The 57,671-nt window shown below is 58.8% G+C and carries 46 protein-coding genes, 1 other RNA gene and 1 pseudogene (2 of these 48 running past the window's edge); 29 read left to right on the forward strand and 19 right to left on the reverse strand.

The window, feature by feature from the left end; genetic code table 11:
- The 5 genes from ccoP (CKW24_RS03755) to ccoP (CKW24_RS03775) form a co-directional block, all read left to right on the forward strand.
- On the forward strand, window positions 1–623 hold the 3' portion of the coding sequence (gene ccoP, locus CKW24_RS03755) for a cytochrome-c oxidase, cbb3-type subunit III (protein ID WP_095165363.1). The gene continues 331 nt to the left of window position 1, outside the view; the window shows 623 of its 954 coding nt (coding positions 332–954); its start codon lies off the left edge, out of view; it ends in the stop codon at window positions 621–623.
- 481 nt (window positions 624–1,104) lie between these two features.
- Window positions 1,105–2,547, forward strand: a complete 1,443-nt coding sequence (ccoN, locus tag CKW24_RS03760) for a cytochrome-c oxidase, cbb3-type subunit I (protein WP_095165365.1) — start codon at window positions 1,105–1,107, stop codon at window positions 2,545–2,547.
- Window positions 2,547–3,155 (forward strand): cytochrome-c oxidase, cbb3-type subunit II, encoded by a 609-nt coding sequence (gene ccoO / locus CKW24_RS03765; RefSeq protein WP_009042961.1) that lies wholly within the window; start codon window positions 2,547–2,549, stop codon window positions 3,153–3,155. The genes ccoN and ccoO overlap by 1 nt, the downstream gene beginning before the upstream one ends.
- A 5-nt stretch (window positions 3,156–3,160) precedes the next feature.
- The gene (locus CKW24_RS03770) at window positions 3,161–3,346 is read left to right on the forward strand and encodes a CcoQ/FixQ family Cbb3-type cytochrome c oxidase assembly chaperone (protein WP_003175465.1); all 186 of its coding nucleotides are present in this window, start codon (window positions 3,161–3,163) and stop codon (window positions 3,344–3,346) included.
- Entirely contained in the window at window positions 3,343–4,320 is a 978-nt protein-coding gene (gene ccoP, locus CKW24_RS03775) for a cytochrome-c oxidase, cbb3-type subunit III (RefSeq protein ID WP_095165367.1), read from the forward strand. Before CKW24_RS03770 ends, ccoP (CKW24_RS03775) begins: the two co-directional genes overlap by 4 nt.
- 68 nt (window positions 4,321–4,388) lie before the next feature.
- On the opposite strand, the gene CKW24_RS03780 is transcribed toward ccoP (CKW24_RS03775), so the two are convergent.
- On the reverse strand, window positions 4,389–5,402 hold the full coding sequence (locus CKW24_RS03780) for a metallophosphoesterase (RefSeq protein ID WP_095165369.1): 1,014 nt from the start codon (window positions 5,400–5,402) through the stop codon (window positions 4,389–4,391).
- A gap of 378 nt (window positions 5,403–5,780) precedes the next feature.
- On the opposite strand from CKW24_RS03780, the gene ccoG reads away from it, so the two are divergent.
- From ccoG to CKW24_RS03820, 8 genes are all read left to right on the forward strand, one after another.
- The gene (gene ccoG / locus CKW24_RS03785; RefSeq protein WP_095165370.1) at window positions 5,781–7,196 is read left to right on the forward strand and encodes a cytochrome c oxidase accessory protein CcoG; all 1,416 of its coding nucleotides are present in this window, start codon (window positions 5,781–5,783) and stop codon (window positions 7,194–7,196) included.
- 11 nt (window positions 7,197–7,207) lie between these two features.
- Window positions 7,208–7,747: a FixH family protein gene (locus CKW24_RS03790; protein WP_095165372.1), complete on the forward strand. Its 540-nt coding sequence runs from the start codon at window positions 7,208–7,210 to the stop codon at window positions 7,745–7,747.
- Window positions 7,748–7,893: 146 nt separating this feature from the next.
- Window positions 7,894–10,344, forward strand: a complete 2,451-nt coding sequence (locus CKW24_RS03795; RefSeq protein WP_095165374.1) for a heavy metal translocating P-type ATPase — start codon at window positions 7,894–7,896, stop codon at window positions 10,342–10,344.
- A 22-nt stretch (window positions 10,345–10,366) separates the two neighbouring features.
- Window positions 10,367–10,594, forward strand: coding sequence for a cbb3-type cytochrome oxidase assembly protein CcoS (gene ccoS / locus CKW24_RS03800; protein ID WP_095165375.1), 228 nt, complete (start codon window positions 10,367–10,369; stop codon window positions 10,592–10,594).
- Window positions 10,587–11,270 (forward strand): sulfite exporter TauE/SafE family protein, encoded by a 684-nt coding sequence (locus CKW24_RS03805; protein WP_095165377.1) that lies wholly within the window; start codon window positions 10,587–10,589, stop codon window positions 11,268–11,270. The genes ccoS and CKW24_RS03805 overlap by 8 nt, the downstream gene beginning before the upstream one ends.
- 107 nt (window positions 11,271–11,377) lie before the next feature.
- Complete coding sequence (gene hemN, locus CKW24_RS03810) at window positions 11,378–12,760, forward strand: oxygen-independent coproporphyrinogen III oxidase (RefSeq protein WP_095165379.1); 1,383 nt, start codon at window positions 11,378–11,380, stop codon at window positions 12,758–12,760.
- 110 nt (window positions 12,761–12,870) lie between these two features.
- Window positions 12,871–13,605, forward strand: coding sequence for a fumarate/nitrate reduction transcriptional regulator Fnr (gene fnr / locus CKW24_RS03815; protein ID WP_095165381.1), 735 nt, complete (start codon window positions 12,871–12,873; stop codon window positions 13,603–13,605).
- Between the two features lie 78 nt (window positions 13,606–13,683).
- Complete coding sequence (locus CKW24_RS03820; RefSeq protein ID WP_095165383.1) at window positions 13,684–14,232, forward strand: adenine phosphoribosyltransferase; 549 nt, start codon at window positions 13,684–13,686, stop codon at window positions 14,230–14,232.
- Between the two features lie 47 nt (window positions 14,233–14,279).
- On the opposite strand, the gene CKW24_RS03825 is transcribed toward CKW24_RS03820, so the two are convergent.
- The 5 genes from CKW24_RS03825 to dnaX form a co-directional block, all read right to left on the reverse strand.
- Entirely contained in the window at window positions 14,280–15,428 is a 1,149-nt protein-coding gene (locus CKW24_RS03825) for an acyl-CoA dehydrogenase family protein (RefSeq protein WP_095165385.1), read from the reverse strand.
- A 114-nt stretch (window positions 15,429–15,542) separates the two neighbouring features.
- The gene (recR, locus tag CKW24_RS03830; protein ID WP_095165387.1) at window positions 15,543–16,145 is read right to left on the reverse strand and encodes a recombination mediator RecR; all 603 of its coding nucleotides are present in this window, start codon (window positions 16,143–16,145) and stop codon (window positions 15,543–15,545) included.
- A gap of 76 nt (window positions 16,146–16,221) precedes the next feature.
- Window positions 16,222–17,256 (reverse strand): NADP-dependent oxidoreductase, encoded by a 1,035-nt coding sequence (locus CKW24_RS03835; RefSeq protein WP_095165389.1) that lies wholly within the window; start codon window positions 17,254–17,256, stop codon window positions 16,222–16,224.
- A gap of 267 nt (window positions 17,257–17,523) precedes the next feature.
- Window positions 17,524–17,862: a YbaB/EbfC family nucleoid-associated protein gene (locus tag CKW24_RS03840; RefSeq protein ID WP_008028561.1), complete on the reverse strand. Its 339-nt coding sequence runs from the start codon at window positions 17,860–17,862 to the stop codon at window positions 17,524–17,526.
- A gap of 68 nt (window positions 17,863–17,930) precedes the next feature.
- On the reverse strand, window positions 17,931–20,006 hold the full coding sequence (gene dnaX, locus CKW24_RS03845) for a DNA polymerase III subunit gamma/tau (protein WP_095165391.1): 2,076 nt from the start codon (window positions 20,004–20,006) through the stop codon (window positions 17,931–17,933).
- A gap of 145 nt (window positions 20,007–20,151) precedes the next feature.
- Here dnaX and CKW24_RS03850 point away from each other — a divergent pair, with 145 nt between their 5' ends.
- On the forward strand, window positions 20,152–20,901 hold the full coding sequence (locus CKW24_RS03850; protein ID WP_095165392.1) for an ABC transporter substrate-binding protein: 750 nt from the start codon (window positions 20,152–20,154) through the stop codon (window positions 20,899–20,901).
- A 2-nt stretch (window positions 20,902–20,903) separates the two neighbouring features.
- Here CKW24_RS03850 and CKW24_RS03855 read toward each other — a convergent pair whose 3' ends face one another.
- Window positions 20,904–22,604, reverse strand: coding sequence for a bifunctional diguanylate cyclase/phosphodiesterase (locus CKW24_RS03855; RefSeq protein ID WP_095165394.1), 1,701 nt, complete (start codon window positions 22,602–22,604; stop codon window positions 20,904–20,906).
- Window positions 22,605–23,091: 487 nt separating this feature from the next.
- Between CKW24_RS03855 and CKW24_RS03860 the strand changes: the two genes are divergently transcribed.
- From CKW24_RS03860 to CKW24_RS03880, 5 genes are all read left to right on the forward strand, one after another.
- Window positions 23,092–23,406, forward strand: coding sequence for a helix-turn-helix domain-containing protein (locus CKW24_RS03860; RefSeq protein ID WP_095165396.1), 315 nt, complete (start codon window positions 23,092–23,094; stop codon window positions 23,404–23,406).
- Between the two features lie 479 nt (window positions 23,407–23,885).
- Window positions 23,886–25,193 carry a site-specific integrase gene (locus CKW24_RS03865; protein WP_095165398.1) on the forward strand — a complete coding sequence of 436 codons (1,308 nt, stop codon included), beginning with the start codon at window positions 23,886–23,888 and terminating at the stop codon, window positions 25,191–25,193.
- A gap of 578 nt (window positions 25,194–25,771) precedes the next feature.
- Window positions 25,772–26,563 (forward strand): phage antirepressor KilAC domain-containing protein, encoded by a 792-nt coding sequence (locus tag CKW24_RS03870; RefSeq protein ID WP_095165400.1) that lies wholly within the window; start codon window positions 25,772–25,774, stop codon window positions 26,561–26,563.
- Window positions 26,564–26,880: 317 nt separating this feature from the next.
- Window positions 26,881–27,519 (forward strand): Clp protease ClpP, encoded by a 639-nt coding sequence (locus tag CKW24_RS03875; protein ID WP_095165402.1) that lies wholly within the window; start codon window positions 26,881–26,883, stop codon window positions 27,517–27,519.
- A 56-nt stretch (window positions 27,520–27,575) separates the two neighbouring features.
- Window positions 27,576–28,883 (forward strand): primase-helicase family protein, encoded by a 1,308-nt coding sequence (locus CKW24_RS03880; RefSeq protein ID WP_095165404.1) that lies wholly within the window; start codon window positions 27,576–27,578, stop codon window positions 28,881–28,883.
- 385 nt (window positions 28,884–29,268) lie between these two features.
- Here the strand turns inward: CKW24_RS03880 and CKW24_RS03885 are convergent, their stop codons facing one another.
- The gene (locus tag CKW24_RS03885) at window positions 29,269–29,634 is read right to left on the reverse strand and encodes a helix-turn-helix domain-containing protein (RefSeq protein WP_095165406.1); all 366 of its coding nucleotides are present in this window, start codon (window positions 29,632–29,634) and stop codon (window positions 29,269–29,271) included.
- Window positions 29,635–29,830: 196 nt separating this feature from the next.
- Between CKW24_RS03885 and CKW24_RS03890 the strand changes: the two genes are divergently transcribed.
- Together CKW24_RS03890 and CKW24_RS03895 are read left to right on the forward strand one after the other, a co-directional pair.
- Window positions 29,831–30,061: a helix-turn-helix domain-containing protein gene (locus CKW24_RS03890; RefSeq protein WP_095165408.1), complete on the forward strand. Its 231-nt coding sequence runs from the start codon at window positions 29,831–29,833 to the stop codon at window positions 30,059–30,061.
- A 480-nt stretch (window positions 30,062–30,541) separates the two neighbouring features.
- Window positions 30,542–31,144 (forward strand): annotated as a pseudogene (locus CKW24_RS03895) (recombinase family protein); the annotation flags it as partial.
- A gap of 611 nt (window positions 31,145–31,755) precedes the next feature.
- On the opposite strand, the gene CKW24_RS03900 reads toward CKW24_RS03895, so the two are convergent.
- The gene (locus tag CKW24_RS03900) at window positions 31,756–32,277 is read right to left on the reverse strand and encodes a hypothetical protein (RefSeq protein WP_143501105.1); all 522 of its coding nucleotides are present in this window, start codon (window positions 32,275–32,277) and stop codon (window positions 31,756–31,758) included.
- 555 nt (window positions 32,278–32,832) lie between these two features.
- On the opposite strand from CKW24_RS03900, the gene CKW24_RS03905 reads away from it, so the two are divergent.
- The 3 genes from CKW24_RS03905 to CKW24_RS03920 all read left to right on the forward strand — a co-directional run bounded on the left by CKW24_RS03905 (window position 32,833) and on the right by CKW24_RS03920 (window position 36,248).
- On the forward strand, window positions 32,833–33,777 hold the full coding sequence (locus tag CKW24_RS03905) for an STM4504/CBY_0614 family protein (protein ID WP_095165413.1): 945 nt from the start codon (window positions 32,833–32,835) through the stop codon (window positions 33,775–33,777).
- A gap of 798 nt (window positions 33,778–34,575) precedes the next feature.
- A complete protein-coding gene (locus CKW24_RS03910) occupies window positions 34,576–34,884 on the forward strand; it encodes a tyrosine-type recombinase/integrase (protein WP_256585399.1) in 309 nt (102 codons plus the stop codon).
- 485 nt (window positions 34,885–35,369) lie between these two features.
- On the forward strand, window positions 35,370–36,248 hold the full coding sequence (locus CKW24_RS03920; protein ID WP_095165419.1) for a DUF2971 domain-containing protein: 879 nt from the start codon (window positions 35,370–35,372) through the stop codon (window positions 36,246–36,248).
- Window positions 36,249–36,312: 64 nt separating this feature from the next.
- Here CKW24_RS03920 and CKW24_RS03925 read toward each other — a convergent pair whose 3' ends face one another.
- The 7 genes from CKW24_RS03925 to CKW24_RS03955 form a co-directional block, all read right to left on the reverse strand.
- Window positions 36,313–37,395, reverse strand: a complete 1,083-nt coding sequence (locus CKW24_RS03925; protein ID WP_095165421.1) for a type I restriction endonuclease — start codon at window positions 37,393–37,395, stop codon at window positions 36,313–36,315.
- 271 nt (window positions 37,396–37,666) lie between these two features.
- Window positions 37,667–37,763: signal recognition particle sRNA small type (gene ffs, locus CKW24_RS03930), an RNA gene on the reverse strand.
- A gap of 293 nt (window positions 37,764–38,056) precedes the next feature.
- Window positions 38,057–39,223: a putative zinc-binding metallopeptidase gene (locus tag CKW24_RS03935; RefSeq protein ID WP_095165643.1), complete on the reverse strand. Its 1,167-nt coding sequence runs from the start codon at window positions 39,221–39,223 to the stop codon at window positions 38,057–38,059.
- Window positions 39,224–39,370: 147 nt separating this feature from the next.
- Complete coding sequence (ligA, locus tag CKW24_RS03940; protein WP_095165423.1) at window positions 39,371–41,728, reverse strand: NAD-dependent DNA ligase LigA; 2,358 nt, start codon at window positions 41,726–41,728, stop codon at window positions 39,371–39,373.
- Window positions 41,729–41,856: 128 nt separating this feature from the next.
- A complete protein-coding gene (gene zipA / locus CKW24_RS03945; protein ID WP_095165425.1) occupies window positions 41,857–42,711 on the reverse strand; it encodes a cell division protein ZipA in 855 nt (284 codons plus the stop codon).
- A gap of 256 nt (window positions 42,712–42,967) precedes the next feature.
- Window positions 42,968–46,456 (reverse strand): chromosome segregation protein SMC, encoded by a 3,489-nt coding sequence (gene smc / locus CKW24_RS03950; protein ID WP_095165427.1) that lies wholly within the window; start codon window positions 46,454–46,456, stop codon window positions 42,968–42,970.
- A 2-nt stretch (window positions 46,457–46,458) separates the two neighbouring features.
- Entirely contained in the window at window positions 46,459–47,118 is a 660-nt protein-coding gene (locus CKW24_RS03955) for a GntR family transcriptional regulator (protein ID WP_095165429.1), read from the reverse strand.
- Between the two features lie 267 nt (window positions 47,119–47,385).
- Here CKW24_RS03955 and xdhA point away from each other — a divergent pair, with 267 nt between their 5' ends.
- The 4 genes from xdhA (at window position 47,386) to guaD (ending at window position 53,523) form a co-directional block, all read left to right on the forward strand.
- Window positions 47,386–48,840, forward strand: coding sequence for a xanthine dehydrogenase small subunit (gene xdhA / locus CKW24_RS03960; RefSeq protein ID WP_095165431.1), 1,455 nt, complete (start codon window positions 47,386–47,388; stop codon window positions 48,838–48,840).
- Window positions 48,833–51,232 (forward strand): xanthine dehydrogenase molybdopterin binding subunit, encoded by a 2,400-nt coding sequence (gene xdhB / locus CKW24_RS03965; RefSeq protein ID WP_095165432.1) that lies wholly within the window; start codon window positions 48,833–48,835, stop codon window positions 51,230–51,232. Before xdhA ends, xdhB begins: the two co-directional genes overlap by 8 nt.
- A 135-nt stretch (window positions 51,233–51,367) precedes the next feature.
- Window positions 51,368–52,210 (forward strand): xanthine dehydrogenase accessory protein XdhC, encoded by an 843-nt coding sequence (xdhC, locus tag CKW24_RS03970; RefSeq protein WP_095165434.1) that lies wholly within the window; start codon window positions 51,368–51,370, stop codon window positions 52,208–52,210.
- 8 nt (window positions 52,211–52,218) lie between these two features.
- Window positions 52,219–53,523 carry a guanine deaminase gene (guaD, locus tag CKW24_RS03975; RefSeq protein WP_095165436.1) on the forward strand — a complete coding sequence of 435 codons (1,305 nt, stop codon included), beginning with the start codon at window positions 52,219–52,221 and terminating at the stop codon, window positions 53,521–53,523.
- Between the two features lie 194 nt (window positions 53,524–53,717).
- Here guaD and CKW24_RS03980 read toward each other — a convergent pair whose 3' ends face one another.
- Window positions 53,718–54,482: a GntR family transcriptional regulator gene (locus CKW24_RS03980; RefSeq protein ID WP_095165437.1), complete on the reverse strand. Its 765-nt coding sequence runs from the start codon at window positions 54,480–54,482 to the stop codon at window positions 53,718–53,720.
- A gap of 246 nt (window positions 54,483–54,728) precedes the next feature.
- Between CKW24_RS03980 and CKW24_RS03985 the strand changes: the two genes are divergently transcribed.
- Window positions 54,729–55,919, forward strand: a complete 1,191-nt coding sequence (locus CKW24_RS03985; protein WP_095165439.1) for a benzoate/H(+) symporter BenE family transporter — start codon at window positions 54,729–54,731, stop codon at window positions 55,917–55,919.
- A gap of 130 nt (window positions 55,920–56,049) precedes the next feature.
- Here CKW24_RS03985 and CKW24_RS03990 read toward each other — a convergent pair whose 3' ends face one another.
- Entirely contained in the window at window positions 56,050–56,871 is an 822-nt protein-coding gene (locus CKW24_RS03990) for a MinD/ParA family protein (protein ID WP_095165440.1), read from the reverse strand.
- A gap of 457 nt (window positions 56,872–57,328) precedes the next feature.
- Window positions 57,329–57,671: the final stretch of a mannose-1-phosphate guanylyltransferase/mannose-6-phosphate isomerase gene (locus tag CKW24_RS03995; RefSeq protein ID WP_095165442.1), read on the reverse strand. It continues 1,115 nt past the right edge of the window; the window shows 343 of its 1,458 coding nt (coding positions 1,116–1,458); its start codon lies off the right edge, out of view — the gene reads right to left on this strand; its stop codon occupies window positions 57,329–57,331.

The following is a 57,671-nucleotide window of genomic DNA, read 5'->3' on the forward strand; positions in this document are numbered from 1 at the left end:
GGCCGATCTTCGCCAAATTTGCAGCCATGCCCGTGGAAGAAGTAGCCAAGGACCCACAAGCACTGAAGATGGGCGGACGCCTGTTCGCCTCCAACTGCTCGGTGTGCCACGGCTCGGATGCCAAGGGTGCCTTCGGCTTCCCCAACCTGGCGGACAGCGACTGGCGCTGGGGCGGTAGCGCGGAGGCGATCAAGACCACCATCATGGGTGGGCGGATGGCGGCGATGCCGGCCTGGGGTGAAGTCCTGGGCGATGCCGGGGTGAAAAACGTTGCCGCCTATGTACGCCACGAACTCGCCGGCCTGCCGTTGCCAGAGGACAGCGGTGCCGACCTGGTCGCCGGACAGCAAGCGTACAGCACCACCTGCGTAGCCTGTCACGGCGCCAATGGCCAAGGCATGGAACTGATGGGCGCGCCGAACCTGACGCACCCGGCGGCGTTCATCTACGGCACTAGCCTGGCCCAGTTGCAGCAGACCATTCGCCATGGTCGCCAGGGCCACATGCCGGCGCAGAACGAACTGCTCGGCAATGACAAAGTGCAATTGCTGGCAGCGTACGTCTACAGCCTCTCCCACGGTGCCAGCGCTCAGCCGCTGCAGGCAGAGGGCAAAAGCGAATAACTCGCAACCGCATTACTGTCGCACCTTCCTGGTGCGGCAGCTCCCTACCTCTTTGCGACGCATTGTCGCACCCCAAAAAGGTCTGCCTTTGCGTCCGGCAGATTCACGTCTAAGCTTGCTGCCAAGCGGACTGGCAAAGGCCGGTCACAGGTCAACCGTAAAGGATGGGTTCGACGATTCGGTTCGATGACAGGCCGCAAAGGCCGGTAGACACCGGCTGTCGTCCAAGTTGCCGTCTGTCACCTGCACGCCTCGTTTGAACACACCCCGTTACAACTGACCCGACCCCCTCGCCCTTTTCCCCTGCCGGGACATTTTCCCCCTGGGCAAATTTGTCCCTACGCGGCGCATGGAAAGGCCGCAGAATCAGCTTTTGAAAGCATTGACGCAGGTCATGGCGCGTTGCAATGACCCCCCGCTTTCTCCATACTTGCGGCCGATTTTTATCCCTAATAAAACACCCAAACCGTGGAACCTTAGAATGAGCACAGCAATCAGTCCGACTGCTTATAACTATAAGGTAGTCCGCCAGTTCGCCATCATGACGGTGGTCTGGGGGATCCTTGGCATGGGGCTCGGTGTCTTCATCGCCTCGCAACTGGTCTGGCCGGAGTTGAACTTCGGTCTGCCGTGGACGAGCTTTGGACGCCTGCGCCCACTGCACACCAACCTGGTGATCTTCGCCTTCGGTGGTTGTGCATTGTTTGCCACTTCTTATTACGTCGTGCAGCGAACCTGCCAAACGCGACTGATTTCCGACAGCCTCGCGGCCTTCACCTTCTGGGGTTGGCAAGCGGTGATCGTCGGCGCGATTGTTACCTTGCCGCTGGGTTACACCACCACCAAGGAATACGCGGAACTGGAATGGCCTCTGGCTATCCTGCTGGCTATCGTCTGGGTCACCTACGGTCTGGTGTTCTTCGGCACCATCACCAAGCGCAAGACCAAGCACATCTACGTCGGTAACTGGTTCTACGGTGCCTTCATCGTTGTGACGGCGATGCTGCACATCGTCAACCACGCCTCCCTGCCGGTCAGTTTCTTCAAGTCCTACTCGGCCTACGCCGGTGCGACCGACGCCATGATCCAGTGGTGGTACGGCCACAACGCGGTAGGTTTCTTCCTGACCACCGGCTTCCTGGGGATGATGTACTACTTCGTGCCGAAGCAGGCCGAGCGTCCGATCTACTCGTATCGCCTGTCGATCGTGCACTTCTGGGCCCTGATCACCCTGTACATCTGGGCCGGTCCGCACCACCTGCACTACACCGCACTGCCGGACTGGGCTCAGTCCCTGGGCATGGCGATGTCGATCATCCTGCTGGCTCCAAGCTGGGGCGGCATGATCAACGGCATGATGACCCTGTCGGGCGCCTGGCATAAGCTGCGCACCGACCCGATCCTGCGCTTCCTGGTGGTCTCCCTGGCGTTCTACGGCATGTCGACCTTCGAAGGCCCGATGATGGCCATCAAGACCGTCAACTCGCTGTCGCACTACACCGACTGGACCATCGGCCACGTACACGCCGGTGCCTTGGGCTGGGTAGCGATGATCTCGATCGGCGCGATCTACCACATGATCCCGAAACTGTTCGGTCGTGCGCAGATGCACAGCACTGGCCTGATCAACACCCACTTCTGGCTCGCGACCATCGGTACCGTGCTCTACATCGCTTCGATGTGGGTCAACGGCATCACCCAGGGCCTGATGTGGCGTGCAATCAACGACGACGGCACCCTGACCTACTCGTTCGTTGAAGCGCTGCAAGCCAGCCACCCGGGCTTTATCGTTCGCGCCCTGGGCGGTGCATTCTTCGCCTCCGGCATGCTGTTCATGGCCTACAACGTATTCCGTACCGTACGCGCCTCGAACCCGGCAGAAGCCAAAGCCGCCGAACAGATTGCTGTAGTTGGAGCTCACTGATGAAGCATGAAGCAGTCGAGAAGAATATTGGCCTGCTGGCCTTCTTCATGGTCATCGCCGTCAGCATCGGCGGCCTGACCCAGATCGTCCCGCTGTTTTTCCAGGATGTCACCAACAAGCCGGTCGAAGGCATGAAGCCACGTACCGCCCTTGAACTGGAAGGCCGCGACGTCTACATCGCCAACGGTTGTGTCGGCTGCCACTCGCAGATGATCCGTCCGTTTCGCGCTGAAACCGAACGTTATGGCCACTACTCGGTAGCCGGTGAAAGCGTCTGGGACCACCCGTTCCTGTGGGGTTCCAAGCGTACCGGTCCGGACCTGGCCCGCGTCGGCGGTCGTTACTCCGATGACTGGCAGCGTGCGCACTTGTACAACCCGCGCAACGTGGTGCCCGAGTCGAAAATGCCGGCCTACCCGTTCCTCGTGGAAAACAAGCTCGACGGCAAGGACACCGCGAAGAAAATGGAAGTCTTGCGCACGCTCGGCGTCCCTTACACCGACGAAGACATCGCCGGCGCCAAGGATGCTGTGAAGGGCAAAACCGAAATGGACGCGCTGGTGGCCTATCTGCAAGGCCTGGGCACCATCATCAAAAGCAAACGGTGATTTAGATGGATATCGGGATGATTCGTGGCCTGGGCACCGTTGTCGTGATGGTTGCCTTTATCGGTCTGGCCTTGTGGGTGTTCAGCCCCAAGCGCAAGTCCGAGTTTGAAGACGCGACCTTGCTGCCTTTCGCGGATGATCCCGAAGCCATCAAGCACGTCGAGCAAGCTTCTAGGAGTAACAAAGAATGACTACGTTCTGGAGTCTGTACGTCACAGTCCTCAGTCTGGGTACCATCTTCGCCCTGACCTGGCTGCTGCTGTCGACCCGCAAGGGCCAGCGCAGCGAGCAGACAGATGAGACGGTTGGCCACTCCTTCGACGGGATCGAGGAGTACGACAACCCGCTGCCGAAATGGTGGTTCATGCTGTTCGTCGGCACCATCGTCTTCGCCCTGGGTTATCTGGTGCTGTACCCGGGCCTGGGCAACTGGAAAGGCCTGCTGCCGGGTTACAGCTACCTCGATAACGAGAAGCAGACCCCGTTCGCCAACGGCCAGTCCGGCTGGACCGGCGTTCACGAGTGGGAAAAGGAAATGGCCAAGTCGGACGCCAAGTTCGGTCCGATCTTCGCCAAGTTCGCTGCCATGCCGATCGAAGAGGTCGCCAAGGACCCACAAGCCCTGAAGATGGGTGGCCGCCTGTTCGCCTCCAACTGCTCGGTTTGCCACGGCTCCGACGCCAAGGGTGCTTATGGCTTCCCGAACCTGACCGACGCCGACTGGCGCTGGGGCGGTTCGCCAGCAGAAATCAAGGCCACCATCCTCGGCGGTCGTCACGCCGTGATGCCAGCCTGGGCTGAAGTGATCGGTGAACAAGGCGTCAGCGACGTTGCGGCATTTGTCCTGACCAACCTCGATGGCCGTAAACTGCCAGAAGGCAGCAAAGCCGACCCGGTTGCTGGCCAGAAGCTGTTCGCCGCCAACTGCGTGGCATGCCACGGCCCAGCGGGCAAAGGCACGCCAGCAATGGGTGCACCTGACCTGACTCACCCGGGCGCGTTCATCTACGGCTCGAGCTTTGCTCAACTGCAGCAGACCATCCGTTACGGCCGTCAGGGCCAGATGCCTGCGCAAGAGCAAATGCAGGGTAACGACAAGGTTCACTTGCTGGCCGCTTACGTCTACAGCCTGTCTCACGGCGAGAAGGCAGCGGACGCCGAGTAAGGCAAACGCTTGATGCAACAACCAACGGCCCCGTCAGTCACCTGACGGGGCCGTTTGGTTTGTGCCCCCTAATACTGCACTTCAATCACCGACTCGAGTTGACGGCTGGGCCAGTTATTGTCTTTGACGCGATGGACCGCCAGTGATTGCCGGTCTGCGGCAAAGCTTGCGATCAGGTAGCTCTGCTGGGAAGCCGAACCGCTGAGAAACACCGGCACCTGGCCAAATTCCTCGGTGGCATACCAGTATTGCCCTGTGTAGCCGTGATAATGCCCGGCAAATACCGCCGTGACTTTGTAGGTCTCGATCATGTTTCTAAACCGGGCGATCTGCTCCTGACTGCCGGCCCAGTCTCGCGGCTTGTGCAGGTTGAGAATAATAATTCGGCCCTGCTCCCGGGCCTTTTTCAGGTCGCCTTCGAGCCATTCCAGCGCATCGCTGATTTCGAACGCCTTGGGACTGATGAGAGGCACTCCGGAGCTGAAGTTCACCGAATAGGTCGGCTCGTTGTGCAGTTGCACCAGATGCACATCACCCTGGTTGCGCGAATACGCCAGGCTGCCGTAATAGATATCGGTGCCCCCCGAGACCCGCACGCCGAAGTCCATGCTGTCGACCTTGCCCCAGTAACGCTGCTTGAGCGCCTCGATACTGTCGGCAGCGCAGCTGTTGAGAAAACAATCGTCGACGTTGTTTTCATAGTCGTGATTGCCCAACCCGTAGTCATAGACCCCCTCCAGCCGGGACTCCAGAATCGGCATCAGCACCGAGCGTTGCCAGCCGTGGCCAAACGCCGTGAGGTCGCCATTGATCATCACTGGCACCCGCTGGACACCCCCGAAATTGCGGCGGAAACTGGCAATATCGGCGTATTGGGTATCGATCAGCCACTTCGAACGGGCGTCGCGCGCTGAGTCTGATTCGGGCGAGCCGTCATCGGAGCTTTCAGTCCAGGGATACTGCGGGTCGGAGGCAAAGACCAGGTGCACAGGTGATACAGTCTCCTGCGCGCTGAATGCGCCGGGCGCCCCGCAGAAGAGCACCAGCACGGCGGCTAACTTGTAACAATTAATGAGCTTCATAAAATTCCATTTTCATAAAGGGTTTAAGGTGAATGAGCCAGGTCGATCCTGGCTCGCCACCAACTTACTGCCCCTTGCGAAAATGAAACAAACCCCTGGCCGCACTTAATCAAGTGCCGATGTTTCAGCGCCGGTGGTGGCGATGCTGGCCAGGCGTGAGGATGGTGGGGGGAAAATCGTCCATACTGAACAAGTCAATTGACCTGCATCATGATTTGTTACATTTGCTACACCATCCTCCCATTTTTCCCAACGCGACCAAAGGTCGCACCCTTGCGCTAGAGCTTCAGGCGTATCATTGCGCCACTGCAACAGCCTTTTTGACCGCGGTCGGCACGTACTGACCGAGGCATTTTTCCACTGCCGTGGGATGCAATGATGAGCAATCAAATTCCGGTACACGACGTTACACCACCTGCCAAGAACGCGAACAACAGCGTCGACCTTTACGCCTCAAGAGAAAAAATCTACACCCGCGCCTTCACCGGCCTGTTCCGCAATCTGCGGATGATGGGCGGTGCCGGGCTGTTCCTGCTGTATTTCGGTACGGTGTGGCTCAACTGGGGCGGCCACCAGGCCGTGTGGTGGAACCTGCCTGAACGCAAATTCTTCATTTTCGGCGCCACCTTCTGGCCGCAGGACTTCATCCTGCTCTCGGGCCTGCTGATCATTGCCGCCTTCGGGCTGTTCTTCATTACCGTCTACGCCGGACGCGTCTGGTGCGGCTATACCTGCCCGCAGAGCGTCTGGACATGGATTTACATGTGGTGCGAGAAGGTCACCGAAGGCGACCGCAACCAGCGCATCAAGCTCGACAAGGCGCCAATGAGCGCCAACAAGTTCCTGCGCAAGTTCAGCAAACACAGCCTGTGGCTGTTGATCGGTTTCGTCACCGGCATGACCTTCGTCGGCTATTTCTCGCCGATTCGTGAGCTGGTCATCGACTTCTTCACCGGCCAGGCGGATGGCTGGTCGTACTTCTGGGTCGGCTTCTTCACCCTCGCCACCTACGGCAACGCCGGCTGGTTGCGCGAGCAGGTGTGCATCTACATGTGCCCGTATGCACGTTTCCAGAGCGTGATGTTCGACAAGGACACCCTGATCGTTTCCTACGATCCGCGCCGTGGCGAAGCCCGTGGCCCGCGCAAAAAAGGCGTGGACTACAAGGCCCAGGGCCTGGGTGACTGCATCGATTGCACCATGTGCGTACAGGTGTGCCCGACCGGCATCGACATCCGCGACGGCCTGCAGATCGAATGCATCGGCTGTGCCGCGTGCATCGACGCCTGCGACAGCATCATGGACAAGATGGACTACCCCCGCGGCCTGATCAGCTACACCACCGAGCACAACCTGTCCGGCCAGAAAACCCATAAACTGCGACCGCGCCTGATCGGCTATGCGCTGGTGTTGCTGGCAATGATCAGCCTCCTGGTGACCGCTTTCTTCATGCGCCCACTGGTGGGCTTCGACGTCAGCAAGGACCGCGTGCTGTACCGCGAGAACGCCGAAGGGCGGATCGAGAACGTCTACAGCCTCAAAGTCATGAACAAGGACCAGCGCGACCATACCTACCTGCTGGAAGCCGCTGGCCTGCCAGACCTCAAGCTGCAAGGCAAGCGTGAGATCAAGGTCGCCGCCGGGGAAATTTTCAGCATGCCGGTCGAGTTGTCGAGTGCACCGGAGCAACTGCCGTCAAGCACCAACGAGGTGAAATTCATCCTCAAGGATGCCGACGACGACAGCGTCCACATTGAAGCCAAGAGCCGATTCATCGGCCCACAAATTCGTTGAGAGAAGTCATCATGCCTGCAGCAAATGCCACCAGCCCTTGGTACAAGCACCTCTGGCCCTGGATCATCATCGCGATCCTGGCCTGTTCGGTGACGCTGACCCTGTCGATGGTGACCATCGCGGTGAACAACCCGGACAACCTGGTCAACGACAATTACTACGAGGCTGGCAAAGGCATCAACCGCTCCCTGGACCGTGAGCTGCTGGCCCAGACCCTGCTGCTGCGCGCCAGCGTGCACCTGGATGGGGTCACCGGCGAAGTCGACCTGCACCTGACCGGCAACAGCCAGCCCAGGACCCTGGAGCTGAACCTGATCTCGCCGACCCAGCCAGAGAAAGACCGCAAGATCACCCTGACTCGCAGCGAAACCGAACCAGGCCGCTACATCGGCCAGGTGACCGACAAGGTCGAAGGCCGCCGCTTTGTCGAATTGCTCGGCAGCCAGGACGATCACATCTGGCGCATGTTCGAAGAAGAACAGGTCAGCCACGACAAGGACCTGCTGTTGGGTGACGAACCGCTGCAAGGCGCCGAAGACCTGAAGAACTAAAAACTGCGCTTCGCGCATTCGCGGGCAAGCCCGCTCCCACAGTTGATCAGCGGTCGTGAGCTCGCCAACGATCCCTGTGGGAGCGGGTTTGCCCGCGAAGCGGCCCTATCCGACGATAGAGATCCAGCGGTACTAGTGATTACCCCATGACCACCAGCCCAATCCCCTGCTACCACTGCGCCCTGCCCGTCCCGTCTGGCAGCCGGTTTACTGCCGTGATCCTCGGCGAAACCCGCGAGCTCTGCTGCCCAGGATGCCAGGCGGTGGCCGAAGCGATAGTCGCCGGTGGCCTGGAGCATTACTACAGTCACCGTAGCGAAGCCTCGGCCAACCCCGAAGCCTTGCCGGTGCAGCTGGTCGACGAACTGGCGCTGTACGACCGCGCCGATGTGCAGCAACCCTTCGTCCGCCACGACGGCGACCTGGCCGAAACCACGCTACTGATGGAAGGCATCAGTTGCGCCGCCTGTGGCTGGTTGATCGAAAAACACCTGCGTGGCCTGCCTGCCGTGGCCGAGGCGCGGCTGAACCTGTCGAACCATCGCCTGCACGTGCGCTGGGTCGATAGCCAGTTGCCGTTGAGTCAGGTGCTCAGCGAGTTGCGCCACATCGGCTATGCCGCCCACCCCTACCAGGCCGACCGCGCCAGCGAACAACTGGCCAGCGAAAACCGCCTGGCCCTGCGCCAACTGGGTGTAGCCGGCCTGCTGTGGTTCCAGGCGATGATGGCAACCATGGCGACATGGCCGGAATTCAACATCGACCTCAGCCCCGAACTGCACACCATCTTGCGCTGGGTCGCGCTGTTCCTGACCACGCCGATTGTGTTCTACAGCTGCGCGCCGTTCTTCAAAGGGGCGATGCGCGACCTGCGCACCCGCCACCTGACCATGGACGTATCGGTCTCGCTGGCCATTGGCGGCGCCTACCTGGCGGGTATCTGGACCTCGATCACCGGCACCGGCGAGCTGTATTTCGACGCGGTCGGCATGTTCGCCCTGTTCCTGCTGGCCGGGCGTTACCTGGAGCGCCGGGCCCGCGAGCGCACAGCCGCGGCCACCGCGCAGCTGGTGAACCTGCTACCGGCCTCCTGCCTGCGCCTGAGCACCGATGGCCAAAGCGAACGGATCCTGCTCAGCGAGTTACGCCTGGGCGACCAGGTGCTGGTGCACCCCGGCGCGATCCTGCCGGCTGACGGGCGGATTCTCGACGGCCAGTCGAGCGTCGATGAGTCGCTGCTGACCGGCGAATACCTGCCCCAGGCCCGCACACGTGGCGATACGGTCACCGCGGGCACCCTGAATGTCGAAGGCGCGCTGACCGTCGAGGTCCAGGCCCTCGGCCAGGACACGCGCCTGTCGGCCATCGTCCGCTTGCTGGAGCGGGCCCAGGCGGAAAAACCGCGGCTGGCGGAGATCGCCGACAAAGCCGCGCAATGGTTCCTCCTGCTGTCACTGGTGGCCGCCGCGGTGATCGGCCTGCTGTGGTGGCAACTGGATGCGTCCCGGGCGTTCTGGATCGTCCTGGCGATGCTGGTGGCTACCTGCCCGTGCGCCTTGTCACTGGCCACGCCCACCGCCCTGACTGCCGCCACCGGCACCCTGCACAAACTCGGCCTGTTGCTGACCCGTGGGCATGTGCTCGAAGGCCTGAACCAGATCGACACGGTGATTTTCGACAAGACCGGAACCCTCACCGAAGGACGCCTGGCCTTACGCTCGATCCGGCCCCTGGCCAGCCTCGACAGCGACCAGTGCCTGGCCCTCGCCGCCGCCCTGGAAAACCGTTCTGAACACCCGATTGCCCGCGCATTCGGCCGCGCCCCGCTGGCCGCCGAAGAAGTCCTCAGCAGCCCAGGCCTGGGCCTCGAAGGGCGAGTCGGCGAGCAGCGCCTGCGCATTGGCCAACCGGCCTTCGTCTGCGCGCTCAGCGGCTGTGCGGTGCCGGCCATGCCTGAGGAAGCCGGGCAGTGGCTGCTGCTGGGTGACAGCAGCGGCGCACTGGCCTGGCTGGTCCTCGACGACCGCCTGCGCAGTGACGCCCCCGCCCTGCTCGCCGCCTGCAAGGCCCGGGGCTGGCGTACGCTGCTGCTGTCCGGCGACAGTTCGCCAATGGTCGCCAGCGTGGCCGCCGAGCTGGGCATCGATGAAGCCCGGGGCGGTTTGCGCCCGGACGACAAGCTGCAAGTGCTCAAGCAACTGCAACAGCAAGGCCGCAAGGTGTTGATGCTCGGCGATGGGGTCAATGATGTGCCGGTGCTGGCCGCCGCCGACATCAGCGTGGCCATGGGTTCGGCCACTGACCTGGCGAAAACCAGTGCCGACGCGGTGTTGCTGTCCAACCGCCTGGACGCCCTGGTGCAAGCCTTTAGCCTGGCCCGCCGGACCCGTCGAGTAATCATCGAGAACCTGCTGTGGGCCGGGCTGTACAATGGCCTCATGTTGCCCTTCGCGGCCCTCGGCTGGATCACTCCGGTGTGGGCCGCGGTCGGCATGTCCATCAGTTCGTTGACCGTGGTGCTCAATGCCCTGCGCCTGACTCGCCTGCCGAGCGCGCCCGCAAGCACCCCGCCACACACCCCCGCGCTGCCGGCCTGAGCCGCGCGCGCATGGAGTCCCGATGCCAGCTCTCTACGTGATGATCCCGGCGGCACTGCTGATCGTCGCCATCGCTATCTACATTTTCTTCTGGGCGGTCGACAGCGGTCAGTACGACGACCTCGACGGACCGGCCCACAGCATCCTGTTCGACGACCAGGACCCTAACCACCAGGCGGCGATCAACGAAGCCGACGGCCACCCGACGGATCCGGCCAAGCCGACCGACAAGACCCCACCCCATGCTTGAACTGGCACCCCTGCTGGTCTCGGCACTGATCCTCGGGCTGCTCGGTGGCGGCCACTGCCTGGGCATGTGTGGCGGGCTGATGGGCGCGCTGACCCTGGCGATCCCCAAGGAACAACGCAGTCGGCGTTTTCGCCTGCTGCTGGCGTACAACCTCGGGCGGATTCTCAGCTACGCCACCGCCGGCCTGCTGATCGGCCTAGCGGGATGGGCAGTGGCCAACAGCCCGGCGGCGATGTTCATGCGCATCCTCGCCGGCCTGCTGTTGATCGCCATGGGCCTGTATCTGGCGGGCTGGTGGAGCGGCCTGACCCGCATCGAAAGCCTGGGCCGTGGCCTGTGGCGTTATATCCAGCCAGTGGCCAACCGTTTGCTGCCAGTCTCGAGCCTGCCGCGCGCCTTGCTGCTGGGTGCGCTGTGGGGGTGGCTGCCTTGCGGGCTGGTGTACAGCACCCTGCTGTGGTCCGCCAGCCAGGGCAATGCGCTGGACAGTGCGCTGCTGATGCTCGCCTTTGGCCTCGGCACCTGGCCGGTGCTGCTGGCCACCGGGCTGGCCGCCGAACGAGTCACCGCCCTGCTGCGCAAGCGTAGCGTGCGCATGGCGGGTGGCCTGCTGGTGATCCTGTTCGGCATCTGGACCCTGCCGGGGCCACATCAGCATTGGTTGATGGGGCACTGAGCACGGCGCCCGCTGCGCCCGCTGCGCCCCTTGATACAAGTCAACATGCCCACGTTGGCAACCCCCTAGACTCGCTGTCACTGCCAGCCTATCCGGGGAATGCCCGCATGCTCGACGCCATTCGTTGGGACACAGATCTGATCCGCCGTTACGACCTGGCGGGACCTCGCTACACCTCGTACCCGACCGCGGTGCAATTCCACAGCCAGGTCGGCTCCTTCGACCTGCTCCATGCCCTGCGCGAGAGTCGCAAGGCCCAGCGACCGTTGTCGCTGTACGTGCATGTGCCGTTCTGCGCGAACATTTGCTACTACTGCGCCTGCAACAAGGTCATCACCAAGGACCGTGGCCGTGCGTTGCCGTACCTGCAACGCCTGGAGCAGGAAATCCAGCTGGTGGCCTGCCACTTGGACCCGCAGCAGAAAGTCGAGCAATTGCATTTTGGTGGCGGCACCCCGACCTTCCTCAGCCACGACGAGTTGCGCCAGCTGATGGCGCAACTGCGCAAGCATTTCAACCTGCTGGACGATGACTCCGGCGACTACGGTATCGAGATCGACCCACGCGAGGCCGACTGGTCGACCATGGGCCTGCTGCGCGAACTGGGCTTCAACCGGGTCAGCATCGGCCTGCAAGACCTCGATCCGGCAGTGCAGCGGGCGGTCAATCGCCTGCAGAGTCTGGAAGAGACCCGTGCGGTGATCGATGCGGCGCGCACTCTGCAATTTCGCTCGATCAATATCGACCTGATCTACGGCCTGCCCAAGCAGACCGCGGAAAACTTCGCTCGCACCGTCGAGGAAGTCATCAGCCTGCAGCCGGACCGGCTCTCGGTGTTCAACTACGCCCACTTGCCCGAGCGCTTCATGCCGCAGCGGCGGATCAACAGCAGCGACCTGCCCGCTCCGGCGGAAAAACTGCAGATGCTGCAGCGCACCATCGAGCAATTGACCGCCGCCGGTTATCGCTACATCGGCATGGACCACTTCGCCCTGCCGGACGATGAACTGGCCATTGCCCAGGAAGAGACCACCCTGCAGCGCAACTTCCAGGGCTATACCACCCACGGACATTGCGACCTGATTGGCCTGGGGGTTTCGGCCATCAGCCAGATCGGCGACCTGTACTGCCAGAACAGCAGCGATCTCAACGAATACCAGAATGCCCTGGCCAGCTCACAACTGGGCACCAGCCGTGGCTTGGTCTGCACCCAGGACGACCGGATCCGGCGAGCGGTGATCCAGCAGTTGATCTGCAATTTCCATCTGCAGTTCGCAACCATCGAACAGCAGTTCAACCTCGACTTTCGTGGCTACTTCGGCGAGCTCTGGCCACAGTTGCAGGCCATGGCCACTGATGGCCTGATTGAACTCGATAGCGAGAAAATCCTGGTCCTACCGGCCGGGCGCCTGCTGGTGCGATCGGTGTGCATGGTGTTCGACGCATACCTGGAACAGCAGAACCGCCAGCGTTTTTCGCGAGTAATTTGACCCAGGCTACGGACAAATAGACTGCGCCATGTTGCCGCAGTCTGGCCTCCGGGTCCTCCCGTGGGGTACCCTTACGTCTTATGTGTGTTTTTCCCACAAGGATCTAAGAAATGTCCGAGCCAGTTAAACTGCGCGCTCACAGCCAGGCTCACTGCAAGGATTGCAGCCTGGCCCCCCTCTGCCTTCCACTATCGCTGAATCTGGAAGACATGGATGCGCTGGACGACATCGTAAAACGCGGCCGTCCGCTGAAAAAGGGCGAGTTCCTGTTCCGTCAGGGCGACCGATTCGATTCGGTATTTGCCGTGCGCTCCGGCGCCCTGAAGACTTTCAGCCTCAGCGACGGCGGTGAAGAACAGATCACCGGCTTCCACTTGCCGAGCGAACTGGTCGGCCTGTCGGGCATGGACACCGAGTCTCACCCGGTGTCCGCCCAGGCGCTGGAAACCACTTCAGTGTGCGAAATCCCTTTCGAGCGTCTCGATGAACTGGCCCTGCAACTGCCGCAATTGCGCCGTCAGTTGATGCGGGTGATGAGCCGCGAGATTCGCGACGACCAGCAAATGATGCTGCTGCTGTCGAAGAAGACCGCTGACGAGCGAATCGCCACCTTCCTGGTCAACCTCTCGGCGCGTTTCCGCGCACGCGGGTTCTCGGCCAACCAGTTCCGCCTGAGCATGTCGCGCAACGAAATCGGCAACTACCTGGGGCTGGCGGTGGAAACCGTGTCCCGGGTGTTCACCCGTTTCCAGCAAAACCAGTTGATCGCCGCCGAGGGCAAGGAAGTACACATCCTCGACCCGATCCAACTGTGCGCGCTGGCCGGCGGCTCTGTCGAAGGCTGAGGAGGCACGGGCGGCCGAGCGAACCTGCTCGGCCGCCGTTATACTGCTGCATTTGCAGCCTGCCAGGACATCTCGACGATGCTCATCGACTCCTTCGACATCAAATCCCTGATCCGCCCCGTGATCGACTTTCCCAAGCCTGGCGTGATCTTTCGCGATATCACTCCCTTGTTCCAGTCGCCCAAGGCCCTGCGCCTGGTGATGGACAGTTTTGCCCATCGTTATGTAGAGGCCGATTTCACCCACATCGGCGCGATGGATGCCCGTGGTTTCCTGATCGGCTCGGTGCTGGCCTATCAACTGAACAAGCCACTGGTGCTGTTTCGCAAGCAAGGCAAGCTGCCGGCCGACGTACTGGCCGAGGGTTACCAGACCGAGTACGGCGAAGCCTTCCTCGAAGTCCACGCCGACAGCCTGTGCGAAGGCGACTCAGTGCTGATGTTCGATGACCTGATCGCCACCGGCGGCACCCTGATTGCCGCGGCCAATCTGGTCCGGCGCATGGGCGCGAAAATTTTCGAAGCCGCGGCGATCATCGACCTGCCGGAACTGGGCGGCTCGCAGCGCCTGGAAGACATGGGCATCCCGACGTTCTGCCTGACGCAGTTTGCCTTGTCCGAACAGTAGCCGGTGTCGGTGCTGAGATCATCGCGGGCAAGCCGCCATAGCGCAATCTACAGCCCCATCTGCTTGCTGATTATCTCGTTCATCACTTCCCGCGTGCCGCCGCCAATGGACAGGATCCGGTTGTCGCGGTACAGCCGCTCCACCAGGCTGTCGCGCATGTAGCCCAGCCCGCCGAGGATCTGCACCGCGTCGTGGGTGATCCGATCCGCGGTGTCGGTGGCGAAGTTCTTGGCCATGGAGATTTCCTTGATCACACTTTGCCCGGCAGCCATTTTTGCCGCCTGGCGATAGGTGAACTCCCGGGACACCTCCAGCGCCGTGGCCATTTCCGCCAGGCGATGCTTGAGCACCTGGAACTTGCCAATGGGCTTGCCGAACGCTTCGCGCTGGCGGGCCCACTTCAGGCTTTCTTCCAGTGCCAGTTGCGCGGTCATGTTGGCCATGAGGGCCAGGGCCAGGCGCTCACTCTGGAAGTTGCCCATGATGCAGGCAAAGCCCATGTTCTCGGCGCCGATCAGGTTCCCGACGGGCACTGTGCAATCGTCGAAAAACAACTCGGCGGTGTCCGACGCCCACCAACCCATTTTCTTCAATTGACGCCCAACGCTGAACCCTGGGGTGTCGCGCTCGATCAGCAACAGGCTGATGCCGCCGAACCCGGTGTCGCCGGTGCGCACCGCCACCGTATAAAAGTCCGCGCGCACCCCGCTGGTGATGAAGGTCTTGCTGCCATTGACCCGGTAGTGATCGCCGTCGCGCACAGCACGGGTCTGCAGGTTGGCCACGTCGGAGCCGCCGCTAGGCTCGGTGACCGCCAGCGCGCTGATCTTTTCGCCGCTGAGCACCTGCGGCACCACCCGCTCACGCACCTCGGGCCGCGCCCACTTGACGATCGGCGGCAGTCCGATGTCCAGCGATCCCAGCCCCGCCACCAGCCCGCCGGAGCCACAGCGCATCAGCTCTTCGCTGGCGGCGATCTTGGCGAACAGGTCACCCTCGTGGCTACCACCCAGCGCTTCGGGGTAACCGATGCCCAGGATGCCCGCCGCGCCAGCCTTGAGGTAGAGCTCGCGAGGAAAGCCCTCGGCCTCCTCCCACTGGTCGATGTCCGGGATGATCTCGCGTTCGACGAAACGTCTTACGCTATCGCGGACCAATTCATGGCTGGGATCGAAGTATTCCTGGAAGGCAGGCATCGGCGAACTCCACTGAAGGTTCAGCGAAGTTAACCGAGCGCTTGCTTGGTTTTCAACAGATTTATGCCCGTAGGAGCAAGGCTTGCCCGCGAAGGCATCAAACCAGATGCTGGATTACAACGCGATCGGCTTACGCCCGGCAAACGAATGCGCCAGCGTGCCGCCATCCACCAGTTCCAACTCGCCCCCCAACGGTACGCCGTGGGCGATACGCGAGGTGATCAAGCCTTTGTTGGCGAGCAACTGGGCGATGTAGTGAGCGGTGGCTTCGCCTTCCACGGTCGGGTTGGTGGCCAGGATGATTTCGCTGAAGGTACCGGCGTCTTCGATCCGTGCCAGCAATTGCGGAATGCCAATGGCTTCCGGCCCCAGGCCATCGAGTGGCGACAAATGGCCCTTGAGCACGAAGTAGCGACCGCGAAAGCCGGTCTGCTCCACGGCATACACGTCCATCGGCCCCTCCACCACGCACAGCAGGCTGTCGTCGCGGCGGGTGTCGGAGCACTGCGGGCACAGTTCTTCTTCGGTCAGGGTACGGCACAGACGGCAATGACCGACCCCTTCCATTGCCTGGCTCAAGGCCAGCGCCAACCGCGAGCCACCGCTGCGGTCGCGTTCGAGCAGTTGCAACGCCATGCGCTGGGCAGTTTTCTGGCCGACCCCAGGCAAGGTGCGCAGGGCGTCGATCAGTTGGCGAATCAAAGGGCTGAAGCTCATGGGCAAAGGTCCGACAAAACAACGAGACGCGGTTTATACCCGCGCCTCTGGCCAGCGTCAAATGCTCATCGGTCGGTCAGTCCTTGGCCACCTGCACCACCAGCTTGCCGAAGTTGCGCCCCTCCAGCAGGCCAATAAAGGCCTCGGGCGCCTGCTCCAGGCCTTCGACCACGTCCTCGCGAAACTTCACCTTGCCCTCGCGTACCCAGGGCGCCATGGCCTTGGCAAACTCGGAGTGGCGATCGCCATAGTCGTCGAACACGATAAACCCCTGCATCCGCACCCGCTTGGTCAGCAACGTGCGCTGCAGCAGCGGCATGCGGTCCGGGCCCGGTGGCGCCTCGTGCGCGTTGTATTGGGCAATCAAGCCGCACACCGGGACCCGCGCCTTGGGATTGAGCAACGGCAGGACCGCGTCGAATACCTTGCCGCCAACGTTTTCGAAGTAGATGTCGATACCAGCACCGCACGCCTGCGCCAGTTGCTCGGCAAAGTCCGCGCTCTTGTGATCGATGCACGCGTCAAAACCCAGCTCATCGACCACGTAGCGGCATTTATCCGCGCCGCCGGCGACGCCGACCACCTTCAGGCCCTTGATCCGCGCCACCTGGCCCACCACCGAGCCTACGGCCCCGGACGCAGCCGCCACGACCAGGGTCTCCCCCTCCTTGGGCTGGCCGATGTCCATCAGCCCCATGTAGGCGGTCATGCCCGGCATGCCGAGCACGCCCAGGGCCATGGACGGACTGGGCAAGCCGGACGGCACCGGGATCAGGGCCCGACCGTCGCTGATGCTGTGGCTCTGCCAGCCGGTGGCACCGACGACCAGGTCACCTTCGTGGAATTTCGGGTTCAGCGAGCGCTCGACCCGGCTGACAGCGCCACCGGTCATGACCTCGCCGATGGCCACTGGGGCGGCGTAGGACGGTGCGTCGCTCATGCGCCCGCGCATGTAGGGATCAAGCGACAGGTACAGCGTCTTGAGCAGCACCTGGCCTTCGGCCAGATCGGGCAGCGCCACCCGTTCCATGCGGAAGTTTTCCGGCGTTGGCGCACCCGCCGGGCGAGAAGCCAGGACAATGCGTTGGTTGAGGGTCATGGCGTCGGACATGGCAGCGTCTCCTGTGATCGTTGAGGTTCAGTGATATAGGGAGCAGACCTTTGTGGCGGTATGGCGTTCGATGTTTATTCAGTTGCATCGGGGTGACTTCATCGCGAGCAAGCTCGCTCCCACAGGTTTTGCGAGCGCCGCGAATCCTGTGGGAGCGGGCTTGCCCGCGATGGCGGCATGTCAGCCACACATATCTGTCAGCCAGAAACAAAAATGCCAAGCGCTATGCCTGGCATTTTTGTAACTCATCTGCCGCCTGAAGGCGAATCAGAATGGCAGTTTCATGCCCGGTGGCAGTTGCATGCCGGCGGTCATGCCGGACATCTTGTCCTGGCTGTTGGCCTCGATCTTGCGCACGGCGTCGTTCACCGCAGCCGCGAACACCGCCTCGAGCATCTCTTTGTCATCTTCGCTCAGGCCTTCTACCAGGCTTGGGTCGATGGTCACGCGCTTGACGTCGTGACGACCGGTCATGACCACGGTGACCATATCGCCACCGGCTTTACCGGTGACTTCGGCGTTGGCCAGCTCTTCCTGCATCTTGGCCATCTTTTCCTGCATCTGCTGCGCCTGCTTCATCAGGCCGGCCATGCCACCTTTCATCATGGGAATCACCTCAAAAGTACGTGGATCAAAACGGCGCCCGGACCAGTGGGCCGAGCACCTTCAGTTTGTTAGCCCTGGCTGACCAGAGCCTCGACAGGTTCAATAGTATCGTTACGGATCACTGCGCCGAACTGTTGCATCATCTGCTGGATGAACGGATCGCCGTGGATCGAATCCTCGGCCTCGCGCTGACGGTTGGCACGTCGCCGGGACGACGCCTGGGCCGGGGTTTCCTGCTCCGGCTTGATCAGCTCGATGCTGATTGTCAGGGTGCGCTGCAGCAACTGGTTCAGGGCATCGTTGAGCCGCCGTTGCTGGGTGGCGTTGAACAGCGCGCTGTGGGCCGGGTCCAGGTGCAACAGCCACTGGTCGCCCTCCACGGCGATCAGCGTGCAGTTGGCGGCGATGCTGCCGGTCATGCCGGAAATCGGCAGTTTCGGGAACAGTTCCAGCCACTGTAGCGCCAGGCCGGTGGCTGGCATCGCCGCAGGCTCGGGTTCCGGTGCCGGCGCAGGCTCGGCGGTGTGCTCGCTGGCGAGCTCATCGAGGTAGCTGTACGCCGAGTCCATGTCCGGCTCAATGTAATCCTCGTCCAGCGGCGGCTCGTCATCCAGGTCCATACCTGGGGTGGCGGCATCCACCTGGGCCACTGAAGGCTCGGGAATCGGCGCGGCGGCCCATTCCGGCGCATCCAGCACCACGCTATCGGGCACCGGAACGGGCATCGGTGTCAGGTCTGGCTGTTCGGCGACGGTCTCGAGCACCGGCTCGACCGCCGGTTGCAGCGCAGCCGCCGGCTCTACCGGGTCGTTCCAGGGCAGATCGACGACCTCCTCGACAGCGGCCGCCGGCTCAGGCGCCACATGCACCACAGGCTCCGGCTCGACCACCGGCGCAACAGGTGCAACAGGCGCAGGGGTTGGTGCAGGCGCGGCAACCGGCGGCGCAGCGGCCACGACCGGCGCAACAGGTACCGCGCCAGCCACTGAGTGAGCGGAATCAACTGTGGCCTGGCTGATCCCCACTGGCTTTAGCGGCTGCCTCGGCGCATCGGCGGTGTCTGCCGGGCGGAAAGCCAGCATCCGCAGCAGGACCATTTCAAAGCCGCCCCGCGGATCGGGGGCCAGCGGCAAATCGCGTCGACCGATCAGCCCCATCTGGTAATAGAACTGCACATCCTCGGCCGGCAGGGCCTGGGCCAGCGCCAACACCCGGTCGCGGTCGCCCTGTCCGTTGTCGACACCGTCCGGCAATGCCTGGGCAATCGCCACGCGGTGCAGCACATTGAGGATTTCCGAGAGCACGCCATTCCAGTCCGGGCCTTGCTCGGCCAGGTGCCGGACACCTTCGAGCAACGCCTTGGCGTCGCCTTCGATCAGCGCGTGCAGGACATCGTAGACCTGCCCATGGTCGAGCGTGCCGAGCATAGCCCGCACGTCCACCGCCATGACCTTGCCTTCACCGAAAGCAATGGCCTGGTCGGTCAGGCTCATGGCATCGCGCATCGAACCGTCGGCGGCGCGCCCGAGCAACCACAGGGCGTCGTCTTCGAACGGCACGTTCTCCACACCCAGGACGTGGGTCAAATGCTCGACCACGCGCTCCGGCGTCATGTTTTTCAGGGAGAACTGCAGGCATCGAGACAAAATCGTTGCTGGAAGTTTCTGCGGGTCAGTGGTCGCCAGGATGAACTTGACGTAGGGCGGCGGCTCTTCGAGGGTTTTCAACAGCGCATTGAAGGAATGACTGGAGAGCATGTGCACTTCGTCGATCAGGTAGACCTTGAAGCGCCCACGGCTCGGCGCGTACTGCACGTTGTCCAGCAGTTCGCGGGTGTCCTCGACCTTGGTTCGGCTCGCGGCGTCGATCTCGATCAGGTCGACAAAGCGCCCTTCGTCGATCTCGCGGCACACCGAACAGGTGCCACACGGCGTCGACGTGATACCTGTTTCACAGTTCAGGCATTTGGCGATGATCCGCGCGATGGTGGTCTTGCCCACCCCGCGAGTGCCGGTAAACAAATAGGCGTGGTGCAGCCGCTGGCTGTCCAAGGCATTGATCAGAGCCTTGAGCACATGGGTCTGGCCGACCATTTCGCGGAACGAGCGCGGACGCCATTTACGTGCAAGAACCTGATAACTCATCGAAAACCGTCGCGACTGGGAAGCGGAAGCGGGTAATGCTAGCGGAGCAAGGGCAAAATTGCATCCGGTGTGCTCGGCTAATCTGGCTAAGCTGGTGTTCGGGGGACGTTTTAATCGGCGTCGGGCGGTATTTGCTGGAGTGTTTATGCGGTCAGCCTTGGGGGCATTGTTATTGGTCAGCGCCAGCACTCTTGCCGCGCCCAGCCCTTTACGCTTCGCGATCACCGACAGCTGGGCCATGCCCATGGTGCAAATCGAGTACGGTCGCCCGACCCAGGGCATTCTGCATGACGTGATGCTGAGCCTGGCGACCCAGGTCGGTTTGCCCGCCGAATTCCATGTCCTGGCGCGCGCGCGCGTGCAAAACGCCATGGAGCACGGGGAAATCGACGTCCGTTGCTACGCCGCGCAATCCTGGCTACCCAACCAGTCCGGCGACTACATCTGGAGCATTCCTCTGTGGTTCCAGCGCGACCTGCTGATCAGCAACCAGCACCACCATGCTGGGGTAGTCCCGGCCGACCTCGCACCACAAACCATCGGCACGGTGTTGAGCTACCACTACCCTACCCTGCAGCCGCTGTTCGATAGCGGGCAACTCAAGCGCGACGACGCCCGCAACCAGGACCAGGTCCTGCAAAAGCTGCTGGCCGGGCGCAATGAGTATGGGGTCAGCAACCAGTGGACCCTGGACTGGTTCAATCAACGTCTATTGCCGGAGCGGCAATTGCGCGCCGTCGCGGTCCTGCAGGAGCTGCACGTCGGCTGCTACGTGCGCAACGATCCGGACCTGCCGGTGCAGCGCATTCTGCGGACCCTGCTGCGCATGAAGATGTCCGGCGAGATCGACGACATCATCCGCCTGTATACCGGCTCTCAAGAACCGTCACCCTAGGCTCAGATGGCCTCATCCAGCGCCTGCCACTGGCTGGGCGCGACAAAATCGGCGACCCAGCCCGGCACTTCGCTGGCCGGCATCGGCCGGGCAATGAAATATCCCTGGGCCACTTCGCACCCCAGGCTCAGCAATAGTTGCCCATGCTCCAGGCTTTGCACTCCCTCGGCGATCACCTCTCGACCAAACGCCCTGGCCAGGCCGATCACTGCGGTGGTCAGGGCCAGGTCGTCGCGATCATGCAAGATATCGCGGACAAAGGATTTATCGATCTTGATGGTTTGCGTGTTGAGGCGCTTGAGGTAACTGAGGGACGAATACCCGGTACCGAAATCCCCCAGCGAGAACCTCACCCCCAGCGCCTGGCAGGCCTGCAGGCAGGTGGTGACATGCTGGATGTTTTCGATCGCCATCGACTCGACAATCTCCAGGTCCAGCAGATGGGGGGCGACCCGGGCGTGACGCTCCAGCACCTGCTTGAGCCGGTCGAAGAAGTCCGTGCGCTGGAAATGCCGGGCCGCGATGTTGACGCTGACCGGCCACTGCTGCCCGACCGATTGCCACAGTGCCAACTGCGCCAGCACCTGATCAATGACCCACTCGCCAATGTCGACGATCAGGTCGGTTTCTTCCACCAACGGCAAAAACTCCCTGGGCGGCACCACACCCTTCTCCGGGTGTTCCCAGCGCAACAAGGCTTCGAAACCGACCACGACACCACCACGCATATTCACCTTGGGCTGGAAGTGCAGGCACAGCTCGTTGTCCAGCAAGGCCTGGCGCACCCGGGCGACGGTCTGGTGCGTCGCCCTGACCTCACGGTCGCGTACCACATCAAACAGGTGAAAACGGTTGCGCCCGCTCTGCTTGGCCACGTACATGGCCTGGTCGGCATGCCGCAACAAGGTCTCGGCATCTTCGTTGTCCTGGGGGAACAGGGTCACGCCGATACTGGCGTAGACGTGGATGTCCTTGCCCTGGATTGAATAGGCCGCCGAGATCACCCCCAACACCCGGTTCAACGCCGCACGCAGCTCCGCGACGTCATGCACATAGCGCAGGATCAGCACAAACTCGTCCCCGGCCAGGCGTGCCACTACATCCTCGCCACGCACGATACTGCGCAGGCGCTTGGCCACTTCCACCAGCAGCAGGTCGCCACTGGCGTGGCCATAACCGTCGTTGACCGCCTTGAAACCGTCCAGGTCGAGCATGCACACCGCCAGCGGTACCTCCTCGATGCGCGAACAGTCCAGGGCCTGGTCCAGCAAGTCTGAGAGGAACGCCCGGTTGGGCAAGCCGGTCAACACGTCATGCCCGACCCGCCATTGCAGCGAATGCAGCAACTGGCGCTGCTCGCTGGTATTAAAGCCAATCGACACGTAGCGGTGCACCCGCCCGGTCGCCTTGTCCAGCACCGGCAGCAGGGTACTTTCGACCCAATACAGGCTGCCGTCCCGGGCTCGATTGCACAGCTCACCCTTCCAGACGTTGCCCAGGGCGATGGTGCGCCACAGCGTGGCGAAAAACTCGTCGGGGTGCAGGCCGGAATTGAGCAGCCGGTGATCAACGCCCAGCAACTCTTCCCGGCGGTATCCGGAGACCGCGCAGAACTGGTCGTTGACGTAAGTGATTCGACCATTGAGGTCGGTTTCGGAAAACAGGGCGGCTGCATCCACCGCCCTGCGGTATTTCTCGTCCATGAGTTCGGCCTGTGGTGGCTAGCGGTAATACCGCTCGACCAGCGCGCAACGCTTGGAAGAGGTATGGGGGGCGTAGCAGAATGGCTCGGCAGGTCGCCGCCGGGGAGGCAGCGCAGGCAAAGTCCTTTTAATCGTGCGGGCTGGCATATTCAGATGCACATTAACACTCCATGAACAGCAGGTGATGGCCCCCGAACGGGCGAAGACCAACTAGCCTTAAAGGCTTCTAACCAGTCAGACAAAAATCCGCACGGTCGACACTCAACCAGCCATCTGGTTCATTTTTGCCGCTTCCCGTACAGAGGAAACCTGCGCAATGATGGCTGTTTCACATCGCCCCAACTGCGGATCTTTAGCCACCCAATGCTCGTATCAAGCGCCAATTCTACGAAATACATCACATATATGAAAGTAAGGTGATGAATCATGCAGTTGTGCAATGTCAAAATCTATCGTTAAGTTCTTGATTCTAAATGGGAATTGAGCGATGCACATTTCAAGTTTGGGTCCAGCCATCAAACGTTATCGCAAGGTAGCGGGGCTAACTCAGGCTGAACTCGGCGAAAGAACCGGTTTTGACCCTAAAACCATCAGCCGCTTCGAAACCGGCACCTATACCCCCAGCGTTGAAGCCCTGTTCATGCTTGCCAGCGCACTGGGAGTGAAGCTCAAAGTGTTTTTCGCCGACTTTGGCGACGAAGACGAACAGCGAGCCTATCTGTTTGGTGTCGTACACAAAGCCCCCCCAAAGGATCTGGGAAAGCTGATCGCAGCGGTTGATCACGCCTTGTCCAAGCCTTAGCGCCACATACAACCAACAGCAGAGGCAACGTTGATCGCTGCCTCTGCTGTGTCGTTCACGCGCCCGCAAAAAAGCCCGGCACCTGTTAGCGACGACGCTGGGGGCAGACAGCAGAAAACACCCTGGACCGAGAAACGCTCGGAGGGCAACAAACAGCAGGATTCAGGAGAAGAAGCTGACAGCGCGGATGGGCTGGCGATTGCCAGCAAGGCTGTAGCAAGACGTTAAGGTGGTAACCCCACCAGCCACACCCCGGCACACAATGTTCCCGCTGTGGCTGCTTCCTTCCGGATCTGACCAGGTGGCATGCCAGCATGCTCGGGTATCGTTGCAGACCTTGCGGGGTAAGGGTTTCAGGCTCTTAGGGTTGCAATATTTCTACCGTGCAAACTCTCTGCACGGGCAGTCAGAAAACGGGGTGTGAACAGAATTGTTCCACTTAATTGGTCCACTCGGGTGGTCCACTATGGTGCTCTCCAATGGCTTACATCGTTCGCCGCCAGTCCATCTATTATCTGAACCTTCGATTGCCGAAGCATTTGTTTCCGAACCGTCACACCCTTCGCGTAAGTCTTCGGGTACGAGAACGCCAAGCCGCACTTTTCCTTGCATGCTCAATCGTTCAGCGGGTACACACCCACCTAAACGAACACCCCCTGACACCTCCTGAGACGCTCCGTGCGTTATGCCTACATTGGCGTGAGACAGCCCCGCAACAAGTTATCCCGTCTTCTCCACGGATAGCTCCAGCTGCCGCAGCGATGCCAAGAAGCGATGGCCCTACCCTTGCCACCCTTTCGAAGCTTTATATAGAAGAAGGAAAACGTGGCGGCACTTGGCGGGCCAGCAGCATGGGCGACATCGAACGTGCTTTAACTGATTTGTTCGAGCTGGTGGGCGACATGCCAGCATTGGCTTTCGATGTGCAGAAAGCACGTCTATTGAAGGAGCGGCTAAGTCGTTGCCCGCAGTACTTCGGCTTACGCCCTGAGTTCAAGGGAAAGACGCTGAAGCAGGTCGTTGAGTCGGGCGCCACGTACAAGACGATCACCGCCGTCACCGTGAACAATCGTCTACGCAAACTTACCGCGTTCATGAACTGGTGCAAGACCAACGGATACCTCTCGCACAACCCGTTGGCAGGCCTGAAGGTAATGACCGGATCAGCGAAAGAAGCTCGGCTGTCCTTCGACCGACAGGATTTGATAACCCTGCTGAACCACGACGCACTTCGAAAAGAGGCTCGTAACCATCCATGGAGGTACTGGTTGCCCTTGCTCGGGCGTGCCACCGGTGCTCGACTGGAAGAGCTCTGCCAATTGCGCGTGGATGACTTCATCGAACAACAGGGCATTCAGTGCATCCGTATCGACGACAGCCGTGAAGGCCAAAACCTGAAGAACGCCAGCAGTCGTCGCATTCTTCCACTGCACCCAGCTCTGGTGGACCTAGGGCTATTGCAGCATGTTGAATCAGTCAGGGGATCCGGGAATGCTCGCCTATTCCCTGAACTGGGAGCCGTGCGAGGGAAGCTAGGACATGAACCGTCGAAGTGGTTCGGACGATTCAAGAACAAGCGGGGAATCACTGATCCCAGGAAAACCTTCCACAGCTTCCGCCACACGCTCATCGACGATCTGCGTGACGCTGGGGTACAGGACTCGCTGATCAAGCGGATCGCTGGACACGAGGACGGCGCGGTCACCTTCAGCATCTACGGAAGTCGTAACCCGCTGAAAGCGATGGCGTTAGCGCTAGCGACCATCCACACCTTCCCAAACGCCTAGGCTCTTGAGCTGCAGCCCCACAACAGCATCCAAAGCAAGCAAACAGCTTGAAGAAACATTTTCAATAAGATCGAGTTTAACTAAAGATAAACACACAAAAACGCGATAGTTCATCCAAAGCCTCTTAAAAAACATTTCATCTATTTTGAGGGAAGTTATTGACCCACCTATAAAATATCTTATGATGACGACACACCAGCCAAGACAACCAAACAACAACGCCCCCAAGTGAACCGACAAACTTCTAACACTACTGAGCGGGACCGCTCCACCACTGAGACTTTGACACTACAACACCCAAAAACTGGAAAGCCCAATCGCTCACCCGCAACCATAACTTTCGACAGGACAGCCTTACACAAGACTACTTACTTGTAACTTCTCGGCCCCGGCAACACCCCCACATGCTTCAATCCATTAAACAAACAAGGACCACTAACACCCAAAGAATAGAAAAAACATACGCACTAAATTAACAAGCAACAAAACCATCAACGCACGCCAACATTAAACAAACAAATTAAAACTTACAACCGTAAGACTCCAGCGTGCACAAAAACTAAAAAAGAGACAACATAATGATGCAAGATTACAACACTAACACCGCAGTACTGAAGCGCCCAGTTATGCCCTTCCTTGCCTATCACGACACAGAATCCTCCCCCGAAGGCAGTCGATGCCGTTACACAACGACTACCATGAGCAGTCGGGAGCTAGCAGACCTGACAGGGAAACATCATTCGGATGTAATGCGTGATATTCGCAGAATGTTGAGCGAGCTGGGAGTAGGCAGCAAATTTGCTGGCTATTACACAGCTTCGAATGGCAAGCAGAACCCGTGCTTCAACTTGCCACGACGGGAAGTCGACATTTTGCTGACTGGCTACAGCACCACAATGCGGGCAGCGGTCTATGACCGTTGGTCTGCACTGGAAGCAGAGAAGAAGCATGATGTCATTTCCATGCCAGACACTCTCACTGGTGCTCTGAGTCTTGCTTGCGAGCTGGCTTACAAACTCGAGGCATTCGAACAACGGTTCGCTGAAGACGCCGAGAAAGTTGAGTTCTACAACAAGATTTACGAACGGGATGGCCTACTGAACCCAACCAAAGCCAGCAAGATCTTGGACACAGGGCGGAACCGTCTCCTTCATTACCTCCGTGGCCACAAAATTCTGATGAGTCGTCCACACCAGCAGAACATGCCTTATCAGCAGTATCTGGATGCAGGCTACTTTGAAGTGAAGGAAGGTTTTTATGAAAACCCTAAAACGGGCGAACGTGAACTCCAGGCGCTGCCTCTTCTCACCGGCAAAGGCATGATCTGGCTTCAGAAGTTCATCGATAAGCACGGCCGCGATGGCTTGTGAAAATTTGCATGCACCACAGCATTGAACACGCTTAGCCTGTAAATCAACGTTACAACTGTAACAAAGCGCAAGAAACATGGATGTATACAACCCGGACGAATTTATGCAACGACCTGGACGAACTACTCCCTAAAAATGGCTGGTGTCTTCATACCAGCCATGCTCTAACATCCGAAGCGGCTGTAGCATTAACAAAAGGCGACTCGCCAGCCTTCAAAATCGCTAGCGAATCTAAACAAACAGAACCCTAACCACAACACCAAGTTTGTGGCGACGGGACTACAACGCCAAAAATCCTCTATTAGAAGAGAGATCTAATGAAATACAACACAAGCAACATCGAAAGCATTGGGAAAGAGTATTACCCGATGAATATTATTACAGAAACAAGAAGCTCATTCCGACATGTAGTGCCTATTACCGGCGATATCGGTGAAATTTATGAGTATGGTGAATTTGTTAAGATCTTGGCATGCGCGTCAGAAGGGGATGAAGTGTACATCCAGCTCTCATCATCTGGCGGGGACTTTAATACGTGTGACTACCTATGCCGCCGAATGGACGAGTGCGAGGCAAAGATCACAGTCGAGATCGGCCTAACATGTGCTTCAGTCGCTTCGGCCATAGCCCTTCACGCCCACGCTTGGGTGATACATTCAAGTAGCACAATGACGATTGAATCATGTTCCCACTCTACCGGGTACGGAAAAGAATCGGACGTTCGGGCAAGAACACATTTTGTTGAACGAGTTAACAAAGAATGGATCGAGCGAACCTATCGGGGTTTTCTTAGCGAGCACGAGCTAAATGACGTGCTCAACAATGGCAAAGATCTGAACTTCTATTCAGACGACCTGCATGAACGTATGCCACGACACAAGAAGTACCGCCAAGAATGCAGCGACAGAGAGGTAGAAGAGATAATTAAGTACTGGAAAAACCAAGGTACAGCCTAACATACTGAAGTCGTTATCCATTGAAACCGACTCACCCAAGAGAGCACTATTAAAACATGAATAAAATTGTACATTCTTCTGACAACCAGAATAATGTAACGCACTTGAATAGCCAAAACATCACCGCTATTCGCTCTGTGAAGAATCGGTTCGTGATTGTCCCTACGACGGACAGCCGCCCCAAATTCCGCGACCTGTTAAACATGGGAGTCGCCCCACAAGGCTGCCCTATGATGCTGGTTCAGGCTTACCGAGATGCAGGCGGGACTGGAGACATTACAGGTGAAATCCTGCTGTACATGCTCCCTATCGTATTCGCTGAGGATTTCCGCCCCGGCGATTACCGTAGAATTATAGACGACGGCGATAACAGATTACTGAACATGTGGACCGGTCCGGATATCCGGGCGAGTGGTAACGCGGTGTCAAGACGCGATGCTGGGCCCTTCATTGAATTCCTACAACGCCTGTTTCCCATCCCTGAAGAGAGACACTATTTCCGAGATTGGCTAGCTCATGCTGTCCGCTACCCTGGCCAGCGTATCACTGCTACTGTTTTGCTGCGTTCAGACCATGGGGTCGGAAAGGGCTTCTTGGTTGAAACGATTTTGTCTGGGTTGCTGGGGAAGTCCAGCGTAGGCACAGTGGCTTTAAGTGAAATTGTAGGCAACTTCAATGATGCTCTCGTTGGTAAGACCGTCATTCTAATTGACGAAGTTTACAAGAATCCCCAGTGGACGGTTAACACGCTGAAATCTATTCAAGGGAACAGGACGGTGACACTGCGGAGAAAGCATATCCCCGATACCAAGGTGGATAACTTCTTAAACTTCATAATGTCGAGCAATGACCATTTCCCGTTGCCGCTGGAACGTGAAGACCGCCGATTTTGGGTGCCCGCCTTCATCAAACATAAAGAGTCTAAAGAAGAAACAATGATCTTCATCAATACGATTCTCAAACCTTGGCTGGAGCAGGAAGGGGGCATGCAGATCGTTCGGGATTTAATGGAGACCGTGGACCTGTCTGAGTTCCAGTCGTGGGGCGATCCACCAATGACCGTCAGCAAGCGGGAAATGATAGGTTGCCTTACCCATGAAGGGCTAGCCGAGTTCATCGCTGCTTACATAGCAGACCAATTGGTTGTAAAGGCTCCGGACATTGAGCTCAAGTACCGCACGGACATCGGGGACGCCTTGGGCAATCGTGCCGTACCTGCGAGATTGTCCGAATTGGGATGCAAGGTGAAACGAACGACATTCGGTAGATTTTGGATTACCCCCAAGGGATTAACAGCCGGTCTATCGGAGTTTTCTTCGCCTGCGGAGTTACGACGGGTCTATTCAAACACACGAGGTTCATGACGGGTATGGCGGGTTCATGTCGGGTTAAAGAATCACCCGTCATGGCTGTAACCCCCACACAGCAAGGTCTCGAGCAACGTTATGTCGGGTATGACGGGTTGACGGCGCTTTCTTATAGTAAAGGGTGATTCACTTGGCTGCATGATGTGACCACTTCTACCGCAAGGTGGAATAAGACAAGGAACTCTCGTGCGGTTCGCTTAATGATTCAACACGCTCACACTTTTTGATTTCTCCGCCAGCAAATAATAGCTGGTGCCCAAGACACGATTATTACTCTGTTAAGTAAGGGCAGAGCAGGAGGCAAAAGCCTCTGCCCCGCTCTTGATCTTGATCTTGATCTTGATCCTCTTGTACAGAGATACGTCTGTGGCATCTGCCACGTTCAATTACCTTGCAGCAGCACTTCAGGCTTTTCGGCTCTGGCCATGTCAGGACTCACAAAGCACACCAGTGGACCACCAGGCTCGGTGCTCGCATCTACCGAGTGTATCCAACCGGCATCGATAAGGTCGGCGATGGCCTTCTCGACTTGTTGCAGTGTGGAGTTGCAGTGCTTGGCCACCGTCGCCTGGGTAGTCTGAACATCTCCGTTGGTACCCATGCTCGACATCAGCGTAAGCATGACTGATACAGCGTGCGGGTTCGTTCGAGTCAACAGGCTCAATTCCATTAAGGCTAATGGATTGGCGTATACGACTTCAGCTTCGTCGCCGGAAGCGTACGAGGTTTTACCTTTAAGTGCGTTCATCACGCTGCTCTCCTTGGGGAATGTAGTCACTTTAACTAGCTCACACGATGGCTCTGGCCCGCCCTTCAGGCTGACAACAGATGCCAATGACGTTACAGCGAATGGTGCCATGCGGGGTCACAAATTCACAGTATCCTGTGAAGACCTTCGAAGCCATGCAACCGACAGTGCAACCCTCTAACGAGGGAGACATGGTTTGGACGCAGGGTTGGCATTCGGTAAAGTTCTCCGCGAGCGGCGGAAACTCGCAGGACTGACGCAGGAAAAGCTGGCGCTGGAGGCCGATGTCCAAAGAAACTACGTCAGCCTCATAGAACGCGGCGTTCATCAGCCCACTATCAACATAATCTTCAAGCTGGCCATCGCGTTGAAATGCCAGCCGTCTGAACTCATCGCCGATGTGGAGACTATTGTTCTCAGCAGGTGAAAAGGATGGCTACCTGTTTACGGCCACCCTGGATACAGCTAATCAAAAACCAATCAGTATCTATCTCTCGTTGGCGCCGGTGAGCTCCCTTTCATCCCCCTAAACTCGCCAAAGCCGCTGTTTACGGGGAATACAAGGACGGGTATCAAGCAGATTGCCCGACTCTGTCGTTAACCATAATAATTGAATGGTTATTGCCCGTTACGTTCTCGGTGGCAATGACGATAAATTCTGAATCAGCTGCCCAGCCGCGATTGCTAGTTATGTGAGCCAACGTATAGCCCGTGCTTCATAGAAGGTCAGGAACCCAGCATTTGGCCACAGCCGATGTGTCACTTCAGGTATGCCTGACGCATCACAAAGCGACTGTACAAAAAATGATCAGAGCGACCGCATTCACCGTATCACAAAATGCCTTTACAAACCTTAAGTGACACACCAGCATATGCCACACCCTAACTAACACAACGAGGTGTGTTCATGTTCATCCGTGCGTACCTGCGAGCCTCCACAACTGAACAAGATGCAACCCGTGCAAAACAGACGTTAATCGACTTTGCTAGCGAGCGAGGGCATAAAATCGCAGCCTTCTACATCGAGAACGTAAGCGGCACAAAACTTGAGCGGCCCCAACTATTTCGCCTGCTGGATGACAGCCACGAAGGTGACGTGTTGCTGATTGAGGGTGTGGACAGGTTGTCCAGGCTCGTCCAAGACGACTGGGCCCTATTGAAGGCCAAGATTGCAACCAAGAAAGTGACGGTAGTTTCCATTGATCTGAGCACCAGCCACGCAGTCCTGAAGCCCACTGAAGGAATGGACGATTTCACTAAGGGCATGATCTCAGCTGTTAACGGAATGCTGCTCGACATCTTGGCAGTGGTCGCACGCAAGGACTACGAGGACCGCCGTCGCCGTCAAGCTGAAGGTATCCAGCAGGCCAAGGCCGATGGCGCGTACAAGGGTCGTCCAGTGGATACCAAACTACGAGACCGTATCAGTGAACTGCTGGCTGATGGTAAGAGTGTCCGCAAAGTAGCAGGCCTACTGGAGTGCAGCACGACAACAGTACAAAAAGTCAGGGCAGCACAGATAAAAGCTTTCGATGAAGCCCATGAAGCGTTTGAGAGAGAAGAGAAACAGCTCAATCACAAGATCCAGCAGTCCCGTCGCCCCAATGCACCTTGGCCTACAGAGGCCGACTATAAACCTTGGTCGAACGCGAAAGACGCACTGCGTAGAGCCGGGGAAGTGCTTGAAGAATAATCAGTAGGCATCACCAACCGGTAACAGCTCAGATTAAGACGTGTGATTTTCTGCTGCCATGATTCTTAGCCGCCGACGGACGGCTTTTTGAGCCCAGCATACTTTGATTTCTTGGTCGCTAACTGCTACGCGGCATGAGATTGGCTCTTAACCTTGACCCACTGTGTGCGGAAAATCCTCCGATCTGCCGCATTCTTTAGCCTAATATTTCGTTAGAGTCTAACTTTCGGAATGACATCGAGGACAGATACCAATTATTGTAACCGCTGATATCAGCGGATCAAGAGAGGGTGCTTAGTCCTGACCAAGAACGGTTAAAGCACTGCTCACGAGCTACAAAAAGATGAAACCGATTAAACTTGCTGCATTTAAGATTACTGAATGAAGCCTGGAAAAATCAGGCTCCACACCTACCGACCGAGCTAAACTTACAAATCAGATTTACGCGACTTAATCCGCTCATCAAATGCCGCGTAATTAATACACAATTTATCCATCTCTGACTTTAGCTCTTTAGTTTTTTGCTCGACATCCCCATCAAACTCTATGGGCTTAACGATATTTAGCGCAAGAAACAAATAGAAAATTGCCCCCATAAACCCTACAGCACCAAACGGCCCAAACGCTCCCAGCGCTCCAAACGCAGACTCAGACACCAAGCCCAACACCAACCAAATCAACGCTTTAACTAAATGACGCGACGCCCTTAACCAGAGCACCGATACATAATAAGTTCTCTCCGTGAACTCCCTTGCACTAATAGCGCAAAATCGTATGTACTGTTCTTTTATTTGTCTAATCTGATTTCTTTTCGACCTAGCGCGTACGCTATCGAAACAATATGCAGCTATTTTTTGGCCGACATACAACACTAATGCAAAAAGCGCAGACCCCATGGCTCCTTGGACAATCACAGGGAAATCTTGAATTGACGCGATCAGCTTTTCCATTTTAACCCCTAACTTGAAGATCAGGACATTCTGCATTGTCTCAAGCCCTAAGAGAAGGGATATCCTGCACTGAGCTTCCGTTTGACACACTTAGATTGCCCGCTGCGTAGTGATCAGGACCACAGAGGCACAGGCGAATCGAACGCAAGCAAATGGACGGGTTCGGGCAGTTACCCCTACAGCACGAGCCAACAGTAAGAAGAACCACGACTCCCAAAACATAAACCAAGGATGATAACGATGTCAGACAATCCAACATCGCTACGGCGGACGCAAACCGTGACGCCCTTACCACGGCCATTGAGGAAATGGCTAAGAAGCTTTTCAGACAACGGAGTCTAAATTGTCGCTGCAAACACTATGAGAGCCATGAAAACCTTGGATGAAGACTCCATGTGACTTTGGGTTTGCCCAAGGTCGAGCTTGGGCGTGCCTAATTTAGAGATGCTATCCACTTCCAGGTACACGCTTGTGATCGGCGATCTAAATGGCCTTGCAAATCTCACTCGGGATCGCGGATGATACAACCTCACAATTCAAGCCAAGGCGGCTGTGATGCCAATATACGACTTGTATTCCAAGCGTCAAAGGAAGTTGCGTGGTGAGGTTCCTGATGTCTATGTCTACGACGCTTTCCCTAACACGTTGCGAGCACAGTTATCGTACATGATCAAAGATCTTCTGGGAGATCAGGATAATTACCACCATCACCGGCTAAGGACGCCTAAGGCCCTGTACGACGAGATCGTTGTCATTTTAAAGAAAGAATACGGCTTACATTCTTTAGTAACAGGTTACGTCAACTCATCATTCACAGAACTCCATGACTTTCTGCTGCAAGAGCGAGATGTTGAGCGCTGCCTTGATGTCGTTGAGTTGTGCTATAGCCTCGGAGATACCTTTGCGCGTAAGTATTCTTATGCGGAACGCAAAAACTCGAACGAACACGTTGACGATTGCCTAAATGAACTCAATGAGAGATTCAAAGAGGCTGGGTGCGGATACGAACTTATAGATGGAAAAATCATTCGAATTGATTCCCAGCTACTGCATGCGGAAGTAGTGAAACCGGCTATTGGATTTCTCAACGGTGAAGAATACGAAGGTCCACGAGATGAATTCTTAGGTGCTTACGAGCATTACCGCCATGGCAACCAAGAGGAGGCATTGGTCGACGCCCTAAAGGCCTTTGAAAGCACAATGAAGGTAATCCTGACGGCTAACGGAAAAGCTTATAGTGCTGGTGACACGGCATCAAAGTTAATCTTAGCGTGCAGGGATGCTGATCTCATGCCTGCGTACAACGAGTCTCAACTTCAATCCTTGGTTAACGTACTCACCAGCGGCATACCTACCTTGCGGAACAAAAATGGGGGGCACGGCCAAGGCGAGGCTGTCAGAACTGTCGAACCAGAGATTGTTGCCTATGGATTGCACTTAGCTGCTTCTGCAATAGTCATGCTTGCTGGCCTGGAGGCAAAACGTCGGGCCGCTCATTAAGAGCCTGCAGAAAAATCCGAATCATTACTTCGGTACAGGTATGTGCAACTAGCGCCACCCAATGGAATTTTGGCTTGCCGTGCCTACATATCTACAGAAGTTATATTCAGGTCATGATGCCCCTCGAGCCTGCTGAAAATGAAAGGTAAAAGGGAATGATCCACCAGACCTAAAAACGAATGATGCTGGAATTATCAGTGCGAAAGGGGGCGGGGAACTCTAGTAACCTTTAACGAAATACGCTTCTTCGACTCCGTAATGTGGCCAAATCGCGAGTAATCCCATTGCCCTCCTTCCAACATAAACAAGCAGGAAGCCAAGCCACCCGCCCTTGGTCAATCCTAAGTAGAAACGGTGCCGCAAACCGTCACGATGTAATCGCGACAATCGTCCGCCCATGTTAGCGCGCAGCGTAAAGAATGACATCCATTTGAACATCCGGAACGAGACCACTTTCTCTTGGGCACTTGAGATAAATCAGTCGCGCATAATCACTTCCCGCACCTTGGCCTTACCTACTGGAGTTAAGGTAATTTCACCAAACTTATCTTCGCCAGCCCGAATACCAGTTACCCATCCGAATGAGATCAGCGTTGAGAGCGTAGATATATGACGTTCTTCAATCTCCCTTTTCTCGTGAATTCAAACCAAAAGGCTTTCCTCTCTCGTAAATATGGACATAATTCATCTTCCTGGCAAAGAACCTTAAGCTTACAGAGAATTATCAACTAATGCTTGGGAGGTTGAAGTAGAATTGAGCTAGAGTATCTATCGCAAACACGAGAGCATGCCGTTTACATAGGCCGCCGCAGGGCCGCTCACCCCACACACAAGTACCTATTCGAGGTGGACAGCAACCGGGCCAAGGGTAAGCCCGTAAGCCGTGTCTCAGTGGCTAACGCCTTCAAGGCCGCAGGTGAAGAAATGAGCCTGCAACTGGGCACCCACTCGATGCGAAAGACGCGGGGTTGGTTGATGTACAACGGTGGTGTGTCTATCGAGAAAATATGCAAGGTACTGAATCACAGCAGCCCAGCGGTCACGATGGCCTACATCGGCATCACCCAATCCGAAGTCGATGCAACGTATCACGAGTTCGTGTTCTAGCCTGTTACCACGCAGAGAACTGACGACAAGCCAATAGGACCCAACACATGGACGAGAAACCTAGCATCACCGCAGACACGCTCGAATTGCTCTGGTTGAACCAGCACGCTCTCAGAGCAGCCATCGAAGAGCTAGCACTATGGGTTAGACAACGAGGGTCCACTGACATCTACGAGAACGCAATGGTTGCCCTTGCGACCCTGGATGCGAATGCGGATGCAATCACATCAGGCATCGAGTCCGTTAGATCCTAGCCGCCTTCGGGCGGCTTTTCCACGTGATATTTTGGAATCGTATCTCCACGCTGGAACTTGGCACAGCGATGGCTCTTAACACCGCCCCACCTCGAGCGAAGCGTAGCCTTTTGCGGAACCCCCAACATTCGCAAATGGTTGGAAGTGATTCTACGAGCAGAACGCATAACCCCACTTTCCAAATCCAGCAACAATCACACCAAGAACTCTACGCGCAGCAAGGAACACGTCATGCCACAAGCGCTCTTCAAGTACATGCCTTACAGCACTGCAGATATTGTTCTAAAAAACCAAACACTGCGGTGGTCAACCCCTGCGACTCTCAACGACCCATATGACATCCAGTTTGACCTACGAATCGACTTTGATAGAAGCAAAGCACTCGAAAGCTCCATTGAGAAATTATGGAAGCTGTTTACTGGAATTGTGGAATGCAGCAAAGACAATCCTTGGTTCGAATACCAACAACTACTGCAAGAGCATTACAAAGGTGTAAAAAAAGAAATTTTCGCTGAACACATGAGCGAAGGTGTGCGTGAGTCTTTCGCCAAACTTGACGAGAACATTGCGAAAGCACACCAGGAAACCAGGCAGCTTCTATCAACTGTCAAAATTCTGTGCCTGACGGACTCCCCATTAAACCAGTTAATGTGGGCATATTACGCTGACAGCAACAAGGGCGCCGTTCTTCGATTCGAAGATTCTGAAGGCACGGAGAGCCCCTGCCGCATAGCAAGGCAAATTGATTACAGAGCCGAGATGCCTATGCTATACGACGAAGAAAAATTCTCTGATATTATTTCTGGCTTCGCCACGACTAATCCAAATGAAATTTTCAACTCGCTTATTTACACCAAATCCGAGGCCTGGAGTCATGAGCGAGAGTGGCGCATCTGCTCTGGCGATGGCCGAAACAAAGATGCGCCGTACGAGGACCTTCCATTTGATGCCAGAGAGCTTACCGGCGTAATCTTTGGTTGCCGAATGCCCAAAGAACAGAAACTTGAACTCTCGAAAAGGGTTAGACAACATTATCCGCACGCCGAACTTTTAGAAGCCGTTCCAATTAATCACAGCTACCAACTTACGACAGCACCATTTGAAGAATAGTGAAGGCCTTGCACTAAATGCACCGACTGCTTACCAAGAAGTCGGTGCCTTGCAACGACACGACCTACTCGTACACAGAGACCGTCGCCATCAGTTGCTCTGCAAACCCATAGATGTCATCCACGGAAGCTATGGGATGCCGCGTCTCGCTCTTCTCGTGATCGAAAATGCCGATGTACTTCTGACTACGATTAAAGTGAAGTCGGCATATTGGTTTACGATTGTTGTCATCGAGCAGAATACCGAAATAGCTTTGCGTATCCCGGTGAACAATCCGTTTCGCGTCAACTACCGCCCTAACGATAGCCTTCACGATATGAAAGCCTTCCAGCTCATCAAGCGTCGTTTGGACCAAATCCTCGCCAGACTCTTCAGCCGACTCGGCTGCCACACTGGTCTCCACGACAGATAGTGCGTAAGAAGGCTGAATAGCACCGCTCATGGCCGACTTGAGACGATCATTAATTTGATCTCCAAGAAACTGAACAAGAGCCTTCCGAGTCAAGATGGCGAATTGATCTCGAACCTTCTGCGTAATGATTCCATCGTAGACGCGAGTCGCGAAAAACTTCACAAAGTCATCGTTCGGCTGGCTGAACTGGGAAGCTATTTCTTTCTTTATCTGACTGACGTACTTCAGCTCACCAGCAGCACTGATAATTGAATCCACATCAAACGCCGACTTGGTCAGCTTCTGGAGCTCAGGGAGCACGTGCTCATCAAGGTCCAGCAGATCTAGCTCCAGAAACGGCTTCTCGTCCATTTTGTTCGGAGCATCTAGATCAGTGAAAAACCGGTACACCTGACCATTGGTGAGGATCGAGATACGGGCGCTGGTGACATGGAAATACCGGAAAAGCTGGCTCGCGTGATTGATGTGCAGCGGTTCGCCGATCTTCTTGCACTCGATGAGAATCTGGATCTCGCCATTCTTCATAATGGCGTAGTCAATCCTCTCGCCCTTCTTCGTACCCACGTCGCAGACGTACTCAGGGGTGACCTCAGAGGGGTCGAAGACATCGTAGCCCAGGACGGAGTTTATGAAGGGCATCACAAAGGCGATCTTGGTCGCCTCTTCAGTTTGGATTGCCGGACCCTGTTGTCGGATTTTGGCGGACAACGCGTTCAATCGCTCTACGAATTCCATGTCTCGCTCCTTGCTCAGTTGCCTCATCGTAGTGGCAGCCCACAATACTGGCAATTGCAAATCACGTTTTGTCTGACAAAGAAGATCCACGGAAGGCAGGACGAGCAAATTGCTGGGAGCACGCCGACGAGAGTGAAACTTGGAGTGAGTGTTGCAGCAAGCTAGAATGCGAAGCACAGTGCACCACTTTGGTGTACCTAAACGCTGTCACACTTCGAGATTTTTTACTGAGAAATCCTTGTAAAATCAAGGACTTAGAGATAGGTGGTAACCCCACCAGCCACACCCCGGCACACAATGTTCCCGCTGTGGCTGCTTCCTTCCGGATCTGACCAGGTTCACGGGTAATCGTTGCGGGGGGACCGATGGGGTCACCATAACGACACTCACCAGTCGGCGAGCCGCGCCATTGTACCTATCTGAGACGAAGTTACAACCGTTCCCGCGGATTAAAAAAAATGAGCCGCTTCAATGACATGCGATAGCCCTGCAAGATCAGGACGTGTATCCGCTGGCGCAGCCTGCGTTCGGCGGCTTAGCCGTCGTCGCCCCTGCTCACTTGACGGACCTGATTCAGCGCATGGCGGCCGCTGCGCGGCCGAACGCAGCCTCGCGGGCTCGGCAGCTGCTACGGGAATTGCGCGTACCCCTGTAACGCGGGCTACAGGCTCTGCACTGCCCGGTCGGCGCGGCCGCCCTCTTGCTGGATCACCAGGTGAATGAAATGCAGTTTGCCGATGACCGCTGACGGCAGGACGAAGGGATAGAAGTCCGGCTGGCCCATGCTGCGCGAGAGTTCGTTGAGCATGCCTGCCAGTTCGATCCAGGCATTGACGAACGACAGGAACGCCGCGCCGCCAGGGTGCTGCGGGTCATAGAGCACGCTGCAAGGAAATGCCGGGTAGTCGAAGTCCATCTGCCGAGCGCTCATGCCCAAACCCAGCGCCGTGTCCACCGCGTCCATCATGTGCAGGTAATGCGCCCAGGTTTCCGCCCAGTCTTCCCAGGGGTGCATGGTGGCATAGGCACTGACGTGGCTTTGCTGCCAATCCGCCGGGGCGCCCTGCTGATAATGCCGCTCCAGCGCCTCGGCATAACTGGTGCGCTCATCACCGAATACCTGACGAAAGCCCTCGAGCCACGGACCGTTGGCTATCAGGCGATCCCAGTAATAATGTCCGACCTCATGCCGCAAGTGCCCCAACAGGGTGCGGTAGGGCTCGCCCATCTGCACCCGCACTCGTTCGCGGTGCGCGTCGTCAGCCTCGCGGATATCCAGGGTGACCAGGCCGCTGGCGTGCCCGGTCATCGGCGACTTGCCTTCGAGATCGATGCTGACAAAGTCGAAGGCCAGTCCGCGCTCTTCGTCGATGGACCGGTCGATAACCTGTAACCCGAGGTCGAGCAATTGCGCAACCAGCCGGCGCTTGGCGATCTCCACCTTGCGCCAGTGTTCGTGATTTTGTGCGATGGACAGGTCGGGAATGGTCCGGTTCAGGCGGCAGGCAATGCAGTGCAACTGCGGATCATCGGCCGGCAGCAGCCAGTTGCAGGCTGCCGGGGTATCGAGGTTGGCGCAGCGACGGAACAGCCCAGCCCCAGGGTCGGCGTCCAACTGCCAGGTGTCCGGCTGCGGGCCGGGCTGCAGCGACGACAAGCGGCTTTGCTCAGGTTGGTAGCCCAGGGCTGCGGAACAGGCCAGGCACTGGCTGTTGCGAAAAAACAGCGACTGCCCGCACCGACACGGCCAGACCTTGCTGTTGCGTGAACTGTCGCCGATGAAGGGCGCGGCGATCCGCGCACTGAGCTGCTCGAAGAAACGGTACATGGCGATCTCTTCCTGGGGGCTGGCCAAGTCTAGATCCTGGCGCAGCGACTATCGTTCCCTCCGAGCATTCGGGTGTCGCCAAGCACGTCATCGCGGGCAAGCCGCAAGCGGGCGCCCGCTCCCACAGCAACTGGCCCGCGAAGGGGATCACACAGCAATACCGTGCCCAGCCAAGAACCCGACGAATGCCTCTTCATCCAACACCTTGAGCCCCAACTCATTGGCCTTGACCAGTTTCGAGCCGGCGCCCGGCCCCGCCACCACACAGAACGTCTTGGCCGACACCGAGCCCGCAACCTTGGCGCCCAGGCTTTCCAGCTTATCCTTGGCGACGTCGCGGCTCATCAGCTCCAGGGAACCGGTGAGCACCCAGGTCTGCCCGGCCAGCGGCAAGCCTTCGACGACCTTCTTCTCGCTCTGCCAATGCATGCCGAAGTCACGCAACTGCTGTTCGGCCGCCAGGGCTTGCTGGCGATTGTCCTCGATCGCAAAAAACTCGCGCACCGCGTTGGCCTGCTTCTCCGGCAGAGCCTGGCGCATGTCCAGCCAGTCCGCGTCGATCACCGCCTGCAGCGAACCGAACTTGTCGGCCAGCTTCTGCGCCCCGCCCGGACCGACCGAAGGAATGTGCAACTTGTCGAGCAGGCCACCGAGGGTGGTGCTCGCCGCAAACTCGGCGCCCAACTCGCCCTGGTCCTGGATCTCCAGGCCATGCGCCAATAGCTGCTTGATCACCTGCTGGTTGTGGTTGTCGGCGAAGAAGCTGTGGATCTCGTGAGCGACCTCCAGACCGACATCCGGCAAGTACGTCAGCACTTGCGGCAATGCCTGCTGCACGCGCTCCAGCGAGCCCAGCGAGCGCGCCAGGACCTTGGCGGTCTCCTCACCGACATCCGGAATGCCCAGCGCATAGATAAACCGCGCCAGGCTCTGGCGCTTGCTGTCGGCAATGGCCGCCAGCAGGTTCTTGCTCGACAGCTCGGCAAAACCTTCCAGGTCGACGATCTGCTCGAACGTCAGCCCATACAGGTCCGCCGGTGAGCTGACCAGGCCTTCATCGACCAACTGCTCGACGCTTTTTTCGCCCAGGCCTTCAATGTCCATGGCCCGTCGCGAAACGAAATGGATGATCGCCTGCTTGAGCTGCGCCCCACAGGCCAAGCGTCCGACGCAGCGGTACACCGCGCCCTCGCTGACGGTTTCGCGCCCCTTGCTGCGCTTGATCAACTGCGTGCGCTCGACGTGGGAGCCACAGACCGGGCAACTCTCGGGAATCTGCACGGGCCGGGCATCGGCCGGACGCCGCTCGGCGACCACCTGGACCACCTGCGGGATCACATCACCGGCCCGGCGAATGATCACCGTATCGCCGATCATCAGGCCCAGGCGCGCCACTTCGTCCATGTTGTGCAGCGTCGCATTGGACACCGTCACACCCGCCACTTTCACCGGCTTGAGGCGCGCCACCGGCGTCACCGCTCCAGTGCGGCCGACCTGGAATTCCACGTCGAGCAGTTCGGTGAGTTCTTCCATGGCCGGGAATTTATGGGCAATCGCCCAGCGCGGCTCACGGGCACGGAAGCCCAGCTCACGCTGCGCGGCGATGCTGTTGACCTTGAACACCACGCCATCGATCTCGTAAGGCAGTGCATTGCGCCGCTCACCGATATCGCGGTAGTAGTCCAGGCATTCGCCGATGCCCTTGGCCAGTTTCAGTTCACGACTGACCGGCATGCCCCAGGCCTTGAGTTGCTGCAGATTGCCGATGTGCGTGTCGGCAATGTCCGCCGACACCTGGCCGATGCCGTAGCAGCAGAACTCCAGCGGCCGGCTGGCGGTGATTTTCGAATCCAACTGGCGCAAGCTGCCGGCGGCGGCATTGCGCGGGTTGGCGAAGGTCTTACCGCCCGCTTCCAGTTGCGTGGCATTCAGGCGCTCGAAACCGGCCTTGGACATATAGACTTCGCCGCGCACTTCCAGGGTCGCCGGCCAGCCGCTGCCCTGCAGTTTGAGGGGAATATTGCGCACCGTGCGCACATTGACGCTGATGTCTTCCCCCGTGGTGCCGTCGCCGCGGGTAGCGCCGCGTACCAGCAGGCCATCCTGATACAGCAGGCTGACCGCCAGGCCATCGAGCTTGGGCTCGCAGCTGTATTCAACTTCGGCGCCGCCGCCAAACAGATCACCGACCGGCAAGTCCAGGCCTTCGGTGACCCGGCGATCGAACTCGCGCATATCGGTTTCTTCGAAGGCGTTGCCCAGGCTCAGCATCGGCACTTCGTGACGCACCTGGGTAAATGCCGAGAGCGCCGCACTGCCCACGCGCTGGGTCGGCGAGTCGCTGCTGATCAGTTGCGGGTTGGCCGCCTCCAGCGCCTTGAGCTCATGGAACAACCGATCGTACTCGGCGTCCGGAATGCTCGGCTCGTCCAGCACGTGGTAGCGGTAGTTGTGCAGATCCAGTTCAGCGCGAAGCTCTAGAATGCGTTTTTCGGCGGCGTTCATGGGTGTTCTCTCATAAAGCAAAAGAGCAGCCGAGGCTGCTCAATCTGTTGATGCGGACAAATTCACTGCAGGCGCTGAGCTGGCTCAGCGCCTGCAAGGTGCGGGAGGTATCCCACACATTGCCAATTTCAGCGCTTCTGGGTCAGCGCGCGGCGCTCGAATTCGACGATGCGCTGACGGTAGTGTTCGATGGTCTGTGCCGTCAGGACGCTGCGCTGATCGTCCTTGAGCTCGCCATTGAGCTCCTGGGACAACTTGCGTGCAGCGGCGACCATTACATCGAACGCCTGCTTCGGATGACGCGGCCCCGGCAGGCCAAGGAAGAAGCTGACCGCCGGGGTGCTGAAGTGGTCGATGTCGTCCAGGTCAAAAATACCCGGCTTGACCGCGTTAGCCATGGAGAACAGGACTTCGCCGTTGCCCGCCATGCTTTCGTGGCGGTGGAAAATATCCATCTCGCCGAAACGCAGGCCACTTTCGAGAATGTTCTGCAACAGCGCCGGGCCCTTGAAGCCACCGGCATCACGGCAGATCACGCTGATCACCAGCACTTCTTCGGCTTGTGGTTGGTCCTTGCTCGCCGCCCCGCTCGAGGCCTTGGTTTCATCCGGGAAATCGCCGTCACGGCTGCTGAAGCTCGGGCCGCCGTCCAGGTCCAGATTGAGGTTCAAGTCGCCTTGCGCCGGCTCGCCGTGGCCACGCTTGCCACGCTTGGAGCCCGACTCGCGGGGCTCACGGGCAGGCATGCTGACCGACGGCAGGTCGTGCTCGTCCAGTTGCGGCTCTTTGTGGTTATCGAGCACCCGCGGCGGGCCCAGCAGTTCGGCACCGCTGTCCTCGTCCGGCAGATTGGACAGGCTGCGGTCCAGGCGAAACTTGAGTTTGCCCTTGCCGCCGCGCATGCGCCGCCAGCCATCAAAAAGAATACCGGCAATGACTATGATGCCGATGACGATCAGCCACTCGCGCAGACCGATTTCCATGTAATCCCGTGCCTCTATAAAAAATGCTGAAAAATAAGGGGTTTACAAGCTGTAAACCGCTTTAAAACGTGGCGCCAACTCTATGTTCTGACAGGCGTTTTGCCCACGTACACGATAAATTGACATTAAACTAGCACGACCAAAGGTAACTTTACACCGTCTGTCACAATGGCTTCAGCGAATATGTCGATTGGCCAGTAATCCGTACCGGTAAAAATCCTTACTTCCCATAAACATATGGCTTAAACCCAGGACGTCAGGCGTCCACCATCGCCATCGCCTCCTCGACATCCACAGCCACCAGACGCGAACAACCGGGCTCGTGCATCGTCACCCCCATCAACTGGTCGGCCATTTCCATGGCGATCTTGTTGTGGGTGATATAGATGAACTGCACCGTCTGCGACATCTCTTTGACCAGTCTTGCGTAGCGTCCAACGTTAGCGTCATCCAGCGGGGCGTCAACTTCATCGAGCATACAGAACGGCGCAGGATTGAGTTTGAAGATGGCAAATACCAGGGCCAATGCAGTCAGGGCTTTTTCGCCGCCGGAGAGCAAATGGATGGTGCTGTTCTTCTTCCCGGGTGGACGCGCCATGATTGTCACCCCTGTATCGAGTAGATCTTCGCCCGTCAGTTCCAAATAAGCGCTGCCGCCACCGAAAACTTTTGGAAACAAGGCCTGCAAACCACCGTTGATCTGATCAAAGGTGTCCTTGAAGCGATTGCGGGTTTCCTTGTCGATCTTGCGAATGACGTTTTCCAGGGTATCGAGGGCTTCCACCAGGTCGGCGTCCTGGGCGTCGAGATAATGTTTACGCTCGGACTGTTGCTGATATTCGTCGATGGCCGCCAGGTTGATCGCCCCCAGGCGCTGAATCCGTGCGGCGATGCGCTCAAGTTCTTCTTCGGCGTCGTTCTCGTTCGCCTCGGCCACCAGGGTCGCGAGCACGCCGTGCAGGTCGTAGCCGTCTTCGAGCAATTGCTCCTGCAGGGTTTTGCGGCGCACGGTCAGGGCCTGCCATTCCATGCGCTGCTGCTCGAGCTGGCTGCGGATCAACTGCGACTGCTGTTCCGCCTGGGTGCGCCGCTTCTCGGCCTCGCGCAGCTCACGGTCGGCCTCCTCCAGCGCGACCTGGGCGGTGCGCAGTTCTTCATCGACACTCATGCGCTTGTCGAGCAGCTCTTCGAGCTTGAGCCGCAACTCTTCCAGCGGCGCCTCACCCTCCTCCAGGTTGAGGCTCAGCTGTTCACGCTTTTCGGTCAGGCGCTCGGACTGCAGCTCCAGGCGTTCCAGGGCCTGGCGGGTGGAATCGTGTTGCGCCTTGAGTGAACCCAGGCGCACCGCCAACTGGTGCGCATGATCCTTGTGCTGCCGGGCTTCCTGGCGCACCCGGTCGAGGCGCTCGCGCAGGCTGTCGCGCTGGGCCAACAGCAACTCGCGCTGCTCGGTGTCCAGGGCCATGCTGTCGAGGGCGCCCTGCAATTGCAGGCGCGACTCGCCGATCTGCTCATGTTCGAGCTCGCGCTGCTCGCCCAGCTCCACCAACTCTTCGTCGAGTCGGGTACGGCGCAAGGTCAACTGCTCGGCCTTGGCCTTGCCCGCGGACAATTGCGCCTTGAGCTCGCCCTGCTGGCGCGCTTCGTCCTGCAGCAGGCGGCGCAGGTGTTCGCGGCCGTTTTCCTGTTGCCGCTGCTGGGCGCGCAGGTTCTGCAGGGTGGTTTCAAGCTGTTCGACCGTGGCTTCACGCTCCTCGCGCTCCAGGCCCAGGGCCTGGATTTCCTGGCCACGGGCCAACACCCCGCTTTCGGCTTCGCTGGCGCGACGCACGCGCAAAAAGTGCCGGCCGATCCAGTAGCCGTCGCGGCTGATCAGGCTTTCGCCTGCCGCCAACTGGCCGCGCAAGGCCAAGCCCTGCTCAAGGGTTTCCACCGGTTTGACCTGGCCCAGCCACGGCGACAGGTCGATCTGCGCCTCGACCTTGTCCAGCAAGCTGCCTACCACCCGCACACCGTCGATGCCCGGGCTGAGCAGGCGCAAATCGCCCTGGGCAAACCCAGCCAGGTCGAGGCCGGCAAAATCATCCACCAGCACTGCCTGCAAGTCGGCGCCAAGCACGGTTTCCACCGCCAGCTCCCAGCCCGCCTGCACGCTCAGGCCCTCGGCCAGGCGCGGGTGCTCGGCCAGTTCTTGCTCACGCAACCATTGCGCCGTGCCGGTACCCGGGTCGAGCGCGGCTTGCTGCAAGGCTTCCAGCGACGCCAGGCGACCATTGAGTCGTTGCAGGTCGCCCTGGGCCTGCTGCTGATTGTGCAAGGCCTGCTGTAGCTCCTGGCGCAACTGTTCAAGGCGCTCGACCTGGGCCTGCTCGCTGGCCTGCAAGTCCTCGAGGGTTGCTTCGCTGGCGGCGAGTTGCTCGCCCAGCTCCATGATTGCCGCGTCTTCCGGGTCCGCCGCGAGCAGGTCGCGCTCCTCGGCCAGGCGGCGTTGGCGCTCGGCCAAGCGCTCGACGCTGGTTTCCAGCTGCTGAATGCGCGACTGCTGCACCTCGGCCTGGCGCCGGGGCTCGGCCGAACTGAGGTTGAAAGCGTCCCACTGCTCCTGCCAGCCATGCATGGTGGTTTCGGATTCTTCCAGCGCGGCTGCGGCTTCCTCGGCGGCGGCGCTGGTGATTTCCTGCTCCGGGGTCAGCATGTCCAGCTCTTCGCCCAGGGTCAGCAGCAGCGTGCGGTCATGACCCAGGTGGGATTCGGTTTCCAGGCGCGCGCGCTCGGCTTCCTTGAGATCGTCCTGCAGCTGGCGCAAGCGTTGCTGGCCGTGCTGGATACTCTGCTCGACCCGGGCGATGTCGCCGCCAACCGAATAAAAGCGCCCCTGCACCAGATTGAAGCGTTCGGAGAGATCGTGGTGGCCGTCACGCAAGCGTTCGATGCTCGCATCGGCATTGCGCTGCTCGGCCACCAGGGCTTCGAAACTGACTTCCTGATTACCGATGATCGCTTCACGCTGGCCGACCTGCTCGTTCAAGGCCTGCCAACGCAGCGCCGACAGCTGGGCCTTGAGCTGACGCTCCTCGGCTTTGTATTCCTGATACTTCTTGGCGGACTCCGCCTGGCGGTGCAAGCGTTCGAGCTGACGCGTCAGCTCTTCGCGCAGGTCGGTCAGGCGCTCAAGGTTTTCGTGGGTGCGGCGGATCCGGTTTTCCGTCTCGCGCCGACGCTCCTTGTATTTGGAGATTCCCGCCGCTTCCTCGATGAAGTTGCGCAGGTCTTCGGGCTTGGACTCGATCAGCTTGGAGATCATCCCCTGTTCGATGATCGAGTAACTGCGCGGACCCAGGCCAGTGCCGAGGAAAATGTCGGTGATGTCGCGGCGCCGGCACTTGGTGCCGTTGAGGTAATAGGTGGTCTGGCTGTCGCGGGTGACTTTGCGGCGAATCGAAATCTCCGCATAGGCAGCGTATTCACCGAGCAAGGTACCGTCGGAGTTGTCGAATACCAGTTCGATACTGGCCTGGCTCACCGGCTTGCGGCTGGTGGAGCCATTGAAGATGACGTCGGTCATCGACTCGCCACGCAGGTTCTTCGCCGAGCTCTCGCCCATCACCCAACGTACGGCGTCGATGATGTTCGACTTGCCGCAGCCATTGGGCCCGACCACCGCCGCCATGTTACTGGGGAAGTTCACCGTGGTCGGGTCGACGAAGGATTTGAACCCCGCCAGTTTGATGCACTTGAGCCGCACGCTCAGGCCGCCGGCAAGGCAGACAGCACCAGGTCGCAACTGCGCTGGGCGTAGGCCGAGAGCACGATGCGGATCTGTGGCAGGTCACGGGCCAGCACGGCGGCGAGCAGGCGTTCGAACAGTTCGAGGAACTCGCTCATTTCCGCCTTGCGTTGTTCCAGGGCCAGGAAATACGCACGACTCATGGCCGGCTGCAGATTTTCGACAGTCTCCTGCAGGTAGGGGTTATCGGCGAACGGGTACGCGGCGCGCATCACATTGAAGCTGTCGTCGACGAAGGTGCGGATGTCCTGGCGTTCGTAGCTGGCGTTCAGGCGCTGCTGGATCTGCACGAAGGGCGCCATGTCGGCCTGGACGCGCCAGCCATTGGCCACGGCGTTGCCCAGCAGGATGTACAGCTCGCTCATCAGGGTGCACAGGCTCTGCACCTTGTGCGCGGTGAGCTCGGTGACATGGGCGCCGCGTCGCGGCAGGATCGCGATCAGGTGGCGTCGTTCGAGGATCAGCAAGGCTTCACGGACCGAACCGCGGCTGACATTGAGCGCCAGCGTGACCTTCTGTTCCTGGATGCGCTCTCCTGGCTTCATTTCGCCGCGAATGATGCGTTCGGCGAGGTGTTGAGCAATTTGCTCGGCGAGGCTGTCCGGCGCCTTGAACGTCATGGTTTTCCTTCAAACTCTTCGATCTGTACAAGCGGCGCAGTGTAGCGCACTTGGTAGTGGATGATGCAGGGCCCGGCCAGTGGAAATTGGCACGATTCAAGCAAAAAGCGAGCTGGGCCCAGAGGGTCAATACTCAAAGCATGAGGTTGCTGATCGACAAAAGGTAATTTCCTGACCTTTAAGTCAGAAAACCATTGACCGAAAAGTCAGACCTGATAAATTCAGGTCATAACGGTTAACAACAATAATGAGTCTGCGAGGCCTTCCGTGATCCAGTTTTTACTCAACCAGGAACTCCGTAGCGAGCACGCCCTGGACCCCAACCTGACTGTGCTCAACTACCTGCGCGAGCACTTGGGCAAGTCCGGCACCAAAGAAGGTTGCGCCAGCGGTGACTGTGGCGCGTGCACTGTGGTGGTCGGTGAACTGCAAAGTGATGACGCCGGCCGCGAACATATTCGCTATCGCAGCCTCAACTCGTGCCTGACGTTTGTCTCCTCGCTGCATGGCAAACAGTTGATCAGCGTCGAAGACCTCAAGCATCAAGGCCAACTGCACAGCGTGCAGAAGGCCATGGTCGAATGCCACGGCTCGCAGTGCGGCTTCTGCACGCCGGGGTTTGTCATGTCGTTGTTCGCCCTGCAGAAAAACAGCGACCAACCCGACACCCACAAGGCCCATGAAGCCCTCGCCGGCAACCTCTGCCGCTGCACCGGCTACCGGCCGATTCTCGAAGCCGCCGAACAGTCCTGCTGCGGCAAACAGCCCGACCAGTTCGATGCCCGTGAAGCCGAGACCATCGCCCGCCTGAAGGCCATCGCCCCCACCGACATCGGTGAACTCAACTGCGGCGACAAACGTTGCCTGGTGCCGTTGACCGTGGCTGACCTGGCCGACCTCTATGACGCCTATCCGCAAGCCCGGCTGTTGGCCGGCGGAACTGACCTGGCGCTGGAAGTCACTCAGTTCCACCGCACCCTGCCAGTGATGATCTACGTCGGCAATGTCGCCGAAATGAAGCGCATCGAACACTTTGCCGATCGCCTGGAAATCGGCGCGGCCACCGCCCTCTCCGACTGCTACGAGGCCCTCAAGGCCCAATACCCGGACTTCGGCGAACTGCTGCAACGCTTCGCCTCGCTGCAGATCCGCAACCAGGGCACCCTGGGTGGCAACATCGGCAATGCCTCGCCCATCGGCGACTCGCCACCGCTGCTGATCGCCCTGGGCGCACAGATCGTGCTGTGCAAAGGCAACACCCGCCGCACCCTGGCCCTGGAAGACTACTTCATCGATTACCGGGTTACCGCGCGCCAGGAAAGCGAGTTCATCGAGAAGATCATTGTGCCGCGCGCCAGTGCCGTGCAGCAGTTCCGCGCCTATAAAGTGTCCAAGCGCCTGGACGATGATATTTCCGCGGTCTGCGCCGCCTTTAACCTGCGCATCGACAACGGCGTGATCGCTGACGCCCGCGTCGCCTTCGGCGGTATGGCCGCCACCCCGAAACGAGCCAAAAGCTGCGAAGCGGCACTGCTCGGTTCGACCTGGAACCATGCCACCGTCGAAGCCGCGTGCGCGGCCCTGGCCGAAGATTTCACCCCGCTCTCGGACTTTCGCGCCAGCAAGGAATACCGCCTGCTCAGCGCGCAGAACCTGCTGCGCAAGTATTTCATCGAGCTGCAAACACCGCACATCGAGACCCGGGTGACCGCTTATGTCTAATCATCACGCCGTAGAGAAGACCCAGGCCGAACTGGCTGAACTGTTCGCCAAGGACCTGACCACCGGGGTCGGCCGTAGCGTCAAGCACGACAGCGCCGCCAAACACGTGTCCGGTGAAGCCCAGTACATCGATGACCGGCTGGAGTTTCCTAACCAGTTGCACGTCTATGCACGCCTGTCGGACCGCGCCCACGCAAAAATCATCAGCATAGACACCCAGCCCTGCTACGCCTTCGAAGGCGTGCGCATTGCCATTACCCATGCAGACGTGCCGGGCCTCAAAGACATCGGGCCGCTGTTGCCGGGCGATCCGCTGCTGGCGATCGATGACGTGCAATTCGTCGGTCAACCGGTGCTCGCCGTCGCGGCGAAAGACCTGGAAACCGCGCGCAAGGCCGCCATGGCCGCGATCATCGAATACGAAGACCTGGAACCGGTGCTGGACGTGGTCGAAGCCCTGCGCAAACGCCACTTCGTACTCGACAGCCACACTCACCAGCGCGGCGACTCGGCCACTGCGCTGTCCACCGCCGAGCATCGCATCCAGGGCACGCTGCACATTGGCGGCCAGGAACACTTCTACCTGGAAACCCAGATTTCCTCGGTGATGCCGACTGAAGACGGCGGCATGATCGTCTACTGCTCGACCCAGAACCCCACCGAAGTGCAGAAGCTGGTGGCTGAAGTGCTGGACGTGTCGATGAACAAGATCGTGGTCGACATGCGCCGCATGGGCGGCGGTTTCGGCGGCAAGGAAACCCAGGCCGCCAGCCCGGCGTGCCTGTGCGCGGTGATCGCCCACCTGACGGGCCAACCGACCAAGATGCGCCTGCCGCGGGTCGAAGACATGCTGATGACCGGCAAGCGCCACCCGTTCTACGTCGAGTACGACGTCGGCTTCGACAACAGCGGACGCCTGCACGGTATCGCCCTCGACCTGGCAGGCAACTGCGGTTGCTCGCCGGACCTGTCGGCCTCCATCGTCGACCGGGCGATGTTCCACTCCGATAACTCGTACTACCTGGGCGATGCGACCATCAATGGTCACCGCTGCAAGACCAACACCGCCTCGAACACCGCTTACCGTGGTTTCGGCGGCCCTCAGGGCATGGTCGCCATCGAAGAAGTGATGGACGCCATTGCCCGCCACCTGGGGCTCGACCCACTGGCCGTGCGCAAGGCCAACTACTACGGCAAGACCGAGCGCAACGTCACCCACTACTACCAGACCGTCGAGCACAACATGCTCGAGGAAATGACCGCGGAACTGGAAGAAAGCAGCCAGTACGCCGAGCGTCGCGAAGCGATCCGCCGCTACAACGCCAACAGCCCGATCCTGAAAAAGGGCCTGGCGCTGACCCCGGTGAAATTCGGCATTTCCTTCACTGCCAGCTTCCTCAACCAGGCGGGCGCACTGATCCACGTCTATACCGACGGCAGCATCCACCTCAACCATGGCGGCACCGAGATGGGCCAGGGCCTGAACATCAAGGTCGCGCAGGTGGTGGCCGAAGTGTTCCAGGTGGAAATCGATCGCGTACAAATCACCGCGACCAACACCGACAAGGTGCCGAACACCTCGCCGACCGCAGCCTCCAGCGGTGCCGACCTCAATGGCAAGGCGGCGCAGAATGCCGCAGAAATCATCAAGCAGCGCCTCGTGGAGTTCGCCGCGCGCAAGTATGAAGTCAGTGAAGCCGACGTGGAGTTCCACAACGGCCACGTGCGGATTCGGGATCACATCCTGACCTTCGAAGCGCTGATCCAGCAGGCGTATTTCGCCCAGGTCTCGCTGTCCAGCACCGGCTTCTACAAGACTCCGAAAATCTTCTACGACCGCAGCCAGGCCCGCGGCCGTCCGTTCTACTACTTCGCCTTCGGTGCGGCCTGCTGCGAAGTGCTCATCGACACCCTGACCGGCGAATACAAAATGCTGCGCACCGACATCCTGCATGATGTCGGCGCCTCGCTGAACCCGGCCATCGACATCGGCCAGGTCGAAGGCGGTTTCATCCAGGGCATGGGCTGGCTGACCATGGAAGAGCTGGTGTGGAACAACAAGGGCAAGCTGATGACCAACGGCCCGGCCAGCTACAAGATCCCGGCGGTGGCCGACATGCCGCTGGACCTGCGGGTCAAGCTGGTGGAAAACCGCAAGAACCCGGAAGACACGGTGTTCCACTCCAAGGCCGTCGGCGAGCCGCCGTTCATGCTCGGCATCGCCGCCTGGTGTGCGATCAAGGACGCGGTGGCGAGCCTGGGCGACTACCGGCACCAACCAAAGATCGACGCACCGGCGACCCCGGAACGGGTGTTGTGGGGCTGTGAACAGATGCGCCAGTTGAAGGCGGTGAAGCCAGTCGAAACTGAGTCTGAGTTGGCTCCGCTTTGAGACTGCGTCGCGCCCTTCGCGGGCAAGCCCGCTCCCACAGGGTCATGTGCTGACTGATGGACCGGTACAAATCCAATGTGGGAGCGAGCTTGCTCGCGATAGCGGACTAACAGACACACAGATGTCGAGGTGAACATGTACAACTGGATCGACGCCCTCGCCGACCTGCAATCCCAGGGCGAAGCCTGCGTCCTGGTGACCATCATCGAAGAGCTCGGCTCGACGCCGCGCAACGCTGGCTCGAAAATGGTCATCAGCGCCACGCACACCTACGACACCATCGGTGGCGGGCATCTGGAATACAAGGCGATGCAAATCGCCCGGCAGATGCTGTCCAGCGGCAAGCAGGACACCCACCTGGAGCGCTTCAGCCTCGGCGCTAGCCTCGGCCAGTGCTGTGGCGGCGCCACCGTGCTGTTGTTCGAACCCATGGGCCAGGTGCAGGCACAGATCGCCGTGTTTGGCGCCGGTCATGTCGGCCGCGCCCTGGTGCCCCTGCTCGCCAGCCTGCCCTGCCGGGTGCGCTGGATCGACTCGCGGGATGCTGAGTTCCCGGAACACATTCCCCATGGCGTGCGTAAAATCGTCAGCGAAGACCCGGTGGACGAAATCGACGACCTGCCGGCGGGCAGCTACTGCATCGTCATGACCCACAATCACCAGCTCGACCTGGAGCTCACGGCCGCCATTCTCAAGCGCAACGACTTCGCCTACTTCGGCCTGATCGGCTCGAAGACCAAGCGCGTGAAGTTCGAACACCGCCTGCGCGATCGCGGATTCGACACCAGCACCGTGCAACGCATGCGTTGCCCGATGGGCATCGGCGAAGTCAAAGGCAAGTTGCCTGTGGAAATTGCCATCTCCATCGCCGGCGAAATCATCGCCACCTATAACGCGAATTTCGGCCAGGGCACCGCTCGCGCCGAACCCATTGCCAAACTGCTGCCCGCCTCACGCCGCAGTCAAGCCACGAACTGAGAACCCCCATGCCTTCGACTCGCAAAGCCTATCGCGCCGCCATCCTGCACAGCATCGCCGACCCTGCCGTGGTCGGCATTGAAGCCTCTTACCAGTATTTCGAAGATGGCTTGCTGGTCACCGAAAACGGCCGGATCAGCGCCCTCGGCCATGCCAGCGAGCTGCTGGCCAGCCTGCCGGCGGACATTGAAGTGGTCCACCACAAAGACGCCTTGATTACCCCTGGCTTCATCGACACCCACATCCACCTGCCGCAAACCGGCATGGTCGGTGCGTATGGCGAACAATTGCTGGACTGGCTCAACACCTACACCTTCCCTTGCGAAAGCCAGTTCGCCGACAAGGCCCACGCCGAAGAAGTCGCCGGGATCTTCATCAAGGAACTGCTGCGCAACGGCACCACCACTGCCCTGGTGTTCGGCAGCGTGCACCCGCAATCGGTGGACTCGTTCTTCGAGCAGGCGCAAAAACTCGACCTGCGGATGATCGCCGGCAAGGTGATGATGGACCGCAACGCGCCGGACTACCTGACCGACACCGCTGAATCCAGCTACGAGCAAAGCAAGGTGCTGATCGAGCGCTGGCACGGCAAGGGCCGCCTGCACTACGCAGTGACCCCACGCTTTGCGCCGACCAGCACCCCGGAGCAACTGACCCTCGCCGGCCAGTTGCTCAGCGAGTACCCCGACCTGTACATGCAGACCCACATCAGTGAAAACCTGCAGGAGATCGAATGGGTCAAGGAACTGTTCCCGGAGCGCAAGGGCTACCTGGATGTCTACGACCATTACCAGTTGCTGGGTGAGCGCTCGGTGTTCGCCCATGGCGTGCACCTGTGTGACGACGAATGTGCACGGCTGGCCGAGACCGGCTCGGCGGTGGCGTTCTGCCCGACTTCCAACTTCTTCCTCGGCAGCGGCCTGTTCAACCTGCCGATGGCCGAGAAACACAACCTCCTCGTCGGTCTCGGTACCGACGTCGGTGCCGGCACCAGCTTCTCGCTGCTGCACACCCTCAACGAAGCCTACAAAGTCATGCAACTGCAAGGCGCACGCCTGAGTCCGTTCAAGTCGCTGTACCTGGCGACCCTCGGCGGCGCCCGCGCGCTACGCCTGGAAGACCGGATCGGGACCCTGCAACCGGGCACCGACGCCGACTTCCTGGTGCTCGATTATCACGCCACACCGCTGCTCAGCTACCGCCTGCAACAGGCGAACAACATCGCCGAAACCCTGTTTGTGCTGATGACCCTGGGGGATGACCGGACGGTGCTGCAGACTTATGCGGCGGGGAACCTGGTGCACCAGCGCTAGGTTTCCACAGGCATAAAAAATCCCCCTGCGCTTTGCAGCCTGGGGGATTTTTCTTGTCTGTCAGATTGCTATCGTCGGAACGCCGCCCGGAGCAAGCCCGCTCCCACAGTGATCTTCGGTGATTACAAAATTCCAGTACACCACAGACCTTGTGGGAGCGGGCTTGCCCGCGATTGGCGCGACACAATTTCGGATCAGAGCTTGGCGGGTGAGCGCCCTGGCTTCTTGGTCTGCAGCAGATGGGAGAACACCGCGTGCAGGTCGTCCGAGGCGCTTTCTTCGTCGAGGTTGAGCTTGCTGTCGATGTGATCCATGTGATGCATCATCAGGTTCACCGCCAGCGTCGCGTCGCGGGCTTCGATGGCATCGATCAACTGGGTGTGTTCGTCGTAGGAACAGTGCGAGCGGTTACCGCTTTCGTACTGGGCAATGATCAACGAAGTCTGCGACACCAGGCTGCGCTGGAAGCTGATCAATGGCGCGTTTTTCGCTGCCTCGGCCAGCTTCAGGTGAAACTCCCCGGAAAGGCGGATACCCGCACCCCGGTCACCGCGGGAAAAGCTGTCGCGCTCGTCGTTGACCATCTGGCGCAACTCGCTCAGCTCTTCGGCGCTGGCGTGTTCGACCGCAAGTTCAGTAATCGCCCGCTCCACCAGACGTCGGGCCATGAACACCTGGCGCGCTTCGTCGACACTCGGGCTGGCAACCACGGCGCCACGATTCGGGCGCAACAGCACCACGCCTTCGTGGGCCAGACGCGACAGGGCGCGGCGAATGATGGTGCGGCTGACCCCGAAAATCTCTCCCAGCGCCTCTTCGCTCAATTTGGTACCGGGCGCCAGGCGCTGTTCGAGGATGGCCTCGAAGATATGCGCATAGACAATATCGTCCTGGGTTCCGCTGCGGCCGGCTTTGCCTGCTCGCGGTTGTTTCTTGAGGGGCTGCAACTGTTCGTTCATGGGCACTCGAGTCGGGAGAACTGCGGCGAAGAGACCGTGACTGTAATACGTCACAGTGGGTCGCTGGCAAGTATCGCGTAAAAAACACGGCATATTGTACACAACTGCAGGTGGCAACACGACTGTACGGCCATATACGCCCCCGGCTGTATTGCAACGATCAGTTACGTTTGAGTTTAGGCTTGAACTCGCAAAACGCCTGCCCGCTTCACTCGCGGCCTACAAGACACAAGGAACAGCGCTGTCATGAACGACGCCACCCGCACCCAGCTCCGCCCGCTGGCCGATACCTCACCCTCGGCCATTGTCGCCGGCTTCATCGCAATGATGACCGGCTATACCAGCTCCCTGGTGCTGATGTTCCAGGCCGGACAGGCCGCCGGCCTGACCAGCGGGCAGATTTCCTCGTGGATCTGGGCCATCTCGATCGGCATGGCGGTGTGCTCCATCGGCCTGTCCCTGCGTTATCGCACCCCCATTACCATTGCCTGGTCGACGCCGGGCGCTGCGCTGCTGATCACCAGCCTGTCGGGGGTCAGCTACGGCGAAGCGATTGGGGCCTACATCACCTGCGCGGTGCTGGTAACGATCTGCGGCATGACCGGCAGCTTCGAACGCCTGGTGAAACGCATTCCGGCGTCGCTGGCCGCAGCCTTGCTGGCCGGGATCCTGTTCAAGATCGGCAGCGAGATCTTCGTCGCTGCCCAACACCGTACCGGCCTGGTCCTGGGGATGTTTTTCACCTACCTGGTGGTCAAGCGCCTGTCGCCGCGCTATGCGGTGCTGGCGGCGCTGTTGATCGGCACGGCCTTGTCGGGGTTCATGGGCCTGCTGGACTTCAGCGGCTTCCACCTCGAAGTAGCGACGCCGGTATGGACCACCCCGCACTTTTCCCTCGCCGCGACCATCAGCATCGGCATCCCGCTGTTTGTGGTGGCCATGACCTCGCAGAACATGCCCGGCATCGCGGTGCTGCGCGCCGATGGCTATGACGTGCCGGCCTCGCCGCTCATCACCGCCACTGGCGTTGCCTCGCTGCTGCTGGCGCCGTTCGGCTCCCACGGGATCAACCTGGCGGCCATCAGCGCGGCGATCTGCACCGGGCCGCACGCCCATGAAGATCGCAACAAGCGCTACACCGCGGCGGTCTGGTGCGGGATTTTCTACGGCATTGCCGGGGTCTTCGGGGCAACGTTGGCGGCGCTGTTCGCGGCCTTGCCCAAGGAGTTGGTGCTGTCGATTGCCGCACTGGCGCTGTTCGGTTCCATCATCAATGGCCTGAGCATTGCCATGAGTGAAACCCGGGAGCGTGAAGCGGCGCTGATCACCTTCATGGTCACGGCATCGGGGCTGACGCTGTTTTCCATTGGCTCGGCGTTCTGGGGGATTGTCGCGGGGGTGGTGACGCTGATGATTCTGAATTGGCGCAAAGCCTGATAGATAAAAAAACGGCGACCCGAGGGTCGCCGTTTTTTTTCAACTTATTCATGTAGCTCCAGGGAATAAAAACTGTATAAACACTCTGACCCAATGCAATAAAAAATTCACACGAAGCAGCAGAGCGTTATTACCTTTTTGAGTGGTTAACAAGTCGCTCGACAAAAAACTCTACATGCCCTCTTGGAGCGCCCAGCAATGGCCACGCGTCAGCCTTGAGTGCTACCTCCTGAAAGGCTTTACTGCATTTGCATCGCGGATGTCTCTCGTAAACCGCCCGCCGTGTCTGCGCCGCATTACGTACATATTCGTCGTAAGGAATTGCTCCCGCATACTCCAGGAAAACATCCAGGAAGTGGTCCGTGAGCTTAATAAGCTTGGCAAACAAATTCTGCCCTTCCAGAGGGTTGATCTCCATGTTGGCCAACACCCTGAAGCGCTTCATTCCGTGCTCATGATTAAGTACTTTGATCAACGCGTAAGCCCCGGAGATGGACGCCGGCTCATCGCATACAATCACCAAGACTTCATGGGCAGCTCGAATGAAGCTGACTACCGGTTCGCCAATACCCGTGGCGGTGTCGATCACCAGCACGTCCAGGCTGTCCGCTATCTCGCTGAATGCCTGTATCAGGCCTGAATGCTGAGCCCGCGACAGGCGCACCATACTCGGTACACCTGAACCAGATGCAACTACGCGCACTCCTCCCGGCCCGTCCATCAAGGTATCGGATAATTCACAGCGGCCCTCGATCAGATCGACAAGCGTATACCGTGGCACAAGCCCCAATTGGACGTCGACATTCGGGAACTCAAGGTTTGAATCCAGCAAAACGACGCGGCGCCCAAGCTCCGCCAGCGCCAATGATAGATTCACCGCCACAGTAGTTTTGCCTACACCGCCCTTACCGCTGGCGATAGCGATAACTTGTACAGCGTGCTCGGTATCCATACTGACTTTTCAACTCCATATTTAACGCTGACAAGCAATTGAATCCCTTAAATCATCAAATTCCAAATCTTCCAGGATCAGCCATTAACGACTGTTCAGCCACAACCACCGCACATAAGTTCGCGCTCGCCGATCAGTCGTCCTGATCGCCGAATGGATGGCTAATATCCAGAAAAAAACAGACTGAAAAAATTGAATACTGTAAAGACCGACGCACCAACCAAGATCAAAGCGGACACTATTTTCTTTTTTAACAACGGTAAACGTCCCTGTTATCGATGTATAAAACTGAAACGGGGATAGCACACCCGGACATGCCCTGATTATGCGCCAGGTGATAGCACTGCGCTATGCCAAGCAACGTTCAAGCGCTGCTTTGAGCAGCACCTGACGTGCATCGGTAATCAGCCAAGGGGTCGGCGTGCAGGGATCCACCGGCTGACCCGGGTGCTTTGGCTCAAACGCCGACCACCAGCTTGGGTGCCGGCAGCGCCTCGCCAGTCCGCCCATAGACATCCTCCAGGCGCTCGATGTCGTCCTCACCGAGGTAGCTGCCCGACTGCACCTCGATAATCTCCAGCGGGATTTTCCCGGGGTTGGCCAGGCGGTGCACCGAGGCGATCGGGATGTAGGTGGACTGGTTTTCGGCCAGCAGGAAGACCTTATCGTCACACGTCACCTGGGCGATGCCGGATACCACGATCCAGTGCTCGGCGCGGTGGTGGTGCTTCTGAAGCGACAGCTGCGCGCCGGGCTTCACGGTGATGCGCTTGACCTGATGGCGAGTACCGTTATCCACC

Origin of the sequence: Pseudomonas sp. Irchel 3H3 (genome assembly GCF_900187635.1) — a bacterium.
In the GTDB taxonomy this organism is placed as follows: Bacteria; Pseudomonadota; Gammaproteobacteria; order Pseudomonadales; family Pseudomonadaceae; genus Aquipseudomonas.

Excerpts from the sequence above, each read along its gene's own strand:
- ccoN (WP_095165365.1), top strand. The coding sequence starts at position 1,105 with ATGAGCACAGCAATCAGTCCGACTGCTTATAACTATAAGGTAGTCCGC.
- ccoO (WP_009042961.1), top strand. The coding sequence starts at position 2,547 with ATGAAGCATGAAGCAGTCGAGAAGAATATTGGCCTGCTGGCCTTCTTC.
- CKW24_RS03770 (WP_003175465.1), top strand. The coding sequence starts at position 3,161 with ATGGATATCGGGATGATTCGTGGCCTGGGCACCGTTGTCGTGATGGTT.
- ccoP (WP_095165367.1), top strand. The coding sequence starts at position 3,343 with ATGACTACGTTCTGGAGTCTGTACGTCACAGTCCTCAGTCTGGGTACC.
- CKW24_RS03780 (WP_095165369.1), bottom strand. The coding sequence starts at position 5,402 with ATGAAGCTCATTAATTGTTACAAGTTAGCCGCCGTGCTGGTGCTCTTC.
- ccoG (WP_095165370.1), top strand. The coding sequence starts at position 5,781 with ATGAGCAATCAAATTCCGGTACACGACGTTACACCACCTGCCAAGAAC.
- CKW24_RS03790 (WP_095165372.1), top strand. The coding sequence starts at position 7,208 with ATGCCTGCAGCAAATGCCACCAGCCCTTGGTACAAGCACCTCTGGCCC.
- CKW24_RS03795 (WP_095165374.1), top strand. The coding sequence starts at position 7,894 with ATGACCACCAGCCCAATCCCCTGCTACCACTGCGCCCTGCCCGTCCCG.
- ccoS (WP_095165375.1), top strand. The coding sequence starts at position 10,367 with ATGCCAGCTCTCTACGTGATGATCCCGGCGGCACTGCTGATCGTCGCC.
- CKW24_RS03805 (WP_095165377.1), top strand. The coding sequence starts at position 10,587 with ATGCTTGAACTGGCACCCCTGCTGGTCTCGGCACTGATCCTCGGGCTG.
- hemN (WP_095165379.1), top strand. The coding sequence starts at position 11,378 with ATGCTCGACGCCATTCGTTGGGACACAGATCTGATCCGCCGTTACGAC.
- fnr (WP_095165381.1), top strand. The coding sequence starts at position 12,871 with ATGTCCGAGCCAGTTAAACTGCGCGCTCACAGCCAGGCTCACTGCAAG.
- CKW24_RS03820 (WP_095165383.1), top strand. The coding sequence starts at position 13,684 with ATGCTCATCGACTCCTTCGACATCAAATCCCTGATCCGCCCCGTGATC.
- CKW24_RS03825 (WP_095165385.1), bottom strand. The coding sequence starts at position 15,428 with ATGCCTGCCTTCCAGGAATACTTCGATCCCAGCCATGAATTGGTCCGC.
- recR (WP_095165387.1), bottom strand. The coding sequence starts at position 16,145 with ATGAGCTTCAGCCCTTTGATTCGCCAACTGATCGACGCCCTGCGCACC.
- CKW24_RS03835 (WP_095165389.1), bottom strand. The coding sequence starts at position 17,256 with ATGTCCGACGCCATGACCCTCAACCAACGCATTGTCCTGGCTTCTCGC.
- CKW24_RS03840 (WP_008028561.1), bottom strand. The coding sequence starts at position 17,862 with ATGATGAAAGGTGGCATGGCCGGCCTGATGAAGCAGGCGCAGCAGATG.
- dnaX (WP_095165391.1), bottom strand. The coding sequence starts at position 20,006 with ATGAGTTATCAGGTTCTTGCACGTAAATGGCGTCCGCGCTCGTTCCGC.
- CKW24_RS03850 (WP_095165392.1), top strand. The coding sequence starts at position 20,152 with ATGCGGTCAGCCTTGGGGGCATTGTTATTGGTCAGCGCCAGCACTCTT.
- CKW24_RS03855 (WP_095165394.1), bottom strand. The coding sequence starts at position 22,604 with ATGGACGAGAAATACCGCAGGGCGGTGGATGCAGCCGCCCTGTTTTCC.
- CKW24_RS03860 (WP_095165396.1), top strand. The coding sequence starts at position 23,092 with ATGCACATTTCAAGTTTGGGTCCAGCCATCAAACGTTATCGCAAGGTA.
- CKW24_RS03865 (WP_095165398.1), top strand. The coding sequence starts at position 23,886 with ATGGCTTACATCGTTCGCCGCCAGTCCATCTATTATCTGAACCTTCGA.
- CKW24_RS03870 (WP_095165400.1), top strand. The coding sequence starts at position 25,772 with ATGATGCAAGATTACAACACTAACACCGCAGTACTGAAGCGCCCAGTT.
- CKW24_RS03875 (WP_095165402.1), top strand. The coding sequence starts at position 26,881 with ATGAAATACAACACAAGCAACATCGAAAGCATTGGGAAAGAGTATTAC.
- CKW24_RS03880 (WP_095165404.1), top strand. The coding sequence starts at position 27,576 with ATGAATAAAATTGTACATTCTTCTGACAACCAGAATAATGTAACGCAC.
- CKW24_RS03885 (WP_095165406.1), bottom strand. The coding sequence starts at position 29,634 with ATGAACGCACTTAAAGGTAAAACCTCGTACGCTTCCGGCGACGAAGCT.
- CKW24_RS03900 (WP_143501105.1), bottom strand. The coding sequence starts at position 32,277 with ATGGAAAAGCTGATCGCGTCAATTCAAGATTTCCCTGTGATTGTCCAA.
- CKW24_RS03905 (WP_095165413.1), top strand. The coding sequence starts at position 32,833 with ATGCCAATATACGACTTGTATTCCAAGCGTCAAAGGAAGTTGCGTGGT.
- CKW24_RS03920 (WP_095165419.1), top strand. The coding sequence starts at position 35,370 with ATGCCACAAGCGCTCTTCAAGTACATGCCTTACAGCACTGCAGATATT.
- CKW24_RS03925 (WP_095165421.1), bottom strand. The coding sequence starts at position 37,395 with ATGGAATTCGTAGAGCGATTGAACGCGTTGTCCGCCAAAATCCGACAA.
- CKW24_RS03935 (WP_095165643.1), bottom strand. The coding sequence starts at position 39,223 with ATGTACCGTTTCTTCGAGCAGCTCAGTGCGCGGATCGCCGCGCCCTTC.
- ligA (WP_095165423.1), bottom strand. The coding sequence starts at position 41,728 with ATGAACGCCGCCGAAAAACGCATTCTAGAGCTTCGCGCTGAACTGGAT.
- zipA (WP_095165425.1), bottom strand. The coding sequence starts at position 42,711 with ATGGAAATCGGTCTGCGCGAGTGGCTGATCGTCATCGGCATCATAGTC.
- CKW24_RS03955 (WP_095165429.1), bottom strand. The coding sequence starts at position 47,118 with ATGACGTTCAAGGCGCCGGACAGCCTCGCCGAGCAAATTGCTCAACAC.
- xdhB (WP_095165432.1), top strand. The coding sequence starts at position 48,833 with ATGTCTAATCATCACGCCGTAGAGAAGACCCAGGCCGAACTGGCTGAA.
- xdhC (WP_095165434.1), top strand. The coding sequence starts at position 51,368 with ATGTACAACTGGATCGACGCCCTCGCCGACCTGCAATCCCAGGGCGAA.
- guaD (WP_095165436.1), top strand. The coding sequence starts at position 52,219 with ATGCCTTCGACTCGCAAAGCCTATCGCGCCGCCATCCTGCACAGCATC.
- CKW24_RS03980 (WP_095165437.1), bottom strand. The coding sequence starts at position 54,482 with ATGAACGAACAGTTGCAGCCCCTCAAGAAACAACCGCGAGCAGGCAAA.
- CKW24_RS03985 (WP_095165439.1), top strand. The coding sequence starts at position 54,729 with ATGAACGACGCCACCCGCACCCAGCTCCGCCCGCTGGCCGATACCTCA.
- CKW24_RS03990 (WP_095165440.1), bottom strand. The coding sequence starts at position 56,871 with ATGGATACCGAGCACGCTGTACAAGTTATCGCTATCGCCAGCGGTAAG.